General features: G+C 50.3%; 46 protein-coding genes and 3 pseudogenes (1 of these 49 only partly in view). 39 read left to right on the top strand and 10 right to left on the bottom strand.

Features of this window, described 5'->3' with window-relative positions:
- From HMPREF1986_RS13470 to HMPREF1986_RS01770, 11 genes and pseudogenes are all read left to right on the top strand, one after another.
- Nucleotides 1-131, top strand: a pseudogene (locus HMPREF1986_RS13470) (Maff2 family mobile element protein); the annotation flags it as partial.
- Nucleotides 132-280: 149 nt separating this feature from the next.
- Nucleotides 281-1,492, top strand: a complete 1,212-nt coding sequence (locus HMPREF1986_RS01820) for an ATP-binding protein (RefSeq protein WP_036598764.1) — start codon at nt 281-283, stop codon at nt 1,490-1,492.
- A gap of 393 nt (nt 1,493-1,885) precedes the next feature.
- On the top strand, nt 1,886-2,500 hold the full coding sequence (locus HMPREF1986_RS01810; protein ID WP_021773027.1) for a TetR/AcrR family transcriptional regulator: 615 nt from the start codon (nt 1,886-1,888) through the stop codon (nt 2,498-2,500).
- A 104-nt stretch (nt 2,501-2,604) separates the two neighbouring features.
- On the top strand, nt 2,605-3,213 hold the full coding sequence (locus tag HMPREF1986_RS01805) for an MptD family putative ECF transporter S component (protein ID WP_021773026.1): 609 nt from the start codon (nt 2,605-2,607) through the stop codon (nt 3,211-3,213).
- The gene (locus tag HMPREF1986_RS01800; RefSeq protein WP_021773025.1) at nt 3,214-3,912 is read left to right on the top strand and encodes an energy-coupling factor transporter transmembrane component T; all 699 of its coding nucleotides are present in this window, start codon (nt 3,214-3,216) and stop codon (nt 3,910-3,912) included.
- Nucleotides 3,913-5,367 (top strand): ABC transporter ATP-binding protein, encoded by a 1,455-nt coding sequence (locus HMPREF1986_RS01795; RefSeq protein ID WP_021773024.1) that lies wholly within the window; start codon nt 3,913-3,915, stop codon nt 5,365-5,367. It begins immediately after the preceding gene.
- A gap of 337 nt (nt 5,368-5,704) precedes the next feature.
- A pseudogene (locus tag HMPREF1986_RS12455) lies at nt 5,705-6,130 on the top strand (ATP-binding cassette domain-containing protein); the annotation flags it as partial.
- Nucleotides 6,130-7,890, top strand: coding sequence for an ABC transporter ATP-binding protein (locus tag HMPREF1986_RS01785; RefSeq protein ID WP_021773022.1), 1,761 nt, complete (start codon nt 6,130-6,132; stop codon nt 7,888-7,890). The pseudogene HMPREF1986_RS12455 and the gene HMPREF1986_RS01785, both read left to right, overlap by 1 nt.
- A complete protein-coding gene (locus HMPREF1986_RS01780; RefSeq protein WP_021773021.1) occupies nt 7,887-8,501 on the top strand; it encodes an L-2-amino-thiazoline-4-carboxylic acid hydrolase in 615 nt (204 codons plus the stop codon). Before HMPREF1986_RS01785 ends, HMPREF1986_RS01780 begins: the two co-directional genes overlap by 4 nt.
- A gap of 159 nt (nt 8,502-8,660) precedes the next feature.
- Nucleotides 8,661-9,887: an ATP-binding protein gene (locus HMPREF1986_RS01775; RefSeq protein WP_021773019.1), complete on the top strand. Its 1,227-nt coding sequence runs from the start codon at nt 8,661-8,663 to the stop codon at nt 9,885-9,887.
- Between the two features lie 260 nt (nt 9,888-10,147).
- On the top strand, nt 10,148-10,924 hold the full coding sequence (locus tag HMPREF1986_RS01770) for a DUF1625 domain-containing protein (RefSeq protein WP_021773017.1): 777 nt from the start codon (nt 10,148-10,150) through the stop codon (nt 10,922-10,924).
- Nucleotides 10,925-10,951: 27 nt separating this feature from the next.
- On the opposite strand, the gene HMPREF1986_RS01765 is transcribed toward HMPREF1986_RS01770, so the two are convergent.
- Genes HMPREF1986_RS01765 through HMPREF1986_RS01745 form a run of 5 tightly spaced genes read right to left on the bottom strand, consistent with a single transcriptional unit; the run spans nt 10,952 to nt 15,120 of the window.
- Entirely contained in the window at nt 10,952-12,166 is a 1,215-nt protein-coding gene (locus HMPREF1986_RS01765; RefSeq protein WP_021773016.1) for an anti-sigma-I factor RsgI family protein, read from the bottom strand.
- Nucleotides 12,163-12,738: an RNA polymerase sigma factor gene (locus HMPREF1986_RS01760; RefSeq protein WP_036598818.1), complete on the bottom strand. Its 576-nt coding sequence runs from the start codon at nt 12,736-12,738 to the stop codon at nt 12,163-12,165. Before HMPREF1986_RS01760 ends, HMPREF1986_RS01765 begins: the two co-directional genes overlap by 4 nt.
- A 38-nt stretch (nt 12,739-12,776) precedes the next feature.
- The gene (locus HMPREF1986_RS01755) at nt 12,777-13,445 is read right to left on the bottom strand and encodes a DUF4956 domain-containing protein (RefSeq protein WP_021773014.1); all 669 of its coding nucleotides are present in this window, start codon (nt 13,443-13,445) and stop codon (nt 12,777-12,779) included.
- Nucleotides 13,439-14,245, bottom strand: coding sequence for a polyphosphate polymerase domain-containing protein (locus tag HMPREF1986_RS01750; protein ID WP_021773013.1), 807 nt, complete (start codon nt 14,243-14,245; stop codon nt 13,439-13,441). Before HMPREF1986_RS01750 ends, HMPREF1986_RS01755 begins: the two co-directional genes overlap by 7 nt.
- Nucleotides 14,246-14,256: 11 nt before the next feature.
- The gene (locus tag HMPREF1986_RS01745) at nt 14,257-15,120 is read right to left on the bottom strand and encodes a ComEC/Rec2 family competence protein (protein WP_021773012.1); all 864 of its coding nucleotides are present in this window, start codon (nt 15,118-15,120) and stop codon (nt 14,257-14,259) included.
- 246 nt (nt 15,121-15,366) lie between these two features.
- Here HMPREF1986_RS01745 and HMPREF1986_RS01740 point away from each other — a divergent pair, with 246 nt between their 5' ends.
- The 21 genes and pseudogenes from HMPREF1986_RS01740 to HMPREF1986_RS01640 all read left to right on the top strand — a co-directional run bounded on the left by HMPREF1986_RS01740 (nt 15,367) and on the right by HMPREF1986_RS01640 (nt 41,263).
- Entirely contained in the window at nt 15,367-16,818 is a 1,452-nt protein-coding gene (locus tag HMPREF1986_RS01740) for a hypothetical protein (protein WP_021773010.1), read from the top strand.
- A gap of 246 nt (nt 16,819-17,064) precedes the next feature.
- Nucleotides 17,065-18,024, top strand: a complete 960-nt coding sequence (locus tag HMPREF1986_RS01735; RefSeq protein WP_021773008.1) for a LysR family transcriptional regulator — start codon at nt 17,065-17,067, stop codon at nt 18,022-18,024.
- 141 nt (nt 18,025-18,165) lie between these two features.
- Nucleotides 18,166-19,248, top strand: a complete 1,083-nt coding sequence (locus HMPREF1986_RS01730) for an isocitrate/isopropylmalate dehydrogenase family protein (RefSeq protein WP_036598760.1) — start codon at nt 18,166-18,168, stop codon at nt 19,246-19,248.
- A gap of 109 nt (nt 19,249-19,357) precedes the next feature.
- Nucleotides 19,358-19,984: a class II aldolase/adducin family protein gene (locus HMPREF1986_RS01725; protein ID WP_021773005.1), complete on the top strand. Its 627-nt coding sequence runs from the start codon at nt 19,358-19,360 to the stop codon at nt 19,982-19,984.
- A gap of 231 nt (nt 19,985-20,215) precedes the next feature.
- A complete protein-coding gene (otnK, locus tag HMPREF1986_RS01720) occupies nt 20,216-21,496 on the top strand; it encodes a 3-oxo-tetronate kinase (RefSeq protein ID WP_021773004.1) in 1,281 nt (426 codons plus the stop codon).
- 186 nt (nt 21,497-21,682) lie between these two features.
- Nucleotides 21,683-22,357, top strand: coding sequence for a hypothetical protein (locus HMPREF1986_RS01715; RefSeq protein WP_021773003.1), 675 nt, complete (start codon nt 21,683-21,685; stop codon nt 22,355-22,357).
- 68 nt (nt 22,358-22,425) lie between these two features.
- Nucleotides 22,426-23,292 carry a DUF364 domain-containing protein gene (locus tag HMPREF1986_RS01710; RefSeq protein WP_021773002.1) on the top strand — a complete coding sequence of 289 codons (867 nt, stop codon included), beginning with the start codon at nt 22,426-22,428 and terminating at the stop codon, nt 23,290-23,292.
- Nucleotides 23,262-23,576: pseudogene (locus HMPREF1986_RS01705) on the top strand (protease Lon-related BREX system protein BrxL); the annotation flags it as partial. The gene HMPREF1986_RS01710 and the pseudogene HMPREF1986_RS01705, both read left to right, overlap by 31 nt.
- Before the next feature lie 8 nt (nt 23,577-23,584).
- Nucleotides 23,585-25,972 carry a hypothetical protein gene (locus HMPREF1986_RS01700; RefSeq protein ID WP_021773000.1) on the top strand — a complete coding sequence of 796 codons (2,388 nt, stop codon included), beginning with the start codon at nt 23,585-23,587 and terminating at the stop codon, nt 25,970-25,972.
- Nucleotides 25,950-26,261, top strand: coding sequence for a hypothetical protein (locus tag HMPREF1986_RS01695; protein WP_036598758.1), 312 nt, complete (start codon nt 25,950-25,952; stop codon nt 26,259-26,261). Before HMPREF1986_RS01700 ends, HMPREF1986_RS01695 begins: the two co-directional genes overlap by 23 nt.
- A gap of 220 nt (nt 26,262-26,481) precedes the next feature.
- The gene (locus tag HMPREF1986_RS01690) at nt 26,482-26,970 is read left to right on the top strand and encodes a topology modulation protein (RefSeq protein ID WP_021772998.1); all 489 of its coding nucleotides are present in this window, start codon (nt 26,482-26,484) and stop codon (nt 26,968-26,970) included.
- 199 nt (nt 26,971-27,169) lie between these two features.
- A complete protein-coding gene (locus HMPREF1986_RS01685; RefSeq protein ID WP_021772996.1) occupies nt 27,170-27,694 on the top strand; it encodes a hypothetical protein in 525 nt (174 codons plus the stop codon).
- A 228-nt stretch (nt 27,695-27,922) separates the two neighbouring features.
- On the top strand, nt 27,923-30,508 hold the full coding sequence (locus HMPREF1986_RS01680; RefSeq protein WP_021772994.1) for a type I restriction-modification system subunit M: 2,586 nt from the start codon (nt 27,923-27,925) through the stop codon (nt 30,506-30,508).
- Nucleotides 30,508-31,662, top strand: a complete 1,155-nt coding sequence (locus tag HMPREF1986_RS12765) for a restriction endonuclease subunit S (protein WP_021772993.1) — start codon at nt 30,508-30,510, stop codon at nt 31,660-31,662. Before HMPREF1986_RS01680 ends, HMPREF1986_RS12765 begins: the two co-directional genes overlap by 1 nt.
- Nucleotides 31,663-31,897: 235 nt before the next feature.
- Entirely contained in the window at nt 31,898-33,319 is a 1,422-nt protein-coding gene (locus tag HMPREF1986_RS01670) for a 3'-5' exonuclease (protein ID WP_021772991.1), read from the top strand.
- Entirely contained in the window at nt 33,316-33,996 is a 681-nt protein-coding gene (locus HMPREF1986_RS01665; RefSeq protein WP_021772990.1) for a DUF4433 domain-containing protein, read from the top strand. Before HMPREF1986_RS01670 ends, HMPREF1986_RS01665 begins: the two co-directional genes overlap by 4 nt.
- A gap of 3 nt (nt 33,997-33,999) precedes the next feature.
- Nucleotides 34,000-35,622, top strand: coding sequence for an ADP-ribosylglycohydrolase family protein (locus tag HMPREF1986_RS01660; RefSeq protein WP_036598756.1), 1,623 nt, complete (start codon nt 34,000-34,002; stop codon nt 35,620-35,622).
- A gap of 148 nt (nt 35,623-35,770) precedes the next feature.
- Nucleotides 35,771-36,259: an NADAR family protein gene (locus tag HMPREF1986_RS01655; RefSeq protein ID WP_021772987.1), complete on the top strand. Its 489-nt coding sequence runs from the start codon at nt 35,771-35,773 to the stop codon at nt 36,257-36,259.
- Between the two features lie 15 nt (nt 36,260-36,274).
- Nucleotides 36,275-36,910: a restriction endonuclease subunit S gene (locus HMPREF1986_RS01650; protein ID WP_021772986.1), complete on the top strand. Its 636-nt coding sequence runs from the start codon at nt 36,275-36,277 to the stop codon at nt 36,908-36,910.
- Between the two features lie 144 nt (nt 36,911-37,054).
- The gene (locus tag HMPREF1986_RS01645) at nt 37,055-40,267 is read left to right on the top strand and encodes a type I restriction endonuclease subunit R, EcoR124 family (protein ID WP_021772985.1); all 3,213 of its coding nucleotides are present in this window, start codon (nt 37,055-37,057) and stop codon (nt 40,265-40,267) included.
- 48 nt (nt 40,268-40,315) lie between these two features.
- Nucleotides 40,316-41,263: a site-specific integrase gene (locus tag HMPREF1986_RS01640; RefSeq protein ID WP_036598754.1), complete on the top strand. Its 948-nt coding sequence runs from the start codon at nt 40,316-40,318 to the stop codon at nt 41,261-41,263.
- A gap of 488 nt (nt 41,264-41,751) precedes the next feature.
- On the opposite strand, the gene HMPREF1986_RS01635 is transcribed toward HMPREF1986_RS01640, so the two are convergent.
- Nucleotides 41,752-42,321 carry an RBBP9/YdeN family alpha/beta hydrolase gene (locus HMPREF1986_RS01635; RefSeq protein WP_021772982.1) on the bottom strand — a complete coding sequence of 190 codons (570 nt, stop codon included), beginning with the start codon at nt 42,319-42,321 and terminating at the stop codon, nt 41,752-41,754.
- 103 nt (nt 42,322-42,424) lie between these two features.
- Nucleotides 42,425-42,754, bottom strand: a complete 330-nt coding sequence (locus tag HMPREF1986_RS01630) for a winged helix-turn-helix transcriptional regulator (RefSeq protein WP_021772981.1) — start codon at nt 42,752-42,754, stop codon at nt 42,425-42,427.
- Between the two features lie 113 nt (nt 42,755-42,867).
- On the opposite strand from HMPREF1986_RS01630, the gene HMPREF1986_RS01625 reads away from it, so the two are divergent.
- Both HMPREF1986_RS01625 and HMPREF1986_RS12760 read left to right on the top strand, forming a co-directional pair.
- Entirely contained in the window at nt 42,868-43,917 is a 1,050-nt protein-coding gene (locus HMPREF1986_RS01625) for an oxidoreductase (protein ID WP_036598751.1), read from the top strand.
- 135 nt (nt 43,918-44,052) lie between these two features.
- Nucleotides 44,053-44,532, top strand: coding sequence for a hypothetical protein (locus HMPREF1986_RS12760; RefSeq protein ID WP_021772979.1), 480 nt, complete (start codon nt 44,053-44,055; stop codon nt 44,530-44,532).
- Nucleotides 44,533-44,618: 86 nt separating this feature from the next.
- On the opposite strand, the gene HMPREF1986_RS01620 is transcribed toward HMPREF1986_RS12760, so the two are convergent.
- The gene (locus HMPREF1986_RS01620) at nt 44,619-45,446 is read right to left on the bottom strand and encodes a DUF134 domain-containing protein (RefSeq protein ID WP_021772978.1); all 828 of its coding nucleotides are present in this window, start codon (nt 45,444-45,446) and stop codon (nt 44,619-44,621) included.
- A 268-nt stretch (nt 45,447-45,714) separates the two neighbouring features.
- On the opposite strand from HMPREF1986_RS01620, the gene HMPREF1986_RS01615 reads away from it, so the two are divergent.
- Entirely contained in the window at nt 45,715-45,960 is a 246-nt protein-coding gene (locus HMPREF1986_RS01615) for a hypothetical protein (RefSeq protein ID WP_021772976.1), read from the top strand.
- A gap of 68 nt (nt 45,961-46,028) precedes the next feature.
- A complete protein-coding gene (locus tag HMPREF1986_RS01610) occupies nt 46,029-46,253 on the top strand; it encodes a hypothetical protein (RefSeq protein WP_021772975.1) in 225 nt (74 codons plus the stop codon).
- Here HMPREF1986_RS01610 and HMPREF1986_RS01605 read toward each other — a convergent pair.
- The gene (locus HMPREF1986_RS01605; RefSeq protein ID WP_021772974.1) at nt 46,240-47,529 is read right to left on the bottom strand and encodes a chloride channel protein; all 1,290 of its coding nucleotides are present in this window, start codon (nt 47,527-47,529) and stop codon (nt 46,240-46,242) included. The genes HMPREF1986_RS01610 and HMPREF1986_RS01605 overlap by 14 nt on opposite strands.
- 311 nt (nt 47,530-47,840) lie before the next feature.
- On the bottom strand, nt 47,841-48,734 hold the full coding sequence (locus HMPREF1986_RS01600) for an ROK family protein (protein ID WP_036598749.1): 894 nt from the start codon (nt 48,732-48,734) through the stop codon (nt 47,841-47,843).
- Between the two features lie 669 nt (nt 48,735-49,403).
- Here HMPREF1986_RS01600 and HMPREF1986_RS01590 point away from each other — a divergent pair.
- From HMPREF1986_RS01590 to HMPREF1986_RS01580, 3 genes are all read left to right on the top strand, one after another.
- Entirely contained in the window at nt 49,404-51,257 is a 1,854-nt protein-coding gene (locus HMPREF1986_RS01590) for an alpha-amylase family glycosyl hydrolase (protein ID WP_021772970.1), read from the top strand.
- 32 nt (nt 51,258-51,289) lie between these two features.
- Nucleotides 51,290-52,117, top strand: a complete 828-nt coding sequence (locus tag HMPREF1986_RS01585; protein WP_021772969.1) for a Cof-type HAD-IIB family hydrolase — start codon at nt 51,290-51,292, stop codon at nt 52,115-52,117.
- Between the two features lie 172 nt (nt 52,118-52,289).
- On the top strand, nt 52,290-54,142 hold the 5' portion of the coding sequence (locus HMPREF1986_RS01580; RefSeq protein WP_021772968.1) for a PTS beta-glucoside transporter subunit IIBCA. 31 nt of this gene lie beyond the right edge of the window; only the first 1,853 of its 1,884 coding nucleotides appear in the window; its start codon is at nt 52,290-52,292; the stop codon falls past the right edge of the window.

Here is a 54,142-nt window from a genome sequence, read left to right as displayed (position 1 = left end):
AGACCGCATCAAAGCCTTACCTATCGCTATCCGGTGCCAAGTCTCAGGGCATGAAGTAGCTGATGGCTGGCGGCGGCGTGGCACGGATCGGCACGACTCTGGTGCCGCTGCTTTCTGGACTTTTTGGCTAAACTACGGTATTCTGAAACTGAAAGAAATCAGAATTCGACACAATCCAAAAAAGCCAATGAAAATCAATAGGAATTGCGGTTTATAATCGCAAAACCCATTGATTTTTTTAATGCGCTTGCGGTATCATGGAACCATGGAGGTGGTTCCTATGATAAACAGACCGCTCTACGTCGATAAGATTATGGCATACACCGACACACCTTTTGTAAAAGTGTTGACGGGTGTTCGCCGCTGCGGAAAATCCACAGTTCTAAAAATGATCATGGAGAAGCTGCAACAGGAGCATGGCATTCCGTCTGAGCGAATTGTCAGTATGCGTTTCGATTCCATGGATTATGAGGATATGACAGCGAAGGATATGTTCAAGGCTGTCAAAGAAAAACTCAATCCAACTGGGAGAACGTATCTCTTTCTGGATGAGGTTCAGGAAATTGAAGGCTGGGAGAAAGTAGTAAACTCCCTGGCAACGGATTATGATGTTGACCTTTATGTGACAGGCTCCAATTCCAGAATGATGTCTTCGGAAATAGCGACTTACCTGACCGGACGATATGTTTCCTTCCGTATCTATACGCTTTCGTTTCAGGAATATCTGGAATTCAAAAAGCAGTATACACAGGTAAAGGATATCCATGCTGAACTGGCAGATTATATCCGTTTGGGCGGCTTCCCTGCAACACACCTGCGAGAGTATTCACAGGATGAGGTTTATACGATTGTCCGGGATATCTATAATTCCACGATTTTTTCGGATATCGTAAAGAGAAACCAGATTCGTAAGATTGACCAGCTGGAACGGGTGGTTCGGTACACATTTGCGAATGTTGGAAATTCATTCTCGGCAAAATCAATTTCAGATTATCTGAAATCAGAGCATCGTTCTATCGACAATGAAACGGTGTACAGTTATCTGGAAAAGCTGGAGAAAGCATATCTTCTTCATCGCTGTTCTCGATACGACCTGCGCGGAAAGGAGATTCTGAAAACGCAGGAGAAGTTTTATCTTGCCGATACTGCTTTACGTTACAGTGTGCTGGGCTATACGCCGGACAGTGCAGCCTCCAGTCTGGAAAATGTGGTGTATCTGGAACTTTGCAGACGAGGATATACCGTGATGATTGGAAAAACGCCGGATGGCGAGGTCGATTTTGTGGCGCAGAGGCAGAATGAGCGCTTATATGTGCAGGTCACACAGGAGATTAAATCCGAGAAGACGGAAAAGCGAGAATATGAACGACTGCTGGAAATCCGGGATAACTATCCGAAGTATGTTTTGAGAAGCGATGAATTTGCCGGAGGTAATTACGAAGGCATTAAGAGTATGCACATTGCAGATTTTCTATTGAGCACAGAATATTAACGGTGTGGTCGGCGAGAGCCGCCTTTTTTACATGGCGAGATCGAATTCTTCCCGAACGCGCGGCAGGGGAACTTGTTCATCGGAATGATTCATGGATTCCTATTCATGGGTGTTCCGCAGCACATCCTGACGGATAACATGAAGAGCGTTGTGATCAGGCGGGATCCGCAGGGAAAGCCGATCTGGCAGCATGACTATGAACTCTTCATGGGGAACATAGGCTCCGATACCAGGCGCCTGTGCCGGCATGACGTCACAAAGCGCCCGCTCAGCTGCATGATCGAGTATGGAAAAATCATGAGGAAAGATTCAAGAAGGATTGACGGGAATCTTTTATCATGTTAATATACCAGTGGTACATACCACTGGTATATTAACATTGGAGGATTTTTTATGGAAAACTCTGAAACAAAGAAGAAGATTCGGGAGGTGGGGAAAAGAGAGTTTTTAAAAAAAGGTTTTAAGGAGGCTTCGCTGAATCACATCGTAGCGGAAGCAGGCTTTACAAAGGGAGCGTTTTATGGATATTACGCAGATAAAGCCGCCCTGTTTGAAGATTTGGTTTCTTCGGCAGCAGAAGGTCTGGTGAATCAATTTAAGGCTGCGCAGGAAGCACACTTTGATCTGATTCCGGAAAATCAAGCCGCACAGAGTCGTGAACTTTCCACGCAATATCTGCGGCACTTTTTGGACTATATTTATGAACATTTCGATGCTTTCAAATTGATTCTATGCTGCGCAGATGGAACAAAGTATGAGAATTACATTCACGATCTTGTGGAATTGGATGTGGCTCGCACAGAGCAATATTTTACTGCCTTGCGGAATCGGGGAAGGCTGAAAGGTGATGCCAGCCCGGAATTGCATCACATGATTACCAGCGCCTACTTTACTGCCGTATTTGAAACGGTGGTACATGATATGCCGAGGGAAAAAGCCGTTGGATATATTGAAGAACTTGCTGTGTTTTTCAATTCCGGCTGGGACGGTCTTTTGCGTATGCAGTAGGCTGTCAAAGCGACAATTCAAAGCCCCGGATTTTCGTTTTGGATCGTTGTGATCTTTTAGCTGCGCCCCGGACATTGCCAACGAAAAAGATCAGGAGGATAACTATGAAGACTCCTCAAAAAGTATATAGCAGATTAGAAACAAGAGATTTCATTTCAATAGGAATTTTTTCCTTAATTTACGCTGCGTCTGCATTTGTAATCGGGGGCATTGTCCAGATGACACCTATTACCTTCCCCCTCATGCCGCCCGTTGTGGCACTCTTTAACGGAACAATTTTCATGCTCTATGTTGCAAAAATTCCTAAACGATGGGCATTGACAATTCTCGGTATCATCGGCGGCATTCTGCTTTTTATCACCGGCATGTTCTGGATGATGTCCGTGTTCTTCGTTGTATTTGGATTTCTGGCAGACATCATCTGTGCTTCTGCGCAGTTTAAGTCTTTTCGCAGAAACCTGATGGCTTATTGCGTAATGGCTTTATCTCCTATGGGGGCCTACATCCCCATGGCTGTGATGCCGTCTCAATTTGATGAATTTCTAAAGAATAAGGGCGATTTTGCTGCCTTTTCCGATGTGATTCACTCCATTGCTGCAAATTGCTGGGCAATTCCGCTGATGATACTTGCCACAATCCTGTGTGCCGTGATTGGAGGATTCATTGGGAGAAAACTATTAAGGAAACATTTTGAAAAGGCGGGATGTGTGTAAATGAGATTAGATCCACGAACAAAACTGGGGATTCTTGCTATAACAAGTATTTCCGTATTTTTGAACAGGAGCATTGTGATTGAGTGTCTGCTTGTCTCCATTCCCCTGTTCCTTCTGCTTCTTTCAGGGAATATAAAAAAAGCATTGCGTTACGGGGGTTTGTTTCTGTCGCTGCTCTTTATACAGCTGTTTCTTGTTCGGCATTTTCCGCTCATTATCGGCGGCATTGTTTATATGTTTGCTGTCTACATTCGCAAATTGATTCCTTGCTTTATGTTGGGAACTTATCTGATCAAAACGACAAAGCTCAGCAGCTTTTTGGCGGCCGTCAGCCGATTTCATTTGCCAAAGGGGTTTACCATTGCGCTGTCCATTACCTTACGCTACTTTCCCACTATGAGCGAAGAATGGAATGCGATACGAGATGCCATGGCACTGCGAGGCATCTCTGCCTCAGCAGCCGGTTTGATTGCTCATCCGATAAAGACCATGGAATATATTTATGTCCCGATGCTGGTTTCGGCTTCGCGCATATCGGACGAAATCTCTCAGGCAGCGATTACACGGGGAATCGACCATGCAGGACGACGCAGCTGCCTGGAGGAAACTCGCTTCACTGTATGGGATGCTATTGCGGCTATCGTATATGGGGCGATGGTTGGGATGATGACAGCTGCCCCTTTCATGAAGGTGATGTAAGTGATTCGATTGGAAAATGTATCTTATTCGTATGCCGAAGGTCAGACCGGCTCTTTGCATAATATTACTTTGCATATCAGAAAAGGCGAATGTATCCTGCTGTGCGGTGCATCGGGCTGCGGTAAAACCACGCTGACAAGGCTGATCAATGGACTGATACCACATTTCTTCCCCGGAAAGCTATCGGGAGAAATAAGAGTTGATGGGAGAAATACGATCACTACGGAGATCGCAGCACTGTCCGATATTGTAGGAACGGTATTCCAAAATCCACGCACGCAATTTTTTAACACAGATACCGACAGTGAGCTGGTCTTCGGCTTAGAGAATCGTTCCGTTCCCCGGGAACAGATGAAAGAACGGCTGCGTGAGCTTACGGAGGATCTTCACTTGGAACATTTGCGCGGACGAAGTATTTTCGCATTGTCCGGCGGTGAGAAACAGAAAATCGCTTTTTCGTCTGTCTGTGCTTCTGACCCGAAAATTCTTGTTCTGGACGAGCCTTCTTCTAATTTGGATACAGCAGCGATTGAAGAACTTGCAGAACTGATTGCCAAAGCAAAAAGTGAGGGAAAGACGATTATCATTTCCGAGCATCGCCTATGGTATCTGATGAATTTGGCTGATCGGGTCGTGTTTTTGCGGGATGGAGTGCTGGAAAAAGATTTTCCCACAGCGGATTTTTGTTCACTTCCTTCCGATGAAATCGAAGCTATGGGCTTGCGCTGTCGGGATCTGAAAGAAATCATAGTAAGAGAAAGTCCTGTTAGTTTAACAGAGAACTATCTGGATGTAAAAAATCTCCGTGTGCATCTTGGAAAAGAGTGCATATTGAAGGATCTTTCTTTCTCAGCACGGGGTGGCGAGATTATCGCCATTGCTGGAGCCAATGGAGCAGGAAAAACAACACTTGCCCGTGCTTTATGCGGCCTGCAGAAAGAATCCTCAGGCAGTATCATCCTCGGCGGGGAAAGGTTATCCTCAAAAAAACGGAAGCAATGCTCCTATATGGTCATGCAGGATGTGGGACAGCAGCTATTTACCGACAGTATATGGGAAGAATGCCGGCTTGGTATTCAGAAGCCGGATACGGCGCAGATAGAGTATGCACTCAATTTATTAGGACTTAGCCAATACAAGGATCGACATCCGCTTTCCCTGTCCGGTGGACAAAAGCAGCGCTTGGCAGTTGCGGTCAGCTTGATTTGCAAACGAAAGCTGCTGGTTTTTGATGAGCCTACCAGCGGCCTTGATCTTTCCGGTATGAAGGAGGTAGGAAGGCTGGCGAAAGAGCTGTCACTGCATGGAAGCATTCTATTGATTGTTACCCATGATGTTGAATTTATGAAACACATCTGTTCCCGCATTCTGGTATTGTCGGAGGGGAAAATCACTGCGGATTTGTCCGGGGAAGCGCGGGAAACAGTGGAGCAGATTTTAAGAGGTGAGATATGAATCCATCAAAAAAAGGAACGATTCAGAGATTGCGGGATTTTGCAAAACCATGTAAAGGACTTTTGGCAAGCTCCGTTGCACTAGCTGCTTTAGCTTGCCTTTTGCGGCATCATACCCTATGCTGCAGTATCACAAATCATTTCAAATCTTATGAGAGGGCAGATTCAGCCTGGCCGGATTATGCCTCTCGTATCGCTTGCCCTTTTGGGCTATTTAGCCTCTTTATGGCTGAGCACTTATTCAACCATTCGTTCCCATCGCGCGGCGTTTACCATACTTGCCCATATCCGAAAAGCCATCACGGCAAAGCTCGCTCGTATGCCGATGGGGACAATTAGTGGAGAGGGCGGCACAGAAAGCGAGCTGCCATGATTTTATCCTGTCATTGCCTCGCGGATATGACACATTGGCGGGTGACGGCGGCAGCCACCTTTCCGGCGGCGAACGCCAGCGAATTGCGATAGCGAGAGCGATATTGAAAAACAGTCCGGTGGTGGTTTTGGACGAGGCAACTGCTTTTGCAGATCCGGAAAACGAAGCGGTAATTCAGTCCTCCATTTCTCAGCTTGTGGCGGGAAAAACATTGATCGTGATCGCTCACAGACTATCGACCATTACCGCTGCCGATACGATTTTTGTTCTCAACGAGGGAGCGGTTGACGCACAGGGAACACATCAGGAATTGCTTGCAGAAAGTCATCTTTACCAGGCACTTTGGCAGGCGCATATCGGTACAAAAGACAAGGGAGAGGAGGAAGCATAATGATTGCATTATTCAAGCGTTTATTGATATTTTCAGGAGATCAGAAAGGACTGCTGCTTCGCTCCTTCCTGTTTCATGTAATCAGCTCCGTTTTTGAGATGGTTCCTATTCTGGCGATCCTGACTGTTTTAGAAGAAGTTTTAGCTAAGCAGCAGGGAAAGCTTATCTCAGCTGATACGATAAGGGAATCTTTTGCTATTATGATGGTCAGTATTTTAGGCCGAATTGTGTTTATCAATCTTTCTGCCAATGCCCGCACTTTCGGCAGTTTTTCCGTATGCACAAAAAAGCGCCTCATTATCGGAGAGCGCTTAAAGCATGCACCCATGGGATATTTCAGCGAAAACCGGCTGGGGGATATTACGGCGGCAGTCACAACAACTCTGGGAGATATTGAAAGCAATGCTGTGACGATTATGGAGTCGGTCGCAGGAGGCTTCATTCATGCGATTGTTATCACATCGTGGCTTTTCTTCTACGAACGGCGCATCGGACTCTTATCCCTTGCAGGTCTGCTTGCCGCACTGCTGGTCTATGCCGACATTCAAAAGGTAAGCAAAAAACACTCGCCCCGTCGTCAGGCAGCCCAGGCAGCCCTTGTTACGGCTGTTCTGGAATATGTGCAGGGCATGGGTGTCGTAAAGGCCTTTGGTCTGGATGGGTACGCTGCTCAGACAATGAATCAGTCGATTGAGGAAAGTGCCTCTGCAAATATCAAACTTGAAAAAGCCTTTTCTACGATGACGGGATGGTATCAAACCGTATTTAAGCTGGCACGGGCAGCTGTTTTAGTATTTGCGCCCTATCTTCTTTGGACAGGAGAAATCTCAGCAGAAAAATGTCTTCTTCTGCTGGTTTCCAGTTTTATGATTTATTCTGCCGTGGAAGTGGCCGGAAGTATGTCATCGGTGGCACGGCTTGTGGATGCTTCTTTGGATCGTATGGAAAAGATTATGGCAATTCCATCTCTGGACGAAAATGGATCAAATCTATCCCCCGTACAGCATGATATAGAGGTCCGTCATGTTTCCTTCGGGTACGGAGAAAAAGAAGTGCTTCATGATGTGAGCTTTACGGTACCGGAGGGCAGCTCCTGTGCCATTGTCGGGCCGTCCGGCTCCGGCAAAACAACGCTGTGCAGCTTGCTTGCCCGTTTTTGGGATGTGAACAGCGGTCAAATCTTGCTTGGCGGCCATGATGTGCGTACATATACATCGGACAGTCTCCTGAGGAATTTCTCCATTGTGTTTCAGAATGTTTATCTGTTTGAAGATACGATAGAAAATAATATTCGCTTCGGAAAGGCGGATGCAACAAGGGAAGAGATCATAGAAGCGGCAAAAAAAGCCTGTTGCCACAACTTTATTATGGCATTGCCGGATGGATATGGCACGAAAATCGGAGAGGGAGGAGCCAGTCTCTCCGGGGGTGAAAAGCAGCGAATTTCTATTGCACGAGCCATTTTAAAGGATGCCCGGATCATCATTTTGGATGAGGCTACCGCCAGCGTAGATCCTGAAAATGAACTGGATTTACAAAAAGCCATTTTTGAACTGACACGAGGGAAAACTCTGCTGATGATTGCGCACCGTCTGTCTACGGTGCGTTCGGCAGATCAGATTCTTGTTTTGGATAAGGGGAAAATTGTCCAGCGGGGTACGCATACGGAATTACTTACGCAGGATGGGTTATATAGGCACTTTGTAAATATCAGACAGCAGGCACTTGGCTGGAGATTGGGTGAAGGTGGTGTTTTATGAAAAAGCATAGCAAGTATCTTGCAAATCTTAGACCGGTGCTTTATGAAAAGTTCGATCATGAGAAAGCAGAGCATATCGTGCTAAATGCCGGGAAAATATATGAGCGGCTTTGTTTGGAAAATGGACAGGAGCCAAGAGCATTGCGTATGCACACCAGAAAGAGGATTTATCCGGCAATCGCAGCGTTCCAGGCGATGTTAAAAGAAGATGTAAACAGAAATGATGCAGCTGAAATTCTTTATGGATATTACGAGAAACAAAGCGAGCCGCTTGGGAATATGATTCGTAATATTCTTAAAATTCCATATCTATATAAACTTGTCCCGCGCTTTTTCACGCAAATGACAAAGAAATTTTTTGGGGAGGCGGCTGGATTTCGAGCAAAATGGCTCAGTGCGGATAAGAATGAAATGCGGTTTGATATGTTGGTCTGTCCCTATCAGGATATTTGCGTTCGGTATAGCTGCCCGGAAATTGTCCGAAGCTTCTGTCGGGCGGACGATATTTGTTATGGAGATATGCATGCCGGGCTGCATTGGGGAAGGACAAAGACATTGGGCCTTGGCGCTGACTGCTGTGATTTTCGATTGACAATCAGGCAGGTGCTGTAATGAAAGCTCTTTCCTCTTTAGGAAAAGGTTTTGGACTGTCGGATGCTAAAGCAAGTGGATATGACACAGACGGGATTCGGGCAGGCTCTTTGACAAATAGAAAAAATAAGTTTAAAATAAAGTCTAATTGCATTATAAACTTAAATTGAGGTACTGCCTATGGATTACATTCATCGTTCTCTGGAAAGAAAGTTCCTGAAAATGAGCAGTGCGTTTAAGGCTGTGATGGTGACCGGAGCGAGACAGGTCGGGAAGTCTACGATGCTTAACGCCTTGGCACAGGATAGCGCTCGGGTCTGTGTCTCAATGGATGATGCGGATATCAGGGATCTGGCGCAGAGGGATCCCAAACTCTTCTTTCAGATGTATCAGCCGCCGATCCTTATAGATGAAGTGCAGAAGGCTCCCGCCCTCTTGGAGCAAATCAAATTGCTGTGTGACGAGAGTGACGAAAGAGGTCGTTTCTGGCTGACAGGCTCTCAAAGCAAAAGGCTGATGAAGCAAGCTGGAGACTCTCTTGCCGGGAGGATAGGTATCCTTAAGATGTTCAGCCTGTCGGCGAAGGAGCTTGCGGGAAAAGCGGATGATATCCCGGACGATTATTCTCTTTCGTCGTTTATAAAGAGAAGTCAAAACTATCCGGCGAATAATATTTTGGATGTATATGACCGTATCTGGGCAGGTGGTATGCCGGACATGGTTTCCATGGATGCGGAACTCCGGCGTGCCTACTGGAATTCCTATATTGATGCCTATTTGATGAGGGATGCGGTAGATGATAACGGGATTCATGATACGGAGGGCTTTCGCAGGTTCCTAAGAGCCAGCGCGGCCTTTTCAGGGGAGCTGCTGAACTATAACGACCTGGGCAGCGCGGCGGGAGTATCCGGCGTGACTGCGAAGGAATGGGTCAAGGTCCTTCAGTCCATGGGGATCATCTTTTTGCTCGAACCGTTCTATAATAACGAGCTTAAGCGAATGATCAAGACGCCGAAGCTGTATTTCTGCGACACCGGTTTATGTTCCTTCCTTTCATCCTGGACCAGCCGTGATGCCCTCATGAATGGTGCGGCATCCGGTCATTATCTTGAAAACTATGTCGTCTCAGAGGTGCTCAGAAATGCTTCTTATGGAGAGAAAAGCGTCAATCTGAACTTCTATCGGGACACAAATCAGAAGGAGATCGATCTGATCCTGGAGATGGATGGCAGACTGCATGCGTTTGAGATCAAGCGTGCGGCTTCTCCGGAGAGAAAAATTATCAGAACCTTTTCACTCCTTAAAAAAAGCGGGAGGGAGATCGGGCCGGGAGCCGTCATCTGTATGGCAGAGAGGCCATTCCCTGTCGATGCATCCACTTTCCTGCTTCCGGTAAATCTCCTGTAACAGGAAGAAAAATTTAAAACGAATGCAAAAGATCCGCTGGGGAATAGCTGCGGATCTTTTTGCGAATAAGATCGAGATCAGCCTGTCGAGGAGCGTGGAAAGCCGGTCTTATTCGTTGAATACTTTCGGTCTTTTCCTGAAAAAGGCATCCGTCGGATAATGGGATTCTTGTTGATTTTTCTGTATAAAAGAATCAAATAATACTTCGCCTGAGAAGGGAGGGGAATAAGTTCCCGGGCGAAGCAGAACGGAGGAGAGATATGAAACGAATTCTTGGATTGATTGCGGGCATTTTTCTGATCCTGGGGGGAATTGCCCTTATTCTCCGGAATCCGGCTGATCTGAATTCACTCAGCCTGTATACGGGGCCATTGACCGTGGAGAGCGGGGCGGAGGATCCGGATTTCGACATCAGTGTGGACAGCCCCGTTCTGATTCGCAAGGTAGAGATGTACCAGTATATCGCTGTGGAAAGAGACCGGTATACGATGGATTTTTCGGAGCGCCATGAGAAGAATCTGGGGGCAGAGAAAAATGAGATATTGAAGAACCCGCAGTTTCCAAAGGGCCTTGAATCAGAGCTGTTCTTCGGAAAAGTCCGGATCAAAGATGTGCTTTTGGGCAGGGAATATCTGGAGAAATTCAGTTATCCGAGCTATATCAACTTCTCGGAACAGCCGGAGATATATCCGGTCAATGTGGAGGAGGGCGGCAGCAAGCGCTTCGGTCTGGAGCTGCTGGATCCGTATACCTACGCTACACCCGGAGGCAGGGAGTGGAGTATAGGAGACCTGAAGGTAAGCTGGTATGCGGTAGACGACAACGGCTTTGCCGGAAGCTATACCGTGGTCGGCACAGTCAGAGACGGGGTACTGTCAGAGGGAGATGGCAGCTCTCTGTATTTCTACGACAGGGAGATCAGTAAGGAAGAGCTGAGCAGAGAAAACGAGGAGGGAGATCAGCAGGTGGGGATCGGAATGATCCTCGTCGGACTGCTGCTCAGTGCCTTTTTCATCTATCGCATCAAAACAAGCTGATAAGGATAAGCTGAGTGGAATCTTCTCTCAATCATCATCCGCTTCGACCTCGTCCCGCTCCCTATCGGAATCCTTCTTTTTCTCCTTTCCATCATTCTGCTCCTTATCCTTCTTGTCATCAGCAGCATCATCATTCCGTTCTGAGCCCGGGGGATGAGCCGCTTTGCTCTCATTTCTATCGGCGTCATTCCGCCCCGAGCCCGTGGGATGGGCTGCTTTTCGCTCATTCCCATCGTCGTCATCGTCAGAATCGTCAGAATTATTTGCCTTCCTTTCTGAGCTCTCATCTTTTGAATTATGCTCTGATTTTTTCAGCTGGTCTTTCTCATGATCCTCCAGCTCATCTTTTTCCGGTCGACTTTTCTTATGTTCTTCCCGATCATCATCCTGGTCCGGATCGTCGTCGTTGTCATCATCACTGTCTCGCTCATCCTGATCGAGAAGAGAGTTCAGATCGCCGATGACCTCTCCGCTCTCACCCAGATAATGGGAAATATCGATGCCGGCGGTCTGGCAGGAGCGGATCAGATCGGTCATGGGCATGCCTGCCAGCTCCTTGAGATCCCAGGAAGGCTGGTCCTTTAAAAGCTTCAGGATCAGAGAGGCCTTTCCGGGGGTGATCCCGTAGTGCTCGGAAATCTTTTCCACAGCGTCATCCGGATCCACATTCTGTTCCAGGATGATCCCCTGTCCCAGGAGCGTGCTCAGCGCCTGCTCCGCATCCGCGGAGATTCTCTGTCTTAAGGCCTCTGTTCGCTTTTCATTCCTTCCGCTCACAGAAAGCAGCAGCGTGTTCTGCGCTCGGGACAGATATCCGTGCCGGACCATCGAAGAAAGCAGCGCATTCATTGCCGCATCGATATCCGAATTCTTCAGATTCATCTGATCCAGGAGGATTCTTCCGTCTTCGTTATCCGCCGCCGTATCAAGGACCCGTCCCATACGGTTTACATCGACGGAGACGCTGGGATTGACATCCAGGTAGACGGTTGCGTCCGTCATATGGAAAAGCTGAAACCAGCTGATAAAAACGATGGCAAAGCAAGCTGCGGCGAGAGCTGTCCACCTCATATAACGGCGGAGCGGCCTCTTTCTCTTTTGCTTTGTCCCGTCCAGGAACCAGGCGTCACCGTCGGCTTTTTCCACCGGCTGTTCCCAGAGCTCTTCCGCGTATTTTGGCGTCATGGCGGATGCTGCCCGGCGTATATGGTCGTTGATCTGCCGTTCGCTCAGGCTCTTCATAGCATCCCCTCCAATTCTGAGCGCAGCTTTTCAATACCGCGCTTGTACTTCGATAGTACGGTTGATAAAGGCATATTCATCAATTCGGCGATCTCTCTGTGCTTCATGCCGCTCAGCGCGTGGAGCATGATGATCCTGCAGCTGTCCTCCGGAAGAATGGTAAATGCCTTCTCCAGCGTCATCCTGTCCTCTGCATTTTGGATCCGGTCGAAGCCCGGATCCTGCACCCTGTCCTCCTCCGGAAGCTGCGCGGTATGGGCATGCTGCCGGTACATCATCAGGCAGATATTTCTGGTGATCGTAAGGATCCAGGCCAGAGGCTTTCCCAGCGGCTGATAGAGATGCGCGGCGCTTCTGATCTTTAAAAAGGTATCCTGCATGGCGTCTTCCGAGTCACTGCGGCTTCGCAGAATACTCAGAGCATAGGCAAAGACGGGGGAGGAGCATTTTTCATACAGAGCGAGAAAGGCCGCTTTGTCTCCGGAAGCAATGCGCGGGAACAGAGACTCATCAAGCAAAATCTCAGCCTGCTGAGGCGGTGTCTCGTATACCACTGCTTCGAATATCAGCACGTCTGTCACCTCTTTCCTGTCTGTCAGCCTATCTGTGATTATAAGATGTTCTTCTCTTTTTCCACAAGACCCATAATCACGCTGAGGTTTCCGTTCCGACAGCGGATCTGATCGATCAGTTCCTTTTCTTCCGATGCTTTCCTGAGCTCGACCCGGTAGTTAAGCTCATACATGGTTCCCATATTGGTCGTCCTGACGCGCCGGAAAAAGGCTTTCCTCGTGTAGCGCTGGAAGAGGTCATCGAAAAGTCCGGGATAGTTCAGGTCCTCCGGGATCGTGATCCTGAGCTCCCGCTGCCTGGAAATTCCCTGGCCGTAGGCGCTCCGGTCCAGAATCAGAAGCATTGCTCCCACGATAAGGGTAATGATCACTGCCAGTGAGAGAAAGCCCATACCCAGGGCCAATCCGACGGCCATGGAGAAGAAGAGAAATACGATCTCCCAGGCCGAGCCGGCGGCGCTTCGGAATCGGACCAGGCCGAAGGCGCCGAGAACCGCCACGGAGGTTCCGAGGTTTCCGTTTACGATCATGATGACAGCTGTCATCAAAAACGGCATTGCCGCGATGACCACGGCGAACCTCCCGGGTTCATCATTTGTGATATGATAGATGAGCGATATTACAAGTCCGAGAACGAGTCCCGCTGTCAGAGCCATTGCGACGGACTGTAGCTCAAAGCTTCCCGCATGAAAGATACTGCTTAGCATACCATTTCCCTCCTATCTTCCTGCTCCTTATGAAGCTTCTGTCCTTCATGGAGCTTTTCATAGGGCAGACTTTTCCAGTCTTCGATTCGGTGCAGCATCCATCCCTCCGCATCCCATTGGCCGTGTTCCTTCTTATAGATGTTTCCGTACTTGGAAAACGAAGAGGAATAGATTTTGAGCTCCGCCAGAATTTCCGAAAACCATTTCGGGGCGGCATTTTGGATCTTGCTTTCCATCAGATACCACTTATCCGGGAGGAGGGGCGTTCCGAAGTCGCCGTGCTCCAGCTCGACATTTACCCGCCTGGAACGGATCCGTGCATCAAAGGTGAGCCGAAACTCCGGATCTTCCTTCCCGTAGAGAGCAAGACGATCATAAGCGAGAAACAGCCTGGGCCTCAGTCGATATCTCCGAAGGAAGAAGTCGATTTCCCGAAGGATCTGGCATTCGGCGTCCGGACGGATGCCCAGATTCAGGTAATCATATGCCGTAGATAAGGGGAGCTCAATTCGCCGCTTGTTGACGATGTGTTCGTACTTTTTCTTGATCTCCAGAAATACCCTGCTGTCTTTTCCGGGGACGCCGTAGCTTCTCAGGCGAAGCTTTTCCTTATAGCGCAGATGCTCTATGGACCTTCGGATCAGGAGATCGTCCTCCGTGTCGTAATAAATGTTGCAGATCGTGCTGAGCCCGTACTGGTCAACGGACATCCGCTCCCGCAGCCGCTCGCGAAGCAGACGGTATATCGCTTCCGGGAGCAGGTATTTTTTCTCGTATCGATTAAAAACAAGCTGTGTCATAGAGATCCCTCCTAATGCCTGACCTTCTGATGCAGCTCAAGCTTCAGGCCGTCACTGATCAGGGTGATCTTGCCGTGTCTCGTCTCCAGCACATCCACCCCGTATTTTTTGAGGAGCTCCAGCGTCTTCTTTTCCGCGGGGTGCTTGTCCGAGGAGCAGATCACCGAATATTTCGGGCGGACAGTCTTCAGCAGATCCTCGAGCGCTGTATTATAGATTCCGTGGTGCGGGAACTTGATAAAGTTACATTCCGGAAGCTGAGCTTCCGAGACCAGTTCGTTGATGCGCTCCTTCTCAATATCCCCGGTAAAGAGAAGCCGGTTGCTTCCATGAGTGACTGTCGCAAGCAGAGAAAAATTGTTGTCATACTCGATCGCTCCCTCCGGAATCTCATAGGATTTCGGAGGATCAACTTTTACCAATGCATCGCCGAAGGGGAAGGAAAGGGGAGTATTCACCGGCTCCGGCTCTATGGACGCGCTTTTTAGCGCCGCCATAAAATCCGTGTATTCCGTGCTGCTGCCCGGATAATCCGGTATCAGGACTCTGGCCACCGGAATATTTGCGATCAGCGTGTCGGCTCCTCCCACATGATCCTTGTCATAATGTGTGATGATCAGGACATCGACCAGGGAAATATTCCGATTTTTCAAAAAATCCACCAGCTCCTGTCCGTCATCCTCCTCACCGGTGTCGATCACCATCGCTCTTCCGCCGGATTCCAATACGATAGCGTCCGCCTTCCCGACCTTCAGGAAGGTACCGATTAGAGGAGTGAGCTTTACTCCGCTGTTACGCTGCCGAAATACGAAAAAGGACAGAGCGCCGAGAATGGCGCAAACGAGCAGTACTGATATAAATTGTTTTTCTCTCATACTGTATTCCTCCTTTCACCCTGATAATGCATGAGGCGGGCATTTTATCGCAGTCCTTTGAAAATTTTTCGGCTTCAGACTGTGGGAAGAATAAGATTCGCTTTCGGAGGGAGCCGGAATCCCCGGTGAAGCGTTTTCTGAGGAAAGAAACAGGGGAATTTTAATGCGGTTTTAATTCGCTTCCTTTATAATGAGCTCGGAAAGGGAAAAAACAGTCGATAATATTTTATAAGGGAGGTTTTCTATATGAAACACAGGAGAAAGACATTGGCACTCCTTATGACACTGCTGCCTCTCAGCCTTGCAGCCTGCGGAAACAGGAATCCTTCCGCAGATACAAAGAGCGCGAAGGAAGAGGCTTCCTCTGAGAGCGGTTCCGCCGATGCATCAGACGGGAACGAGGGCAGCAGCTCCGCTGACTTACCGGGGAAGCCCCCTGAGGGAGCTCCTGACGGAAACGGAGGTCCCGGCGGAAGCAGTGCGGATATCAATTATTCCGGGGCAGTGGAAATTACTTCCTCAGACGAGCAGAGCGATCGGAGCTATACCAGCACTGCGGCCGATGAAAGTGCGCTGCTGATTTCCACGGCGGATGCGGTCTCGATCACAAATCCGACGGTCACGAAATCCGGAGATTCCGACGGCGGTGATAACTGCAACTTCTATGGATTAAACGCGGCAGTGCTTGTAAAAGACGGGGGCAGCAGTACTATCACGGGCGGCACGATTACATCAGATGCCTCCGGCGCAAATGGAGCTTTCTGCTATGGTGGAAACAGCGGCCAAAACGGGGCGAGCGGGGACGGCACGAAGCTGACGATTCGAGATACCAAGATTGTCACGAGCGGGAGCGGCTCCGGCGGCATCATGACGACAGGAGGCGGAATCACCGATGCCTATAATCTGGACGTGACGACTTCCGGCCAGTCCTCGGCGGCGATCCGGAGCGACCGGGGAGGCGGTACGGTCACAGTGGACGGCGGCAGCTATACCTCAAATGGACTGGGATCTCCGGCGATTTACTCCACAGCAGATATCACTGTCTCTAATGCAGCGCTGAATTCGAATCTCTCCGAGGGCGTGTGCATTGAAGGATTGAACTCCGTCACTTTGAATAACTGCAGCCTGACGGCCAATAATACGAAACGAAACGGCAACGCCACCTTCCTGGATACGATCATGATCTATCAGTCCATGTCGGGTGACGCTGCCAGCGGCACCAGCCGCTTCACAATGAGCGGCGGCAGTCTGAACAGTAAGAGCGGTCATGTCTTCCATGTGACCAACACCGACGCGGTCATCACGCTGGAAGGGGTGGAGATCGTCAATGAGGACGCGGATAAGATCCTGCTCTCTGTCTGCGCGGACGGCTGGAGCGGCGGCGGCAATATCGCTGAATTGAAGGGAATTTCCCAAAAGCTCAGCGGCGCAGTCAAGGTCGGGAGCGATTCCAGCCTCAAGCTGGAACTGACGAATGATTCCAGCTTTACGGGCAGTATTGACGGAAGCATTAAAAACGAAAAGGGAGAGAGCGTTTCCACTGATGTCGGAACAGTCAGTGTGACATTGGACAGCGGCAGCAGCTGGACGCTTAGCGCAGACAGTTATGTGACGGAATTCAGCGGAAGCGCAGCCAACGTTATCAGCAACGGCCATACTTTGTACGTCAACGGCACGGCGCTGACAGGGACGAACTGAGAGGGCATAACGCGATGAAAAAAACGACAGTACTTCCACTGGCGATGAGTTCTGATTCCCGGCTTTGACGTGATGGACTATGGTCAGGAGGACTATGAATTCGGAAGCATGGCAGCGGATGCCAGACACTGGGATCCGTATCTGCTCAAGGTATTTGAGAAATACAAGGATATCCTGTCGCCCCTTTTTCAATCGGGGAAATAAAGCGCGCAGGGATGCTTCTCCGGAGGAGAGGAATGCTATGCTATGGAATACAGGCAGTTTAAATACGTTTTGAAAATCGCGGAGCTTGGAAATCTCACAAAGGCCGCCTCGGAGCTTTATATCAGCCAGTCCTCTCTCAGCCATTATCTTGCCCGGCTGGAGGAGGAGATCGGAGTCCGCCTTTTTGACCGGAGTAAAAATCCCATCGCGCTGACAGCGGCGGGAGAGCGGTACTGCGAGACGGCCCGGATGATTTTAAAGCTGGATGCCAGGCTTCGAAAAGAAGTGTCGGACATCGCAAAAAACAAGGCCGGAAGGATCACGCTCGGGATGTCCCACGCAAGAGCCGCCTATTTTCTTCCGTATCTTTTCCCGGAATTTCTCAAAAGCTATCCCGGGATTGAACTTCGGACGATAGAGCAAAGCTCCGGCCTGCTGGAGGAGCATGTCTATAGGGGGAGCTGTGATCTCGCTGTCCTGCCCCTCCCCCTGTCCGGAAGCTTTGATCTGAAGTCGGAGCCGGTGATGCGGGAGGAGCTTTTGCTGGTCTCCGGCAGGGAGCTTCCGAATGGGAGCGCGGAGAGGACAGAGTCCGACTTATATCCTCTTCGGAAAAACAGACAGTATGTGGATTTTAGTACATTGCGGGGACGGCCCTTCACTCTTTTAAAGCCCGGGCACGGCATACGGACGGCGCTGGAGGCCATTTTTATGGAGCATGACCTTCGCCCCGGGCCTGTCTTCGAGACCACGAGCAATGAGACGGCATACCGCCTGGCCACGGCGGGGATGGGTATCGCTATCGTTCCGGAGTCGACGGTACTGCTGTCCAAAGCGGTCAGTCGTTCCCACCTGTATTCTCTCACAGAGCGGGGGCTCTATTGGCAGATCGCAGTGGTCTTCCGCGACGAGGATTGTCTGACAGAGCCGCAGAAATATCTGATTTCTCTGATGAAGCGGCATTTCGGAGAGAGGAGAGGAGGATCGGAGACGGGGAGATGACATTTATGACATGAGACCTATGAAAAAGAAAGCATTTCACAAGAATCGCTTCCGATCGTATCATGGAGGAAACGAAGAGAAGAACAAATCGGCGTTTCCTCAGATACCGGCATTCCGGGCGGAATGCAGAAAGGGGCAGGTATGAGATACAGGATCGGTTTATGCTATGGCGATGCCATCGGACCGGAGATCACAAGGGCGACGGAGACGGTGATGAAGGCAGCGGTCCGAAGGGCCGCGGTGGATGCGGAATGGCCGGTATTTCCAATGGGCTGGGAGGGTATCGAGAAGTATGGGGATCCGGTTCCGAAGCTCACAAAGGACGGTCTTTCGGACTGCCACGGCTGGGTTTTCGCTCCCCATGATTCCGCGGCCTATCCTCCGGAGCAGTTTCAGAAGCTGAATCCGTCCGGTGAGATGCGGCGTTATTTTGATCTCTATGCCAATAAGAGGCCGGCAAAGGTCTACCCTGGGGCGGCCAGGGCGAAGAGCCATGTCGGAGAGGATGTCGATCTCGTCGTCTATCGGGAGAACACCGAGGGCTTCCTCCCGGACAGAAATATGTACAGGGGCGTGGGAGAGTTCATGCCCAGTAAGGACATGGTGATTTCCGCCTCGGTGATCACGCGCCAGGGGGCGGAGCGGGTGGCCCGCGAGGCATTCCGGACGGCAATGAAGCGAAGAAAGCATCTCACCATCGTGCATAAGGCGAATGTCATCAAGATGGCCGGAGAGCTCTGGAGGTCTTCGATCCGGGAGCTGGGGGAGAGAGAGTTTCCGGAGGTGAGAGTGGATGACTTCCATATCGATGCTATGACGGCGCACCTGGTGCGGCATCCGCAGGACTTCGATGTCATCGTGTGCACAAACCTGTTCGGAGATATCATTTCCGATCTCGCCGGGGAGCTGACCGGTTCCCTGGGCCTGGGACCCGGCATCAATACCAATGACCATCAATGTATGGCTCAGGCGGCCCATGGCTCCGCACCGGACATCGCGGGAAAGGATATTGCAAACCCAACCGGCCTGATGCTCTCTTCCGCCATGATGTTTGACTGGCTGGCAGAGCGCTATAAGGATCCGAAGCTCTCAGAGGTTTCCCGGCTCATCGAGGAGAATGTCCTTAAGTCCATGGAGGAGGGCTTTGTCACGCCGGACATGAAGGGGACGGCCTCCTGCTCCGCCTACGGCGATCATATCGCTTCCAGGATCGCAGGCGCTTAAGGCGCATTTTCTTGAGATCGACACAGGCATATGTGCCGCTTCTCCGGGCATTCGGGATTTTTTGGGAAGACGGGCGGTAAAAGCAGGAGCCGGGAGCAGGAGGAAGGGGATGAAGGACTGGATACGGGAGATCACAGAGACCGGGAAATGGATCATGGAGAAAAATCTCAGCTGGGGCAGCAGCGGAAATATCAGTGCCCGGGAAGGAGATAAGGTCTATATCAGTGCCAGCGGGACGGTCCTAGGGGAGCTTTGTGGGGAGGACATCAGTGAAGTGGACCCGGACGGGAATCTGCTCCGGGGGCGGAGGCCATCCAAGGAGCTTCCTATGCATCTTGCGGTCTACCGGCGCTGCCCGGAGGTGAACGCGGTGCTGCATGCCAGCCCGTTCTGGACGACCTTTGCGGCATGTATGGACATGGAACTGAAAACCCGGCTTTTCATTGAGTCCATGCGCTATGATGAGGGACTTCTCCGAATCCCCTACCTTCACGCGGGCTCCCGGGAGCTTTCCGCTGCGGTTTCGGAGATCGCGGATAGGACCCGTGTGATCCTCATGGAGCATCACGGCGTGCTGGTCTATGGGAGGGAGCTCAGGGAGTGCCGAAACGCACTCGAGGTGACGGAAAATCTGTGCCGGATGAATATCCTCGCAAAGAGCGGCGGACTTTCCCTGAACGAGGTCCCGGAGGAGACAGCCCGAGAGTTTTTAAAGGGCGGCTACTATACGGGATAAGTCCCTGTAAAGCAGATAGGCAGAGGGTGCTTTCGCTTCGGCTGCTGCGGGAAGCGGCGCATAAGCGATTTGAAAGATTAAATCGCCAAACGCCGCGGCGTCCAATAGATAAAGCGGCAGGGCGGCAGACTCGGAGCGTACTTGAGTCTTCTCAAAGAGAAGTGCCTCCCGAAGGGAGGTCGGCTGATGCCACCCGGGCGAAGCCGAGTCAAAACAGAGGGAGGAGAGCGTATGGCGGAGATCTTTTTGGGAGTAGTGGCCGATGACTTTACCGGTGCAAGCGATGCGGCATCCATGCTCTCGGAGGCCGGGCTTCCCACTGTGCTTTTTAATTCTGTGCCGGATAGCATGACAGCGCTCCGGGAGGATATCCGGGCGGCAGTCGTCGCGGAAAAGACCCGGACGATTCCGGCGGAGGAAGCCAAAGAGCGGATGCTAAGGGCTTTTGACTGGCTGAAATATATCGGAGCGAAGCAGCTTTACTTTAAGTATTGCGCCACCTTTGACTCTACGGAAAGAGGGAATATCGGACCGGTGGCGGATGCGGTTCTGGAGAAATATAAGATCCCCTATACGGTGCTGGCGCCCGCCCTTCCGGTAAATGGCCGCACGGTGCGGGGAGGAAGGCTCTTTGTCAACGGCATCCCCCTCAGTGAGAGCCACATGAGGAACCATCCGCTGACACCCATGAGGGAGTCCGATCTGACGAAGCTTTTCGAGACGCAGTCAAAGAATAAGGCATACAGACTGAGCATCGAAGAGATGAAGGACTGGCGCAGCGGGAGAGCGCACCCGTCCTCTTCATGGAAGGAGAGAGAGCAGGAGGGAGAGAAATATTATCTGGTTCCGGACTATTATGAGGAAGAGCATGGAGATCTGATCGCAGGATGCTTTGGCGATCTTCCGTTTCTGACCGGCGGCTCGGGACTCTGCGCCGCCCTTGGCAGGCGCTTAAGGATGCTCCACCCAGAGATGCAGACTGTGAGGACGGAGGAGTGCGGGACAGCGGGGAAGGCTCTATTGCTTGCGGGAAGCTGCTCCGCGATTACCCTTAAACAGATCGAAGACTACAGGGAAAAGGGAAAGCCGACTTACTTCATGGACCCCGCGGGGCTTTTGCAGGGGACGCTTGGCATAAAGGAGATCCTCGACTGGATCAAAACGGCGGGGAAGGACCCTCTGGTATACAGCTCCCAGGGAGTGGAGGAGAGGAAAAGGACAGAGACGCTTGGGCTTGAAAGGGCAGCGGACTGTATCGAGAAAAGTATGGGAGAGCTCGCGAAGGAGGCAGTAAAGCTTGGCTTTAGCAGGATTATTTCCGCAGGAGGCGAGACGAGCGGCGCAGTCACGAATGCCCTGGGATATCAGGCCTTCTACATCGGAAAGAGTGTGGCTCCGGGGGTTCCGATCATGACGCCGGCGGAGAATCCGAGGCTTAGACTGATCTTAAAGTCCGGCGGTTTCGGGCAGACGGATTTTTTCCAAAGGGCAGTGGAGATGAGCGAGGCCTGATGCCGAAACAGCGGCGCTCTAGTTCGCTTTATTCGAAAATGCAGAATGGGAGCCGACATATTGCTGCCTCATCATTCAGCAACAGGATGGTAGCCTCCATATCGCTGTCTCATCATTAAGCGACAGGACGGGAAAAAATGCATCTGGCGGATGTGGTAAATACATTGCAGCAGAAAGGGGACGGAAATGCCGGAGGAGAAGAGCATCGCTCTTGTCAGCACGACGATGGATGCGGCGCTTCCCATGACAGCCTATCTCAGGGAACACGCGCCGGAATACAGACTGATCCATTACCTGGACGGCGGATTGATGGATAAGCTGAAGCGGGAGGGAGGGATACGCGCAGACAGCACAAGGCGCTTTTCGTCCATGATCGCGGATGCCTTTACCGATGGAGCGGATGGTGTTATCATGACCTGTACCATCTATTCGCCGTGGGCCGAGGCGTTTACTCAGATTTTCCATAAGCCGGTGGTTCCGGCGGACATCGCCATGCTGGATCGGGCTTCCCGCTGCCCGGGCAGGACAGCGATTCTCTGCACCTTTGAGGGGACGATCGAGACCAGCCGAAGGAGCTATCTTAAGTACCGCCGCAAAAATCATATGCCGGAGGAGGTGGATATCTATCCGCTGCCGGATGCCTTTCGGGAGGTTCGAGCCGGACATATGGATATAGGGAATCAGATCATCGCGGACAGGATTCACGAGCTGGATCTGCGCTACGAGCAGATCGTGCTGGCTCAGATATCCATGTCCGGTGCGGCATCCCTTGTGAAGACAAAGCACGCAAGACTGTTCAGCAGCCCGCCGGAGGCGCTCGGAGAAATGCGGGAGAGACTGATGGAGGAAAACGGCGGCTGAGGATTCGCACTATTTCCGAAGGGAATTCTGTCCGCTCTGAGAGAAGAAAGGGAATAAAAAGAGAAAATATGGAGAAGCTTTCTATCTTAAGGGAATGCGTATCTAAACTGGAAGACAGCCTGAAGCTGGAGGAAATCACAGTGGATAGGGCTGTCTTCGGTCTGTTTTTCTCCGGGGTGAAGCTGTCTACGGGACAGGGAGGGCTCTGTTTTACACCGGTGAAGGAGATTCCGGAGGCAGTCTGCTGCCCGAGTTCCGCGAAAGCGATGCCGCTTTCAGGGCGGCTCCGGGGACGGCCCGTCCGGGCATATCTTGAGGATATTTTCTGCGAAAACATCCTCCGCCGTACTCTGGGGATTGCCGTTCTGAATGCTCTGAGCACGGCGGTGTGGGAGAAGTCCCCGTCCCAGGACTATGAGATTTTAATGGGGAGAGATGCCTTCGATGAGCTGGATCTCAGCCGCTATCCTAAGACCGTGCTGGTCGGCGCGCTGGTGCCCATGCTGAAAAGACTCCTGGCCTCTTCTTCGGATTTCCGCGTCATGGAGCAGGACCCCAGGACCTTAAAGGAGAGGGAGCTTCCCTATTATCTTCCGCCGGAGCGGGCAAATGAGTGCGTGCCGGATGCGGACCTACTGGTCATCACCGGTGTGACGATCTTAAACGATACCCTGCCGGGACTTTTGGAAATGGCAAAGCCGGGGGCGGAGATCCTGCTCGTCGGCCCCACAGCAGGCATGCTCCCGGATGCTCTTTTCTCCCGTGGCGTCACCATGCTTGGCGGGATTTCCGTGACAAAGCCGGATGAGCTTTTAGATATCATCAGTGAGGGGGGATCGGGCTATCACTTCTTCGGGAAATCCGCGGAGAGGACTCTGATCCGGAAGAGGCAAAGATCGAGATTCTGTGGGGAATCGGTATGGCCGGGAAGCTGAATTTGCCAACACTGATTGCGCTGTGTTCTATCGCTTTGGGAAGACCGGGGCAGAGCTTCATGGCAATCCTTGGCGGGATTAACGTCAGTGGTACGTTAATCAAGGCAGAGAACTTTGCGGATAGGCTGCAGGTATGCTTAGATTCTGGGGCGAAAAAGGTGCTGTTTCCACAGATATCGTTTACAGAGTTAGCAACGGTGCCGCTGGAATTGATGAGTGCATTTCAGTTGATTCCGTATCAAAGAGCGGAGGATGCAGTGTTTAAGGTGCCGGGAGTTGAATAAGGAGATTTATGAAGGTAGTGGAGTCTGGATATAAAATTGATTTGCATATACATTCTATTTGTTCGCGTTCAAAGGACAAGGAGAAGGTGGCCTTTAATACGATGGATAACATTGGCGTTTTGACGGAGAAGCTGAACGCCAATGGTGTTCAAATGTGCGCCATTACGGATCATGATGCATTTGGGTTTGACATGTATAAAGCATTGAAGGCTTACGAAAGTGATGAACAGTGTTCCGTTATAAAAGTGTTTCCGGGCATTGAATTTACGGTTGAGTTTATCGGAGAAAAGGGACCGACTGTGTTACATGTAATAGCGGTATTTAACGATGAGGATGAAGCTAAAGTAGCTAAGATTGCTGATTGTTTGGTAGATGATAAGGGAAAAATAGCATATGATAAGGGGGGCGCTTTTTCAGAAGAGAAATTTCTTTCCATTCTAAGAAGAATTGATCTGGATACGGTTCTTATTGTTCATCAGAAGAGTTCGCTGACAACCTCTCGTCCATATAAAAATGATGCAAAAACAGTTGGAGAAGAGAAGTTCCAAGAGTTTGTTTACACTGACTATTTCGAGGCTTTTGAGTTCAAAAACCGTAAGAATGAGGTGTTCAATAAGAATTTCCTGAATGCGCAGAATTTGACTGAGGATATCCGATTTATTACGGGTTCGGATTGTCATGATTGGCGGTATTATCCTAAAGAGACAGAACATGATAATACGGATTTCATTTATACGTATGTGAAGTGTCTGCCATGCTTCAGGGGTCTGGTTATGGCAATGACAGATTACAGAAGAATAAAGACTGTCAACAGCTTCTTCAATCCGACTGAGACCTATACAAAAAATATTCGGATCACTATAGATGGAGTGAAGTATGATATTCCGCTGTCCCGTGGAATAAATGTTATCGTCGGAGACAATTCGATAGGGAAGTCTTTGTTGCTGCATAAGCTGACGGAATACAGGAAGCAGCAAGACAGTCTGCTTAATAAGTCCGTGGTTCGAGGATATGATAAATATCTGAAAAAGCAGAATATCGAGGTGGAAACATCGATTCCTGCGGCGGAGATATTTGCCTTTGATATGCAGGGTGAGATTCGTGACAAATTTGAACAGGAAAAAATCAAGTCTGACGATTTCCTGAGCCCGTATTATCCGGCTGCGATTAAGTCAGGTGCATACAAGGAAAAGATCCAGAGAAAGCTGAATGTTATTTTTTCATATCTGGAAGAAAAATTCGCATTGGAGCTTCTCGAAGCTCAGCTGGGAAGATTTAATATACTTGATGAAGATATTGAACAGGCAGAGAGTATAACATTTGTTGGAACTGTTTCAAAGAATAGTCGGCGTGTAAAGGTGTACAATAATATCAGCGATGACCTGGATAATATTGCCGAACAAATAGAGACGATAATAGGAAACACTTGGATTGAACAGGATGACAGGAAACAGCTGAAATACATTATTAAACAGCTGGACAGTATGTCCAAGCGTTATGATAAGAAAAAGAAAAGAGCTGAAAGAGAGAATACAAAAATTGCCCTTTTCCAAAATGCCGTCAATAAGTTCAAGCAGAAATACCAGTCCTCTGTTTCAGATACGCAAAAGAAGCTGTCAACTTATAATGAGAACATCGACAATGCAGCCGAAGCGATTGCTGCTATCATTAGACGGAGAGAGAAACTAATGATACCGGACTTCTGCATCGAGAAGGAGATGATTCGGGTACAAACGGAACGAGTTCACGATTATGAATTTAATAGTAGACTGGGTATAACAGAGATTGATGAAGAGTATGTCAGAGGTCTCTTCACATCTGAGATGAAGAAGGGGACTAAGAAATCTGTTCTGGACATGAGCCAGGATGAATTGTCAGAACGGCTTTCCTATTTTACTGGAGCTCCATCAGAAGCATTGAAGGAGCTGAAATCAAAAATACAGGAAAAGCTGGATTCTGATCTGGCAAATAAATTTACGATAACGCAGGCGGGAAAGGATAGAACACAGGAATTGTCTTCCGGACTTGATGCTCAAATATATTTTGATATTTTATCCTATGAAACGAGCCACGATGGCATGTATATCATCGATCAGCCCGAAGATAATATTTCGCAGAAGGCTGTCCGGGATTATCTTCTTGACCGTTTTAAGATTATGGGTGAACATCGTCAAGTTTTAATGGTGACTCACAGACCACAGTTTATCGTAAATCTTGATGTCGATAATGTTATCTTTATCGGGAAGGAAGATGACAAAATCTATATCCAGTCGGGAGCTTTGGAATATCGGGATGCAGATTACAACATTCTTGATATCATTTCTGACCATATCGAGGGCGGATTGGATACATTGAGAAGGAGATGGAAACGTTATGAAAAGAATGCTTCAGTTTAAGAAAACGGATGTGGGATATGCCTGTTTTGAAAACGATGAAAATATTTTTGAGATAGAAAAATCCAATCTCCAATTTGATGTGAAGGATTTCTATCAAGCTTTTTACAGCGATGACAAGGACTTTGAGGACATCGAGGTGGTGAACTGCATTTCGGATGATAAGGAAGGGAGGCGAGTTTATGACTGCATTGTCCTTCTGATAAGCAAGATAAAAGAAAAGCTTGCTGAGTTATCACAGGAAGATAGCGATAATTCGCCTCGGGAGAATGGCGATCCTACCGAGGAATAAACTGATGATAAAATGACAACAGAATGACGATTGATAACGACAGAGTGTGTCAAGTCCAGATTTATGATATAGCTTCAACACTTTCATTACCTACTTCTTGGGATACATTCTTTCAGTCCCCTCCGGGGCCTGTCAGAGTCCAGATTTTAATCTGCATCCCCAAAGGTCAGGTTTTATGATACAACACTGTTTACAGTTTTTCTAAATAGGTTTACAGATAATGAAGAGAAGCATTGTTATCGGAAGCCCGGGAGCAGGCAAAAGTACCTTTGCACGACAACTTAGAGATATAACGGGACTTCCGTTATATTATCTTGATATGATCTGGCACTTGCCGGACAGGACAAATATTACCAAGAATGAATTTGATAAGAGGCTAAAGGATATATTGAATACAGATAGCTGGATTATCGATGGTAATTATGGCAGAACGATAGAGATGCGTCTCAAATACTGTGATACAGTTTTCTTTTTGGATTATCCGTTGGAAGTCTGCCTTACCGGAGCCAAAGCCCGTATAGGGAAAAAGAGAGAAGAGATACCCTGGGTAGAAGAAGAGCTTGATGAAGAATTTCGCCAGTGGATCATCGATTTCCCGGAAATAGAGCTGCCTCAGATATATGAGTTGCTGGAACAGTATGGCGAGGGGAAGGAGATCCATATCTTCCGAAGCCGAGAGGATGCGAATAAATATCTGGAGCGTATATAGATGGCAAAAGTGGAAAATTTTTCAGAGGAAGGGCAGATGGAATGGATGGATTAAAATCGCCTTTCGGAAATGGATACAGTCGATGAGGATGCGCGGCATTGCTATCGGAATTTAAGCGGTAAGGATTGCGGTGGGTTTGCTTCGGACATTTCGAGATATGAGCAGTCGATGGAGATGATTATGATAAAGGGGTTCTGATATGATTGTTATTATTACAGGGGCATCTCACACGGGTAAAACTGTGCTGGCACAAAGGATGCTTGAAAAATATAAGTACCCCTATCTCTCCATCGATCATCTGAAGATGGGCTTGATCAGAAGCGGCAATACGGATCTTACGCCGGAGGATGATGACGAACTTATCGGCTATCTCTGGCCTATCGTCTGTGAAATGATCAAGACGGCGATAGAGAACCGGCAGAATCTAATCGTGGAGGGTTGCTATATCCCATATGACTGGCGGAAGAATTTTGACAAGGAATATTTGGCGGAGATCAGCTTCATTTGCCTTGCGATGACGGATGCTTATATTGAGGCTCATTTTGATGATATAAGAGATCACGGATCTGATGTTGAGGACAGAATGAACGATTCCTACTGCACTGCTGATTGGATCAAATCGGAAAACAGGAAGATTATAGAAGGTTTCCAACGTGTGGGAGAACCGATGATTCTTATAAACGATGATTATGAGAAAGCGATAATGGAAATTTTAAATGCTTGACATCGTCAAGTTGAAATTTGAGTGTGAATACCCTCTTGCCGCGGTACCGTTTCCGCCGAGCGACCGGTCCGGTGCGGAGCATTTTCGCCCCTGCGCTTTTTGGGACAGCACCTTTCTGAGATCGACAGAATGCCGCTGACTCCGGTCTGCCGTATGGAATTTTACGGGGCAATCTGCTAAAATCAGAGTCTGAAAGAGCTCAAAAAACAGGATTTTACGAAGGGGTCTATGACGATGAATAAGCAGCAGCTTGCGTCTAAAATCTGGGAGTCCGCGAACAGGATGCGCTCAAAGATCGAGGCGAACGAATATAAGGATTATATCCTCGGCGTGATCTTCTATAAGTATCTCTCGGATAAGGAGGAGAGATGGCTTCTGGAAAATGAGTACTCGCCGGAGGACATTGAGAACTATGTCAAGGAAGAGGACATTGATACGGTAAAGAATGCGCAGCAGAGCCTCGGCTATTTTATCGCCTATAAGGATCTCTTCTCCACATGGATCAGGCTGGGGGCGGATTTCAGCGTGGACAATGTCCGCACAGCCCTGTCCTCCTTTACCCGTTTGATTTCCCCCTCCCACATGAGAGTCTTTGAGGCGGTCTTTAATACGCTGGAGACCGGGCTGAGCAAGCTGGGAGAGAATACGAAGGCGCAGACCAAGGCCCTCAGCGACCTCATCCACCTCATCAATGATATTCCGATGGACGGAAAACAGGACTACGATGTCCTCGGCTTTATCTATGAATATCTGATCGGCATGTTTGCCGCCAATGCGGGGAAGAAAGCCGGGGAGTTCTACACGCCGCATGAGGTCTCTGTCCTGATGTCCGAGATCGTGGCGGAGCATCTGAAGGGGCATGACGAAATCAAGATTTATGACCCGACTTCAGGCTCCGGAAGCCTCCTCATCAATATCGGTCACGCCATAGCGAAGTATATGGACGATCCGAACCGAATCCGCTATTACGCGCAGGAGCTGAAGGCCAATACCTATAACCTGACCAGGATGAATCTGGTGATGCGGGGGATCCTTCCGGACAATATCGCGGCTCGGAACGGGGATACGCTGGAGGAGGACTGGCCCTATTTTGATGACGCCGATCCGGCCGGAAGTTACTATCCGCTCTATGTGGATGCCGTCGTCAGCAATCCTCCCTACAGCCAGCGCTGGGAGCCGGAGGGAAAGGAAAATGATCCCCGCTACGCAAGATACGGGCTCGCTCCGAAATCCAAGGCGGACTATGCCTTTCTCCTCCATGATCTCTACCATCTGAAGCCGGAGGGAATCATGACGATCGTCCTGCCGCACGGCGTGCTTTTTCGCGGCGGGGAAGAAGGGGAGATCCGGAAGAATCTGGTGGAGCAGAACAATATCGACGCGATCATAGGCCTTCCCGCGAATATTTTCTTCGGGACCGGCATCCCCACCATCATCATGGTACTCCGGCAAAAACGGGAAAACATAGATATCCTCATCGTGGATGCCTCCAGAGGCTTCCGAAAGGAGGGGAAGAACAATAAACTGCGGGCCTGCGATATCCGTAAGATCGTAGATACCGTGAGTGGGAGACTCGACATCCCGAAGTATTCCAGAAGGATCCAAAGAGAGGAGATTCGCGCAAACGACTATAATCTGAATATCCCCCGCTATGTGGATTCCTCGGAGGGCGCGGAAAGCTGGGATATCTATGCCTCCATGTTCGGGGGGATCCCGGAGGCAGAGCTGGATGGATTAAGGAAATATTGGGAGGTCTTTCCCTCTCTGAAAGAGGAGCTTTTCCAGTCGGACGGCCGCTATGCGCGCGTAAAGGTCTCCGATCTGAAAGCGACCATCTCCGAAAATCCGGATGTCATCCGCTTTCAAAAGGAGTATGCGGATACCTTTTCCGGCTTTGACAGAGAGCTCTCAGAGCTTCTGCTCTCCCAGACGGAGACGCTGTCCATCGTGAGGACGGAGGATCGGATCACGTCGGACCTTTTCCGGAGCTTTGAAGGCATTCAACTGGCGGACCCCTACGAGGCATATGAGATCTTCTACCGCTCTTATCATCAGATCACCGGAGATCTGGAGCTGATTCAGGCGGAGGGGATGCAGGCTTTGAGACAGGTTGATCCCAATATGGTCATCAAGAAGAAAAACGGGAAGGACACCGAGGTTCAGGAAGGCTGGAAGGGACATATCCTGCCGTTCGAGCTCGTCCAGAAGGTACTCATGAAGGAGGAGCAAAGACAGATAGAAGAGCAGAGGAGCAGACTGGAGGAGATTTCCTCCGAATATGAGTCTGTCCTGGAGGAGCTGTCGGAGGAGGAGAAGGAGACGATCTCCGAGGCCTTAAATGACGGAAATGATGCCTTCGTCCTGAAAAATTTGAATCCTGTGATAAAGACACTTCGGAGGGAAGATGCCTCGGGGAATCAGGCACTGATTCGAAGTCTTCAGAAGGTCGAGGCACTCAGCGTAGAGGAGAAGAAGCTGAAGTCGGAGATCAAAAATGAGGAGGAGTCCCTGCATCTAAGAACGAAAGAAAGGCTGGAAAATCTCAGAGATGAGGAGCTGAGAGAGCTCCTTCAGGTGAAGTGGATCCGCCCGATCTCGGAGGGGATCCGTGCTCTTCCGCAAAATGAGATCCATAAACTTCAGAAAGAGATTGAGGCCCTCTCGAAGAAATATTCGGATACGTATCAGGATATCGTGACGGAGATCGACGAGACCAGCCGCTCTATCTGCCAGATGCTCTCGGAGCTCACCGGATCGGAAAGCGATATGGCAGGCGTACAGGAGTTCTGCAAACTGCTGGGGGGAGGGCGCTGATGAAGAAGAAAAGACCGGCACTCAGGTTCTCCGGCTTCGATAATGATTGGGAACAGCGGAAGCTAGGAGATGTAGCCGACAAAGTCATTGAAAAGAATGCAGATTTAACCGTACAGGAGACTTTTACGAACTCGGCTGAGTTTGGGGTTGTCAGCCAAAGAGATTTCTTTGACCATGATATTACAAATGTCAACAATATTGGTGGATACTACGTGGTTAAGAATGAAGATTTCGTTTATAATCCGCGCATATCAGTGACAGCTCCGGTGGGTCCAGTAAACCGTAATAAACTTGGAAGAGACGGCGTAATTTCACCACTTTATACGGTATTTAGAACTCATGATATTGATACAACATACCTTGACTGGTTCTTTAAAAGCGGCTATTGGCATTCCTTTATGTATTTCAATGGAGATTCTGGCGCAAGGTCGGACAGATTTTCTATAAAAGATTCAGTCTTTTTTGAGATGCCGATACCCATGCCGACTCTTAAAGAACAGCGAAAAATTGGTGCATGGATGGATAGCCTCGACCACCTCATTACCCTTCATCGGTGTGAGTGCAAAAAGTTGATTTGCATCAAGAAATCAATGCTCGAAAATATGTTCCCGCAAAAAGGTGAAAAAATCCCGAGGATCCGTTTTTCTGGATTTACTGATGATTGGGAACAGCGGAAGCTGGGTGAAGTTTTACAGACACTGCCTTTTGAGAACTTTATAAAAACGCCGGAACAGGATGGAGAATATGAAATAATTCAGCAAGGGAATGAACCGATCTTGGGGTTTGCAAAGGGGATGCCTTGTACAGACTACAGAGATGTTGTTATCTTCGGAGATCACACCATGTCATTATATAAACCACATCAGCCATTTTTTATAGCGACAGATGGAGTTCGCATCATCAAAGGCAAACAAAAAATGGATGGATTTTATTTAATGGCGATGCTGGAAAGATATAGACCACAAAGTGAGGGATATAAAAGATACTATTCGATCCTTACTAATACAGAGTGCTTTTTTACAGAAAATTGGACTGAGCAACAGCAAATAGGGATTTATTTTCGCCAGCTCGACCACCTCATTACCCTTCATCAGCGAAAACTGGAGAAGTTGCAAAATATTAAGAAAGCTATGCTGGAAAAGATGTTTGTTTAGGGAAAGTGCGAGGGAGCAATAGAAATTGTATAGTACCACGGCTCTTCTATGTCTTTTAATTTAAAGGAACATCAATTTACTTACTGTCGGGGAGAGCCAAGCGATGAACATAATCTGGGAGATTCAGGATTACTGCAACAAAAATATTGTGATAAGGAAACGGAAAGGCAAAAGAGATATTGACATTCTTGTGAAACAAAAATATATACTTGATAGCTCGGAGGAGAGATAAGAAATGTTGGACCAGAACAGAATAATGCTGCAAGGGAAACAAGAAGAGGTAATGGCTCTGCCTGCGAAAGGACATATAGTTGTGCTGGGTACTGCTGGGAGCGGAAAGACAACCATGGCTTTACAGCGTGCCCATTTGCTTGCTAATATACCAAATGGCGGGCGGGTATTGCTTGTCACCTTTAACAGAGCTTTAGTCAAATATATGTGCGAACTGAATCCCTCACGGAACTCAAAGTTGGTAGTGGAGAATTATCATAAATTCGCTCGTGGCTATCTGAGCAGCAGAGGTAAAATTCCTACACGTAATGGAATATTAAGTCCGGAAGAAAAAGTTCATTATATCGAGCAGGCTGTAGAAGCTTTGCGGGAAAAGTATCCGTATGTATCAACCTTTCATCGCTCTAAAGGATTCTTTGCTGACGAAATAACTTTTATCGAGAAATTTGGCTTTGCGGATCTTGCCTCATATACTAATGCCGAGCGCATTGGGAGATTTTCTGCTAATATCAAACGCGAGAATCGCAAGTGGGTTTTCTATGCTTATCAGAAATACATAGAGCTTCGCAAAGAATCAGGTAGTGCATATGACTGGGATGATTTGGCGCTCTATGTTTATAAATATTTGCAGGAAGATGACAGTGAACGGAGATATGCCCACATCATTATTGATGAGGGGCAGGACTTTTCACCAATGATGATTAGGTCGCTGGTTGAGTCCGTTGCGGATGGTGGATCGTTCACTTTCTTTGGTGATGTGGCGCAGCAGATATATGGAAGCCGTTTATCATGGCGTGATTCGGGCATTAATACAGATAAGATTTGGAGATTCGATATAAATTACCGTAATCCCGGGACCATTATTGCCTTTGCGAAGGACATTATCAAGAGTGAGTATTGGAAACAAGACGAAGATATGGTTGATTCCAGTATGCAAATTGCCGAAGGCCCAAAACCTATTCTTGTAAGATTTTCAAGTAGATCGCAAGAGATATCCTGGGTGGTTGAACGGGCGGCTTCCTTTGGTGAAACCACATCTGTGGTTATTATTTGTCGAAATAGGGCCGATATCCATTTGTTTATGCGTGGACTGAAAAATAAGGGGTGTAATGCAATAGAAATCAATAAGGATACGCCAGGCTATGCCTATAATAAAACTGTTTACCTGTCAACGTTTCATTCGGCAAAGGGTTTAGAGTTTGACAACGTAATTGTTCCATTTTTATCGGAAGATAAGTTTCCAGATCCTGAGACGGTCGCTAATGCGACGGTTGAAGAGGCTTATGCCAATGAAATAAAACTAATTTATGTAGCAGTTACGCGATCTAAATTTGGCTTATACATGTCATACAGTGGTATACTCACGCCGCTTTTTCCGAAGAATTCGGATAATTATGTTTTTTTTGAAGAGGAGGATGCTATATGAGTGCGTATGATATTCTAAAGACTCGTGGTGTTACTCGCTTATGTCATTTTACGAGACTCCAGAATCTGACGCATATCATGTCTTCTGAAAAAGGTTTGCTGGCAAGCAGTTCAATTCGTTATGATACGAAAAATGTCACTGACGAGAAACGCTATGATAATGAGGGGAAATCGGTGTGTTGCACCATACAGTATCCAAATTCATGGTTTTTGCAAAAGGCCATGCGGGAGAATACCGACAAGATATTTGAGGATTGGGTTGTTCTGTACATAGATTTGAGTATATTAAATTGCAGAGAGGCAAAATTTTGTCCGTGTAATGCAAGTAAGGGTAAAGGGGCATATATTAACAGTGATATGGGAGAAATTGAGTCGATTTTTTCTGTTTCTGTGCCGACATTTTCATATCCGAGGCCTCCGAAGATGCTTGCTTCGTGTCCGACAGATGGTCAGGCAGAGATTTTGATAAGGGATAATATCCCACGCGAATATATTAGTGGTATTGCCGCTCATAATGAAGAGGTTGCTAAGCGAGTAAAGGCAATGTTGAAAATTTACGGCGTTGAACAAATAGAGATTTATATTGCTCCAGACGTGTTCACCAAAAATTGGAGTGCCATGATTAAGAATGGCTGTAAGCCGGATGAAACGAGGTGTGCCTGGCTAGAGGAGGAATAACTAATGCCAACGATACCAACCCAAATTGAAAAATGCAGGGGAGCCATGCTTGCAACGGCTATAGGTGATGCTCTAGGCTGGCCTAATGAGCCGCAGTCCAAGAATCAGATAAAGAGGCAGAAAGTCAAAAATTTCTTTATTGAATGGACACGTAGATGCAAGGAACCTTGCTGGCATAATGAAGAGATTCTCCCTGGGGAATACAGTGATGATACACAGATGACGTTATCTGTGGCACGAAGCATTATCGCTGGTGATTGGGAGAGATTTTTTGCTGAGAAGGAGCTTCCCTTTTGGCTGAGATATGAGCGTGGCGGTGGTGGCTCTTTATTAAAAGCGGCTCGATCGATTAGCAACAAAAAAGTATTGCTCTGGCGTTCAGACTTTACGAAAGGATATTTCAATGCTGGGGGAAATGGCGCGGCAATGCGTATTCTGCCCCACGTTATTGCCGGCGCAAATAAAGCTGATGTTTCAGCTCTGATGGTAGATGTTATAAAGGATACTATTATCACTCATGGTCATCCAAGAGCCTTTTTGGGTGCTACTTGTTATGCTTATGCTTTAAACTATCTGTTGCGAAAAGACACCATGCTCGAATACGGCGAATTGGTGTCTGCTGTTATTGACGGACAGCAATCTTGGAGTACTTATCCTAAGTCAGGTGATTTTGGTGATTGGCTTAATGTTGTCAATCAATATAGCGGCTTTAATTATATCGAAGAATGGGAGAATGTTAGAACTCATATGCTTCGACAGCTTGAATTTATTAGAGCCTCTTTAAATAAAGGGCTAATGCTGGATGATTTTAAAATGCTGACAGAATTAGGCTGTTTTAGTAGTGTGCGCGGGGCGGGTGATGTGACGGTATTAGCTTCGCTTTATCTGGCATCAAAGTATGCTGCAAACCCTGTACTTGGGATAAGAATTCCAGCTTTTTCATTTAATGCGGATACAGATACGATTGCTTCAATAACTGGTGGATTACTTGGAATGCTGTGCGGAACTAACTGGATTCCGGCTGAGTGGAGGGTTGTACAGGATTTTGACTGTCTTATTCGGATGACAGAACTTCTGCTTTCTGATGATAAAAAGGCAGCGACTCGGGCGGAGATGTCAAACCACAAAGGACAAGAAAATGGTTGGAGATCTTCACCGATTGGAAAGATCAGATTTCTTGACTTGAGAGAATATTCTGTAAAATGCGGTACTATTTTAATTGAAAGATGGCAAACGGATTTGGGGCAAACAATTTATATGAAAAAATTCCAGCCCCTTGAAACTCGCACTCTTCTGAATCGAGGAAGTGAAAATAAATGTCTTAATATGCGGTCAGGGAATATGGTTTCTAAGATTAAGCAACAGTCTACTTTAAAGCAAATAGCGGAAATCGACTTCTTACAGAAATCGAGGGAGGTAAAAAACCATGAGCGTCAATTTACACTGAAGGCTTCGACGATTAAAGAATTGCTCGACAAGCCTGAATTCAAGGGGAATATTACAGTTGGTAAGACGTTTAAGATAATTCAGGCATTTATCGAAAATGATGAAACTATAATTGATATAGCGAAGCGCTTTGATGTGAATGAGAAGATGGTCGAGCTTCTGAAAATGTGTATAAAATGAACAGCGACAGGAAATAAATCTATGGATAAAAGGGGAGGACATATAGAACTCAAGCGGAAGCGTATAGAATCTGATGCAAATGAACAGTTTTTAGCACTGGACATGATCTGGAACTTGAATTTGCCGTGCAGAAAGGGGGGACTTTAAAATGAATGTCATCGGTTTTCATAATCCGGAGGAGGAAAATGGATTTCTGAGCAACTGGTATCTTTCTGCCTTCCGGGCAGATGATATTGACTTTAGCTCTCTGGAGCAATTCATGATGTATCGGAAAGCGGTCTGTTTCCGGGACGAGGCGGCGGCTGCCAAAATTCTGGGGACGGATGATCCAGCGAAGATTAAGGCGTTCGGGCGCCTTGTGACCGGATATGATGGGCATATCTGGAATGGAATCCGGCAGCTGATCGTATATGAGGGATTGTTGGCAAAGTTTTCACAGAATGAGAGCTTGAAACGGAATTTGCTGAATACCGGAGATGCTCTTCTTGCAGAGTGCGCAGCCAAAGACTGCATTTGGGGGATAGGGCTGTCCATGACAGATCCTAGACGTTTTGATCCGACACAGTGGCGGGGACAGAATTTGCTCGGATATACGCTTATGATGACACGATCTAAGCTTGCAGCGTCGATGAACTGAGGAATCGGTACGATTTTGGAACAAAAATTGACTTTAACTTGGGAACAGCGGAAGCTAGGGGATGTTTTTGATTTTTTACAAAATAATACGCTATCGAGGGCGGATTTGGTCTTTGAAACCGGCGTTGCAAAGAATATCCACTATGGAGATGTTCTGATCAAGTTTGATGAATACCTGGATGCTTCAAAATCGGAGTTACCTTACATTCCATCACAGCAAATAGTGGATAAATTTAAGACTTCTCTGTTGCAAGATGGCGATGTGATTATGGCTGATACTGCTGAGGATGATGCAGTTGGAAAATGCACAGAAATAGCGGGATTACAAGATTTCCCGACTATTTCCGGGCTGCATACCATTCCTTTTCGACCAAAGCAAAAGTTCGCCCGAGGATACCTTGGTTATTATATGAATTCGGGCTCATACCACGATCAGCTTTTGCCTTTGATGCAGGGGATCAAAGTTACATCTGTTTCAAGGAGTGCAATCCTGAATACGGACATTTCATTTCCTGCTGACAGTAGTGAACAGACCGAGATCGGTAGATTTTTCATCCATCTCGACCACCTCATTACCCTTCATCAGCGTAAGCTAAAGAAGCTTCAAAACATTAGGATATCTGCAAGGGTAAGGGTTTTGGGCGGGGCATAATCGGTAAAGGGCAGGGACAGGCTTTTCGGCGGGGAGCAGCGTGCGAATTGCGTTGTAAAACAGGGCCTTCCGGCAGGGAAGCGGGGAGGGCCGAGGGGGATAAGAAGAGCAGAGGCTTAAGAAGCCGGATCGAGGAGCTTTATAATGATTGGGTTTGATAAAGAGGCGGATTTTGAGAAGGCATTGATCGCTGCACTGCAAAGCAGGGGCTGGGAGAAGAGGGTTTTGCAGAGGCCGACGGAGCAGCAGCTCATCGAGAATTGGGCGGATATCCTGTTTGAGAATAACCGGGACATCGACCGCCTGAATCATTGTCCGCTCGTCCCGGAGGAGATGGAGGAGCTGCTGGAGCAGATCAAGAGACTTAGGACTCCGCTTGCGTTAAATGGATTTATCAATGGGAAGACCGTAGCGATCACCCGGAAGAATCCGAAGGACAGTCTTCACTACGGGAAGGAAGTCAGTCTGAAGATCTATGATCGGATGGAAATCGCAGCGGGGCAGAGCCGCTATCAGATCGCAGAGCAGCCGATTTTTTCGCGCCGCGAGAAGCTGCTCCAGGATCGGAGAGGGGACTTGATGCTTCTCATCAACGGGATGCCGGTCTTTCACATAGAACTTAAGAAGAGCGGCATTCCGGTCTCGGAGGCGTGCAATCAGATTCAGAAGTATGCGCACGAGGGGATTTTCAGCGGAATTTTTTCGCTGGTTCAGGTCTTTGTCGCGATGAACCCGGAGGAGACTCTGTATTTTGCGAATCCCGGCCCGGACGGGAAATTCAATCCGGATTTCTTCTTCCACTGGGCTGATTTCAATAATGAGCCGATCAATGATTGGCGGAGGATCGCTGCGGATCTTCTCTCCATCCCCATGGCACATAAGCTGATCGGATTCTATACGGTGGCGGATGACTCCGATGGTGTGCTGAAGGTGATGCGGAGCTACCAGTACTATGCGGCGAGCAGGATCTCGGACCGGGTCTCTCGGAATGACTGGACAGAGGGGAAGCAGCTCGGCGGTTATGTCTGGCACACGACGGGGTCTGGGAAGACGATGAGCTCGTTTAAATCGGCTCAGCTGATCGCGAATTCCAGGGATGCGGATAAGGTGGTGTTCCTGATGGATCGGATCGAGCTCGGCACGCAGTCCTTAAAGGAGTACCGCGCATTTGCGGATGATGCGGACGATATCCAGGAGACGGAGGACACGATCGCCCTGATCGGCAAGCTGAAAAGCGCGGACCCCAGGAATACCTTGATCGTCTCTTCCATCCAGAAGATGAGCAGGATCCGGGAGGATGCCGCGGGGAAGATGCGGTCGAGCGATCTGGAGAGCATGAAGTCCAAGAGGATCGTCTTCATCGTCGATGAATGCCACAGATCCACCTTCGGGGAGATGCTCAGCACGATCAAGGATACCTTTCCGAATGCTCTCTTCTTCGGCTTTACCGGGACGCCGGTCTTCGATGAAAATGTGAGGGCGCTCAGCACGACAGCGGATGTGTTCGGGGATGAGCTGCATCGCTACAGCATCGCGGACGGCATCCGGGACGGAAATGTCCTGGGCTTCGATCCCTCCATGGTGATGGTCTATAAGGATAAGGAGCTTCGCCGGACCGTCGCGCTTTTGGAGGCGGGGGCGGCCTCAGAGGAGGAGGCGCTCGCGGATCCGAAGAGGAGCGAACGCTATTATCATTTTCTGTCGGAGCAGAAGATTCCGATGGCCGGAAGATGGGGGAAGGACGGGAAGTACCAGAAGGGGATTGAGGATTATGTTCCGACGGCACAGTATGAGACCGATTCGTATCAGGAGGCTGTCGTCAGCGATATCCTGGAGAACTGGCAGTGCATGAGCCGGAACGGGAAATTTCATGCGATCTTTGCGGTGAGCTCGATTCCGGAGGCGATCCGCTACTATAAGAAATTCCGGGAGAAAAGTTCGGCTCTTAAGATCACGGGGCTCTTCGATTCCAGTATCGACAATGCGGGCGGACAGAGCTCTCTCGAGAAGGAGGACGGGCTGAAGGAGATGCTTTCGGATTACAATGCCATGTTCGGGCAGAGCTTCGATATCGGAGGCTATGCCGGCTTTAAAAAGGATGTGGCGGCGAGACTCTCCCATAAAAAGCCCTATGAGCGAATCGGAGCGGAGCAGCAGCTGAATCTTCTGATCGTTGTGAATCAGATGCTGACAGGCTTTGATTCGAAGTGGATCAATACGCTGTATATGGACAAGGTCCTGCGGTATCAGAATCTGATTCAGGCATTTTCCAGGACGAACCGCCTCTTTAATATCAATGAGAAACCCTTCGGCTCGATCCGCTGCTACCGCATGCCGCACAGCATGAAGCGGAATATCGAGGATGCGGTAAAGCTGTATTCCGGGGACAGGCCTATGGGGCTTTTCGCGGATCATCTGCCGGAGCATGTCGAGCATATGAACCTTAGCTCTAAGGAGATGCTGGAGCTGTTCCGGGCTTCCGGGATCCCGGAGCTGGACCGCCTGCCGGAGGAGGAAGCCGAAAGGGCGAAGTTTGCGAAGCTGTTCCGGGAATTTTCCACCTATCTCCAGGCGGCGCAGATCCAGGGCTTTCGCTGGGACAAGAGGCTGTATGAGAGGACGGAGGAGGGAGAAGGGGAAAAGGATTTTGTGGAGCTTTTCCCGACGGAGGAGATGTATGTGATTTTTCTGCAGCGCTATAAGGAGCTTCGCTCTTCCGACGGCTCCGGAGAGGGAGGCGGGGATCTGAGCTTTCCGATCGATCCGTATCTCACAGAGCAAAGCACCGGCGTGATCGATTATAATTATATGAATTCCCGTTTCGAGAAATGGAAAAAGGAGCTGGACCAGCCGGGGATATCCCCGGAGGCTTTGGAGGAGACGCTTACGGAGCTCCACAAGTCCTTCGCGTTTTTGTCTCAGGAGGATCAGCGCTATGCCAGTCTGTTTCTGCACGATGTTCAGACCGGAGATGTGGAATTGCAGGACGGAATGAGTCTTTCCGATTATATCTCGAAGTACAGGGGCGATGCCAGGAGAGAGGAAGTGGATCGGCTTCACAGATACCTTGGGGTGGAGGAAAAGCTGGTATATGATCTTTTGGATGCCAATGTCACAGAAGACAATATCAATGAGTATGGCCGCTTCGATGCTCTGAAGGGAACGGTGATCAGGGAGAAGGCGCAGGAGTATTTTACGGGGCTTGACGGGAAGGCAATGCCGGCCTTTCGCATTAAGCAAAGGGTGAACGCTCTTTTGACGGATTTTATCCTCTCGGGCGGAAAGGAGATTCCGAGTCCGGGGGACAGAGAGAAAGAGAATGGAAAAAGCGGAGGCAGGGAAGAGGAAGGAGAGTGATCGTTTCGAGGACGGCCCTTCATCGGTATGAGAACCGGGAGGTTTGATATGCTGGATGAAATGAAAACGACGGATTTATTTACAAGCTACTACGCGCAGTGGATCCGGGTCTATAAGGACGGAGCGATCCGGGACGTGACGCTTGCCAAGTACAGGATGACGCAGGCGTGGGTAGAGAAGCTGATTCCGGGCCGGAAGCTGTGCGAGATGACGAGGATTACGTATCAGCAGCTGATCAATGATTATGCGAGGAGTCATGAGCGTCAGACGACCATGGACTTTCACCATCAGCTGAAGGGAGCGATCCTGGATGCCGTGGATGAGGGACTGATCGAGCGGGATCCGACCAGAAAGGTGATCATCAAGGGGAAGACACCGTCCCGGAAGAAGATCAAGTATCTGAATCAGTTCGAGCTTCACAGTCTGCTGTCCGATCTTCACTTGGGGAAAGAGGCCGACTGGGATTATTTTATTCTCCTCATCGCAAAGACCGGGATGCGCTTTTCCGAAGCGCTGGCGCTCACGCCGAAGGACTTCGACTTCTCCCATCAGACGCTTTCCATCAGCAAGACGTGGAACTACAAGGACGGCGGCGGATTTATGCCTACAAAGAACAAGTCATCCGTCCGGAAGATCCGGATCGACTGGCAGACGGTCATGCAGTTTGCGGAGCTCACGAAGAAGCTGCCGCCGGGAGAGCCGATCTTTGTGAGGAGGGACGGTGGAGGAGGCTATGAGGCGATCTACAATTCCACGGTAAACGGAATCCTGGATCGGCATTGCAAAAGGCTGAGGATTCCCGTGATTTCCGTACATGGCCTTCGGCACACGCATGCCTCGCTCCTTCTCTTTGCCGGAGTGTCCATCGGAAGCGTGGCGAGGAGGCTGGGGCACGCCAGCATGACGACGACACAGAAGACCTATCTCCACATTATTCAGGAGCTGGAAAATCAGGACGTCGATCTGGTGATGCGCTCGCTCGCGAATCTGATGTGAGCCTTCCGAAGATGCCGGGCCTGGAAGATCGGAACCTTGCCAATGGAGGAATGCGTTTTGCTCTTAAGGTTTTTATGATAGGGCGGATGTCATGTTTGCTTCGTGGATCTTATCCGGGAGAAGGAATGATTTGATCTGAGAGCGAAACTGCGGGCCGAAACCCGCAGCTTGCAGAGCTTATCTCTGTGAAAAAGTAAAAGATGTGTCATGTAATCTACTGGTGAAGGGAGCTTCGATTTTGATCGCTCCTCTAAGAGCCCTCGCTGTCTCAAGGAGCTGTACCGGAATCATAAACCAGGCGTCCCTCGTTGGCTGACTTATCTACAGGAAGCAGGCGCTTATGTGCCAGCCCAAAGGGCAAGGACAAGGAGGGGGAAAGAAAACCCGCGCCTTTAGACGCGGGCCAATATTGGGGCGTACAGTTTCTGTTCGAAGCATCTGTTTTACGGTCGGCAGCGATTTCATCTGACACGGCATTCTCTTTTCCATTATTCCATCATTTGGGACAGAGCGTCGTAAACAATGGGCAGAGTCGTTATCCCGCAAGCGTCCAGATAGTGCCCGCCCGTTTCGGTCTCATAAAAAACCGCGCCGAATCGTTTGGTAAATGTGCGGCTGAACTCGTGGGGGACAATCGGATCGTCCATGGCGGAGACAACGGCTCTGTTCGGAATTATCTCTGAAAGCAGTTTATAGTCCGGCATTTCGGCTGTGAACTCATCGAGGAATGAAAAACCCGGAATCGGCTGATCGAATCCGGAGACGAGAACGACGCCGCCGATCGGGACGGAGGCTTTCTGCAAATATCGCAGTGTTGTAATGCAGCCCAGACTGTGGGCGACAAAATAAGTGTCTCGTGTTACGTTTGTGAGACGCTTCGAGAGAAACGAAATCCATGTCCCGAAGTCCGGCTGCGCCGGTGTCGGCATATCGATGGACTCGACGGAAATGCCCTTGTCCATAAGCAGCTTGTTCAGCCATGGAAACCAGTGTCTTTCGGAGGATGCGTCAAATCCATGAATGATATATACGTTCTTATTCTGTGTCTGATTGCTCATTTTCTTCTCCTTCTCCTTCGCAGTATATCCTGCAAAACCGCCTGATTTATCTTACTGCTCGTCGGAGTCCGGAACAAGCAGGCACTTTTTAGTGAGTGCCGGATCAGCGCTTTGCAGCATGCTCTTTTCCCCAATCACACATTACATTGATGATAGGGACGAACGTTTTCCCCCTGTCGGACAGAGTGTATTCGACTTTTGGGGGGAGCTGCGGATATTCCGTGCGTATAATCATGCCGTCTTTTTCGAGCTCCTTTAGCTGCGAGCTCAGCATTTTGTGCGTGATCGGAGCCAGATTTCGTTTCAGCGCGCCATATCGTAAAATGGAATCACAGGAAAGCTCATAGAGGATGCGCATCTTCCACTTTCCGCCGATGATTGCCAGGGTTGATAAAAAGGGGGCCTCTTTGCTGCGGCAGATATTTTGAATCATGGATTTCTTTCCTTTTGGAGAGTATCTCACAAATTAGTGAGTACTGTATGGAACGGCATAGGGTTATTATAATGATGCTGAGAGAAATGGCAAGATTCAGGAGAGAATCATCTATGAGCAATCTTTTTTCATCCTATCAGATCAAAAGTGTGAAGTTTAAAAATAGAATTGTCATGGCGCCGATGGTGCGGTTCGGATTCCCCTGCCGTGACGGGATTATGGGAGATGAGCTTATCCGTGAATACCTCGGGTACTGCGATCAGGAGATCGGACTTCTCATTAGCCAGTCTCTGAGCATATCCCCATCGGATGATCCGAGAGCGCGCTCTGCCGGAACGTCCGGCGGGGCAGGGGCATATTCAAAGCGGCATATCCCATATCTTCGGCTGATTGCAGACCGCTGTCATGTGTGCGGAAGCAGATTCTTTGCACAGCGTGGGAAAGGAGGATATGATTTTTCGGCACCCGGTTCCAAAGATGTCAACACGCCTACGACAGCAGATTTGGAACGAATACGAGATGATTTTATCCATGCCGCGTATCTTTGTTTCTGTGCGGGAGCAGATGGGGTTGAACTGCATGGCGCACATGGCTTTTTCTTGAATATGATGACCTCTTCTAAGTCGAATCGGCGCAGCGATAAATACGGAGGGGATCTATATGGTCGGATGAGACTTGTCCGGGAGATCGCGGACGGTATTCGGAAATTTGCCGATGACCGTTTCATCCTGTCCTATCGAATGGGATGGACACATTCACCGGAGGAGGATATCGCGGCGGCGCAGGCGCTCGAGAATATTGGAATTGAAATGCTGCACGTCTCGCACGGGATACCGGAGACACGGGTTTTTCATCTGCCTGCCGATTATGTATATAGCAGCATTGTATACGCAGGCTCTTCGATCCGGCCGCACGTACACATTCCCGTCATTACCGTTTGGGGGATTGATACACTCGCGAGAGGAGATGTCCTTGTCCGAGATGCTCTCTGTGATTTTGCTGCCTATGGCCGGGCGTTTCTCGCGGATCCGTCATTCGTTCTGCGATCGGCGGAGAACATGAATTATCGCCCCTGCCTTGGCTGTAAAAGCTGTCGATGGTTTACCGATGGCAGGAAATGCCCCGCACGCATTATGCGAAAAAAGAGAGAGTGTGCCGGTTGAGTATGAATCTAAAAGAGAGGGCTTTCTGTGCATAAGGCCGTGCGCCAGCGTAAAGTTTTTGTAGGATAGCTCAGACAATAAAATAGGGAACGACCATTTGATCTGACAGAAAAACTACGGGCTTCGGCCCGCAGCTTGCAGAGCTTATCTCTTTGCACCATTATCGCAGTAAATCAAAAATACTGCGATAATGGTGTTGATATTCAGGCCTTTGATATTTGTGATACGGAAATTGGATATCGGGAACTGGATATTACTCCTGCCGATGCACTGATGGACTCCATACAAGCAGCTATTTGCATTTGTTCCAGAGGAAAATCAAACGAGGATGATTTTCCGTGCTACCTGAGAGGGACGAGGGATATTTCACAGCATATATATGTACAGGGATTCAGCATGGAAAGGGCAGCGTTAATGGCTCCGCAGGTTATTTACCTCGCATCATGTCTTCTCGCAGGTTCGGCGTATACTCGCGTTAATGATCCACAGCCATACCAAAAAGAAAAGCTTATACAACCGGATATGCTGATAATGAAGTCTTTAAGGCGAGGAAGTTCTATCGGTTATGCATATCTTGTCAAAGCAGACAGATTATTAACCGATTACAGGAAGTGAGCAAGATGGGAAATGTTCTTACCGTATTTTGCTTCTCAATCAAGAAGAAATGAGCGAGTAACAGAAACGGAGCAGCCGGGTCGTCCCTATTCTCCGTGATGATTGCGGCAGCCCTCATCGCCATGCCTGTGTCCGCAGCTATGCTCCTCTCCGTGATGCTGCCCACAGCTATGTTCTTCCCCGCGATGTTGCCCGCAGCTGTGCTCTTCCCCGTGGTGATGCCCGCAGCTGTGGCCTTCTCCGTGGGCGTGGCCGTGCTGACTGCACTTGACGTTTGGATCATACTGAAGTGTTCCCTCCGCCAGAGCTCTGGCCGCGGCGTCCGCAGAACCGGAGACTCCGCCGTAGAGCCGGATGCCAGCCTCCGCCAATGCGTTTTGCGCCCCCATTCCGATACCGCCGCAGATCAGAGAATCTACCTGAGCGGCTTTCAGAAAAGCGGCCAGCGCTCCGTGTCCGCTGCCGTTGGTATCTGCGATCTGCTCGGAAATTATTTTTCCGTCCTCCGCGTCATAAAACTTAAACTGCTCGCTGTGGCCGAAATGCTGGAAGATTTCTCCATTTTCGTAAGTGACTGCGATTCTCATGCTTTTCTTTCCTTTCCGGATGATGTTTTCCGTTCCCCGACTGTTGAGTCGATAATTGCCGCCGCGGATCAGCAGGCGTTTTCCGTCTACCAGCGCTTCCGCTATCTTCCGGCGTGCGCAGTTATAGATGGCGGTGACAGTGGTGCGGGCCACTCCCATCTGGCCGGCACATTGCTCCTGCGTCATTCCCTCGCGGTCGAGAAGACGAATCGTTTCAAACTCGTCCAGGCTCATTATGACCGGTTCCTCCTCTGTATCCTCCTCGGGGGAGAACTCCCAGCAGTCCGGATAGGCGCCGATCCATCTGCAGCGCTGTTTTCTCGGCATGGGAGCACCTCCTTTCTGACATATGTCATTAAATAAAATAGCATTGTTTCAGACATATGTCAAGAATAAGAGCATAGTCCTTCGACAAAATGAGGCAGGGGGGATCTCAGCGCCGCGGCTTTGCTCCTGATTCGCCTTGCGCATAAAGCGCATGGCTTTGGAGCTTGACACCGGATCGGCAGGGTTGTATAAGGAATCAAGCGAAGAGGAAGGAAGACATAGAAGAAGGAAGATATAGAAAAAAGAAAGAGATAGAAGGAGGAAGAGCATGATTACAGTCTATGGCATGCCGAGCTGTCCGGACTGCGAGACGGTGGAGAAGGAGATCCGAGGCAATGAAAATTTCCGCTTCGTGGACATCGGTTCCCATGTGGGAAAGATGAAGGAATTTCTCCGTCTTCGTGACAAGAACCCGGCATTTGATGAGGCAAAGAAGAATGGCTATATCGGGATTCCCTGCTTTTTGAGGGAGGATGGAAGCGTGACACTGAGTGCGGAGGATGTGGGACTTTAAGAGAGGACCGAAGAAAAAAGAAGTCTTCGCGGAGGCAGAGGCTTCTTTTTTGAAGAAAGGGAAGAAGTATGAATCTGATGGAGAAGATGGAGATCGGGGCGCAGCTGAAGCGCTTTCAGGAGAATCATCCGAAGGTGTCTCGCTTTTTGAAGCTTGAGTTTGGGCGAGGCCTTCCGGAGGGAACCGTGCTGGAGCTTCGTATAAAAAAGCCCGGGGAAAAGGAGCTGGTAAGCAATATGAAGCTTTGTCCGGATGATGTAAAGCTTCTGCAAAAGCTGCTCAGTGCGCATTGATATTCAGCTCTTCCTCGGAGACCCTGGAGTAGAGGATCTTCTGAGCAGAGTAGATGCCGTAGTTTCCGGAGAAGAGGTAGGTGATCGCGACGGCCATCAGGAAGTAGGAGGAGGCCTGGAAGCCGAACATCTCGCAGCTTATGAGGAGCGCCGCGATGGGGCAGTTGGTCACGCCGCAGAAGACGCAGGTCATGCCGATAGCGGAGAAGAGGCGGGGATCCATGCCGAAAAGGCAGGCGGCCGCATTTCCGAAGACCGCACCGATAAAGAGGGAGGGGACGATCTCACCTCCCTGGAAGCCTCCGGCGAGGGAGAGCGCGGTGAAGAGGATCTTCAGGAGAAAGGCGTAGGGAGCGGCGCGGAAGCCCTGGTCTACGACAGCGGAAACGATGGTGTGCATGCCGGTTCCGTTGTAGCTTTGGTCTCCGACGGCGAGGGTCAGGGAAAGGACGGCGAGACCCGCGAGGAGGCTCCGGAGATAGGCATTTTCCAGGTATTTATTCAGAAGGGCCTTGATCCGGTGCACACTCACACAGAAGAGTACACTCACCAGAGCGCAGAGAAAGGCAAAGAGAATCGTGAGAAGAGCGCTGTGAGCGCTGAAATCCGCCACTTCGTTTACGAGCATGGCGCTTTCTTTTGCTCCGAGAAATTCCGCGATCAGGTGGGCGGTCAGGGCGGAGACCACACAGGGGACGAAGGCGAAGTAGTAGATATTTCCGACGGTACTGATCTCCATCGCGAGCACGGCAGCTGCGAGGGGGGTGCCGAAGAGGGCGGAGAAGGCGGCGCTCATGCCGCACATTATGAGCTGCCTTCGGTCCTTATCCCGGAAATGAAAGATCCTTCCGAGGAGATTTCCAAGAGAGCCTCCCACCTGGAGAGCTGCACCCTCCCGACCGACGGAAGCGCCGAAGAGATGGGAGAGGATGGAGGAGAGGATGATGAGCGGGGCCATCTTCCCGGGGACGCGGTCTCCCGTCCGGATCGCCTCCAGGACGAGATTGGTCCCCTTGGGCTGCCTGACGCCGAGAAGCCGGTAGTAGAATACGATGGCGAGGCCGGCGAAGGGAAGGAAGAAGATCAGCCAGGGATGGGAGAGACGGAAGCCGGTGACGAAGACGATCGCATTCGCGAATTCTGCGGAGACCGCTCCGACGAAGATCCCGCATAGGATCCCAAACAGGATCCATTTGAGTCCCCGGAGATAGATCCGTCCGACATGCATGGCGTAATCCCGGTAAATCATAGCTGTCCTTTCTGTTTCCATTTCCATTCTTTGTCTCCTGCCGTCCTTTGTCCCGCCAGCCGGTTTGACGCGGAAGCATCTATCCCGGCTGCTGTATCCTATAGACTTATACTGTGGCCCGATGCGGAAGCTCTCATGTCGGCCGCCGCATTCTATGGACTTCTGTTCGCGGGAAATGTCCCGCCGGTCCGATGCGGGAGCTCTTATCCCGGCTGCTGTATCCTATGGACTTATGCCCGCGGGAAATTCCGGGACAAGGGCAGCCTGCCCGCGGATCAGCAGGGCAGGCTGTAAATAGCCGACGGAGAAAAGCCTGCTGGAAGCATAAGAGGAGGGCGTCAAGCCCTGGCAGAAGCAGTGCTTCTCTCCTTTTCCTCGACGGCGAGCCGGATGCAGCCCATGATGCCCTGGTCATCGTGAAGGCTCGCCGGGACGATATAGCTTGCGATATCGGAAAGCTCTTTTGTACGGAGGTAGCCGTTCAGCTGGGAGACGACCTGCCTTCGGATCATGGGAAAGAGCTGCTCCTGGTGCATGACGCCGCCTCCGAGGATGATCCGCTTCGGACTCAGGGAGAGGATCAGATTACAAAGTGCCTGCGCGATGTAGTAGGCTTCGATCTCCCAGGCCTTCTGATTGTCCGCGAGCTCTCTGCCTGTTCTGCCCCAGCGCTCCTCCAGCGCGGGCCCCGAGGCCATTCCCTCAAAGCAGTTTCCGTGGAAGGGACAGTGACCCGTATAGGGATCGTCCGGGTGCGGGATGAGGAGCATATGGCCGAGCTCCGGATGGAGCATGCCGTGGACGAGATTCCCTCCTGAGAGAATGCCGCCGCCGATACCCGTTCCGATCGTGAGATAGATGACATCACGGAGGCCCTTTGAGCTTCCGTAGCAAACCTCCCCGAGGAGAGAGCCGTTGACATCCGTGTCAAAACCGACCGGGACAGACAGAGCATCCCTCAGGGCCCCGACGATGTTATAGTTTTTCCATTTCAGCTTCGGCGTCGTTGTGATATAGCCATAGGTCTTGGAACCTCTGTCCAGGTCGATCGGCCCGAAGCAGGCGATGCCGAGCGCCTCGATCGGCCTCCCCCTGAAGTAGTCGATGATCTTTGGGATCGTGATGTCCGGTTCTATCGTCGGAATAGAAAGCTGTTCGTAAATCTTCCCATTCTCGTCACCCAAGGCGCAGATCATTTTCGTGCCGCCGGCTTCCAGTGCTCCATACAGCATAGATAACCTCCCCCATTTATGTATGCTCATACCCAGGCTTAATGCCCCTGTGCTCGCGAGTTTGCCTCGCATCTGTCTGCCCGACGGGGACAGATACACTTACTCAGTAGTATACCGGGAAAAGGTCAAAAAAATCAATCCTGAGTCGGAAAAAGCTTCAGATAAAGCTTCCGAGCATCGCGGCCTTTTTTCAAATAAACATAGCGATTTGTCTTAAGTTAAGAACAAACGGGTGAATTCTGCTAATTTATCTTCCGCTGAAGTATGAAAAAAGATGGATACTGCCGGTTTTAAGAGACTTGTTGAATGAAATGAAAGTCTTTATAATGATTACAGCGTTACAGCTCTTCCCTCCGCGCCGTGCTTGCACGGGTGCGGAGCGAAGAGCTGATGACGCGCCCCGTCATGAGCATGGAATGGGCGAAGCCCAGGGGAATGCGAATGGCGGGGAGCATGTCGAAAGCCGCGAAGCGGCGAAGACATGCGGAATCATTCCACAAGGTAGAGTGAGAAAGCATGCCGTGCTTGCACGGGTGCGGAGGGAAGAGCCGCAGCGGAAGGATTTTACGATGCGGAGAGAGATCGGCAGTGTCAGGGGGGAGAGCGGAGAAGCATCCTGTGTGTTCAGAGCAGGGGGCGGGATTTTTGCCTGTGCGGGAGGAGGGGAGAATGTTCGCTGATATAGAGCTGGAAAAGGAATTCAAGGAGCGCCTGGAGCGAAATTATGATGAGCTTAAGTGGCTGTACGCAGAGCTTTATCATAATGACGGCCAGGCTTTTGATTATTTTCTCACAATGCTCCATGAATTCTATCACTCCCGTCCGGAGGAGCTCAGGGAGCAGGACAGAGTAAGGGAGGAGCATCCGGACTGGTACAAGGGGAACGATATGCTGGGCATGCTCCTCTACACACGCTGCTTCGGCGAGACCTTGAACGGCGTCCGGGAAAAGCTCGATTATCTAAAGGAGAGCGGCGTCAATTATGTTCACCTGATGCCGCTTTTCGAGAGTCCGGAGGGGCGTTCGGACGGGGGCTATGCGGTCTCCGATTTCCGGAAGATCCAGCCGGAGCTTGGGAGCATGGAGGATCTCGCCGCACTCGCCTCTGACTGCCGAAAGAGGGGGATGAGCCTCTGCCTCGACTTTGTGATGAATCATACCTCGGAGGAGCATGAATGGGCTGTCCGCGCGCGAAACGGGGAGAAGGAATTCCAGGACCGCTACTTTTTCTTCGACAACTGGAATATCCCGAACGAGTTTGAGAAGACGGTTCCGCAGGTCTTTCCACAGACGGCGCCCGGGAATTTCACCTGGTGCGAGGCCGTGCAAAAGGTGGTCATGACGACCTTCTATCCCTATCAATGGGATTTAAATTATGCGAATCCCACGGTCTTTAATGATATGTGCTCCAATATGCTCTACCTATGCAATATCGGGGCGGATGTCTTCCGGCTGGATGCGGTGCCCTATATCTGGAAGAGGCTCGGCACAAACTGCAGAAATCTCCCGGAGGTCCATACGCTTGTACGCATCCTCCGGATGGCGACGGAGATCGTCTGCCCCGGGACCCTGCTTCTAGGGGAGGTCGTCATGGAGCCCTCGAAGGTCGTCCCCTATTTCGGGAGCAGAGGGAAGCCGGAGTGCCAGATGCTCTACAATGTCACCACGATGGCGAGTACCTGGCATACCGTCGCGACCAAGGACGTGCGGCTCTTAAAGCATCAGCTCGGGCAGGTTTTCTCTCTCCCGAAGGAGTATATTTTCTTAAATTATCTCCGCTGCCATGATGACATCGGCTGGGGGCTGGACTTTCCCTTCCTCGCGCAGTTCGGCGTGAGGGAGGTGGAGCACAAGAGATTTCTGAACCATTATTTCCTCGGGGATTTCCCGGGCTCGGACTCGAGGGGGGAGCTCTACAACGATGATCCGCGCCTCGGAGATGCGAGACTCTGCGGGACGACCGCCTCTCTCTGCGGCATCGAGGCCGCGGAATATGAGGGGAATGAGGAGAAGCTCGATAAGGCGATCCGCCTTGACATCATGCTGCACGCCTTTCTCCTGAGTCAGTCCGGTATCCCCGTGATCTACTCGGGGGATGAGATCGGGCAGAGAAATGATTACAGCTACCACGAGGATCCCCTCAAGTGGAGTGACTCCCGCTATCTGCACAGGGGGAAATTCCCCTGGGAGGAGGCAAAGCGCCGGAAGATGAAGGGGAGCCGGGAGGGGAGGATATTCCGGGCGATTCAGAGGCTTGTGAAGCTCCGCGAAAAGCACAGTGTCTTTGAGAGCGCGGCGGATGTCTGGATCCTGGAGTGCTGGAACGATCATGTCCTCGGGATCGGGCGCTATTACAAGGGGGAGAAGCTGCTGGCTCTCTTTAATTTCAGCGAGGAGGAGCAGACGGCCTGGATCAATGAGGTCGAGGATTATACGGACCTTCTGAGCCGGAAGAAATGCCCCGCAAAGGGCGTCAGTGTCCCGGGCTATGGATTTTTCTGGCTCTGCACGCGTTTCCGTTAGCAAAGAGGAATGGGGATTAGAGGAAAAAGAGGATGGGAAAGCTTATTTTTCTGGATATCGACGGCACGCTGGTTCCCGCAGGGACCAATGCTCCTCCCAAAAGCGCCGAGAGGGCGATCCGCCTGGCGCAGGAGAGGGGGCACCGGGTCTTTCTCTGCAGCGGGAGGAATCTCGGTATGCTGAGACCGCTGCTCCGATATCGCTTTGACGGTTATGTCGCAAGCTCCGGCGGCTATGTCGTCCTCGGGGAGGAGCTGCTCTACGACCATCCGATGAGCGAGGAACAGCTTCAGACAGCGCTGGACATTTTCCATAAAAACGGGGTCGTATGTACGATCGAGGGGAGAGATGGAAGCTTCTGTGATTCTGATCTGAAGAGTCTTCTCTCGGAGTCCGAGGAGGGAAATTCGGAGCTTCTCCGCTGGAAGAAGGCCGTATCCGAAAATCTCGGCATACGGCCGATGGAGGAATATGACGGTCAGCCGATCTATAAGATCGTACTGGCGGCCCGGGGCGTAGGACAGATCGAAGCCTGCCGTCCGCCGCTGGAGAGGGACTTCAACTTCATGATCCAGGATATCCCGGAGTACGGTTGTGTAAACGGCGAGATGGTAGACCGGGCCTTCGACAAGGGGAAGGGAATCATCCGGATCGCGGAGCGGCTCGGAAGCGCGCTCTCCGACACCATCGGCTTCGGGGACAGCAGGAACGATCTTGAGATGATGGAGGTCTGCGGCTTTTCCGTCTGTATGGGGAACGGCTCGGAACAGCTCAAGAAGTTCGCGGACTATGTCTGTCCGCCGGTCACGGAGGACGGACTCGCGGAGGCCTTCCGCAGGCTGGGGCTCACGGAATCCTGAAAAGCTTTTGAAAACGCGGCGCAGGAAGCCGGATAAGTCCCGGAAATGCGGATAAGAGGCGTTGGATAAGAGGCAGAGGAGATAGAAGGAAAGCAAAAGAAAAGAAAAGCGAAGAAAAAGAAAGGCAGAGGAAAAGCGGAAGAAAAACAGGGGTACAGGGAGGGGGAAGGCTATGGCACTGGATTACAGAAAATGCGCCAAGGAGATCGTCGATCACATCGGCGGAAGGGAAAATGTCGCGCAGGCGGCACACTGCGCCACCAGGCTTCGTCTGGTCATTAAGGACAACAGCAAGGTGGATAAGGCCTATCTGGAGGAGATCGAGGGCGTGAAGGGGCTCTTTGAGTCAAACGGTCAGCTCCAGGTCATCATCGGGACCGGCACGGTCAATAAGGTCTACGATGAATTTCTGGATATCACGGGTATGACCGCCGCGACGAAGGATGATGTAAAGAGCGCGGCGGCGGCGAGGATGCCGCTTTGGCGGAGGCTTTTGAAGCCGATCGGGGATGTCTTCGTCCCGATCCTCCCTGCGATCGTCGCCTCCGGCCTTATGATGGGAATCGTGGAGGCCCTTGGGAAGATCCCGGGGCTCGGTTTTGCGGGCTCCGACTGGTATCAGTTCCTCGATATGGTCGCAAATACCGCCTTTGCCTATCTCCCGGTCATCGTCGCGATCTCTGCGGCGAGGGTCTTCGGAGGCAATATATTCTTGGGAGCGGTCATCGGGCTCCTCATGATCCACTCCTCCCTGACAAATGGCTGGAACGCAGCGGACGGCTATAAGGTCTGGTACCTTTTCGGACATATCCAGATCAGCCCGGGCTATGTGCTGGGGCAGATCAATCAGCTCGGCTATCAGGGACATGTCATACCGGTTATCCTCTCGGTCTTTTTCATGTCGAAGCTGGAGCAGTGGCTGCATAAGAAGGTCCCGGAGATGCTGGACCTCTTTATCACGCCGCTTTGCACCGTGACGGTGACGGCCTTCCTCACCTTCATGGTGATCGGACCCATCTTTTCGAGTCTTGAGTCCCTCGTCTTAAAGGCGGCGGAGTTCCTGGTGCATAATCCGCTCGGGGCAATGCTGATGGGCGCGCTTTATCCGGTGACGGTCGTCATGGGACTTCACCACATGTACAATGTCATTGAGGCGGGCATGCTCTCCTCCGGGGGGCTCAATACCTGGATGCCGGTGGCGAGCGCGGCGAATTTCGCACAGTTTGGAGCCTGCCTTGCGGTCGGCATAAAGTCGGTGAAGCAAAAGACGAGGAGCATCGCGGTGCCCTCCTCCCTCTCCGCCTCTCTCGGCATCACGGAGCCCGCGATCTTCGGTGTGAACATGCGCTTCATGAAGCCCTTCGTCTGCGGCATGGTCGGAGGCGCGATCGGAGCGATCTTCGGTGCGCTCACCGGGATCGGGGCGACGGCCTACGGCGTCACGGGGCTCCCGGGATTTCTCACCATCGATAAGCCTCTGCTCTATGCGATCCTTCTTCTGATCTCCGGCGGTATCGCCTTTGCCGGGACCTGGGTCCTCTGGAGCGAGGAGGGGGAGAAGAAGGCAGAGAAGGAAGAAAGAGAAGAGAAGGAAGAAAAGAAAATGGAGGAGGCGGAGGCCGTGCTTTCGGCCGTCATGAGTACGGAGGCCGGAGAGATCTATTCGCCGCTTCGCGGGAAAATGGTCGCTCAGGAGGAGATTCCCGATGAAACCTTTGCGGCCGGCGTACTCGGGGGAGGCCTCGGCATCGAGCCGGAGGAGGAGACCGTCTATGCGCCCTTCGACGGGGAGATCTCCTCTGTCGCCGAGTCGAAGCACGCGATAGGAATCAGCGGAGCCGGGGAGATGGAGCTTCTGATCCACGTGGGGGTGGATACGGTCTCCATGAACGGGGAGGGCTTCGAGCCTCTCGTGAAGGAGGGGGATAAGGTCCGAAGGGGAGAGCCCATCCTCCGCTTTTCGAGGGAGAAGATCAAGGCCGCGGGGCACCCGGATCTGGTCGTCGTTTTGCTGACCAATTCGGA

The organism is Oribacterium sp. oral taxon 078 str. F0263 (genome assembly GCF_000469565.1).
Taxonomy (GTDB): domain Bacteria; phylum Bacillota; class Clostridia; order Lachnospirales; family Lachnospiraceae; genus Oribacterium.
Note: the sequence above shows the minus strand (reverse complement) of the source record. Positions and strands in the feature narration are given on the sequence as shown.

What these genes read in the sequence shown, in the direction of transcription:
- HMPREF1986_RS01785 (WP_021773022.1), top strand. Translation starts at nt 6,130, where the DNA reads ATGATTGCATTATTCAAGCGTTTATTGATATTTTCAGGAGATCAGAAA.
- HMPREF1986_RS01680 (WP_021772994.1), top strand. Translation starts at nt 27,923, where the DNA reads ATGACGATGAATAAGCAGCAGCTTGCGTCTAAAATCTGGGAGTCCGCG.
- HMPREF1986_RS01775 (WP_021773019.1), top strand. Translation starts at nt 8,661, where the DNA reads ATGGATTACATTCATCGTTCTCTGGAAAGAAAGTTCCTGAAAATGAGC.
- HMPREF1986_RS01715 (WP_021773003.1), top strand. Translation starts at nt 21,683, where the DNA reads ATGCCGGAGGAGAAGAGCATCGCTCTTGTCAGCACGACGATGGATGCG.
- HMPREF1986_RS01750 (WP_021773013.1), bottom strand. Translation starts at nt 14,245, where the DNA reads ATGACACAGCTTGTTTTTAATCGATACGAGAAAAAATACCTGCTCCCG.
- HMPREF1986_RS01615 (WP_021772976.1), top strand. Translation starts at nt 45,715, where the DNA reads ATGATTACAGTCTATGGCATGCCGAGCTGTCCGGACTGCGAGACGGTG.
- HMPREF1986_RS01700 (WP_021773000.1), top strand. Translation starts at nt 23,585, where the DNA reads ATGAAGGTAGTGGAGTCTGGATATAAAATTGATTTGCATATACATTCT.
- HMPREF1986_RS01590 (WP_021772970.1), top strand. Translation starts at nt 49,404, where the DNA reads ATGTTCGCTGATATAGAGCTGGAAAAGGAATTCAAGGAGCGCCTGGAG.
- HMPREF1986_RS01670 (WP_021772991.1), top strand. Translation starts at nt 31,898, where the DNA reads ATGTTGGACCAGAACAGAATAATGCTGCAAGGGAAACAAGAAGAGGTA.
- HMPREF1986_RS01745 (WP_021773012.1), bottom strand. Translation starts at nt 15,120, where the DNA reads ATGAGAGAAAAACAATTTATATCAGTACTGCTCGTTTGCGCCATTCTC.
- HMPREF1986_RS01655 (WP_021772987.1), top strand. Translation starts at nt 35,771, where the DNA reads ATGAATGTCATCGGTTTTCATAATCCGGAGGAGGAAAATGGATTTCTG.
- HMPREF1986_RS01600 (WP_036598749.1), bottom strand. Translation starts at nt 48,734, where the DNA reads ATGCTGTATGGAGCACTGGAAGCCGGCGGCACGAAAATGATCTGCGCC.
- HMPREF1986_RS01805 (WP_021773026.1), top strand. Translation starts at nt 2,605, where the DNA reads ATGAAGACTCCTCAAAAAGTATATAGCAGATTAGAAACAAGAGATTTC.
- HMPREF1986_RS01630 (WP_021772981.1), bottom strand. Translation starts at nt 42,754, where the DNA reads ATGATTCAAAATATCTGCCGCAGCAAAGAGGCCCCCTTTTTATCAACC.
- HMPREF1986_RS01660 (WP_036598756.1), top strand. Translation starts at nt 34,000, where the DNA reads ATGCCAACGATACCAACCCAAATTGAAAAATGCAGGGGAGCCATGCTT.
- HMPREF1986_RS01820 (WP_036598764.1), top strand. Translation starts at nt 281, where the DNA reads ATGATAAACAGACCGCTCTACGTCGATAAGATTATGGCATACACCGAC.
- HMPREF1986_RS01725 (WP_021773005.1), top strand. Translation starts at nt 19,358, where the DNA reads ATGAAGGACTGGATACGGGAGATCACAGAGACCGGGAAATGGATCATG.
- HMPREF1986_RS01730 (WP_036598760.1), top strand. Translation starts at nt 18,166, where the DNA reads ATGAGATACAGGATCGGTTTATGCTATGGCGATGCCATCGGACCGGAG.
- HMPREF1986_RS01710 (WP_021773002.1), top strand. Translation starts at nt 22,426, where the DNA reads ATGGAGAAGCTTTCTATCTTAAGGGAATGCGTATCTAAACTGGAAGAC.
- HMPREF1986_RS01810 (WP_021773027.1), top strand. Translation starts at nt 1,886, where the DNA reads ATGGAAAACTCTGAAACAAAGAAGAAGATTCGGGAGGTGGGGAAAAGA.
- HMPREF1986_RS01695 (WP_036598758.1), top strand. Translation starts at nt 25,950, where the DNA reads ATGAAAAGAATGCTTCAGTTTAAGAAAACGGATGTGGGATATGCCTGT.
- HMPREF1986_RS01735 (WP_021773008.1), top strand. Translation starts at nt 17,065, where the DNA reads ATGGAATACAGGCAGTTTAAATACGTTTTGAAAATCGCGGAGCTTGGA.
- HMPREF1986_RS01605 (WP_021772974.1), bottom strand. Translation starts at nt 47,529, where the DNA reads ATGGAAATGGAAACAGAAAGGACAGCTATGATTTACCGGGATTACGCC.
- HMPREF1986_RS01780 (WP_021773021.1), top strand. Translation starts at nt 7,887, where the DNA reads ATGAAAAAGCATAGCAAGTATCTTGCAAATCTTAGACCGGTGCTTTAT.
- HMPREF1986_RS01800 (WP_021773025.1), top strand. Translation starts at nt 3,214, where the DNA reads ATGAGATTAGATCCACGAACAAAACTGGGGATTCTTGCTATAACAAGT.
- HMPREF1986_RS01620 (WP_021772978.1), bottom strand. Translation starts at nt 45,446, where the DNA reads ATGCCGAGAAAACAGCGCTGCAGATGGATCGGCGCCTATCCGGACTGC.
- HMPREF1986_RS01610 (WP_021772975.1), top strand. Translation starts at nt 46,029, where the DNA reads ATGAATCTGATGGAGAAGATGGAGATCGGGGCGCAGCTGAAGCGCTTT.
- HMPREF1986_RS01645 (WP_021772985.1), top strand. Translation starts at nt 37,055, where the DNA reads ATGATTGGGTTTGATAAAGAGGCGGATTTTGAGAAGGCATTGATCGCT.
- HMPREF1986_RS01740 (WP_021773010.1), top strand. Translation starts at nt 15,367, where the DNA reads ATGAAACACAGGAGAAAGACATTGGCACTCCTTATGACACTGCTGCCT.
- HMPREF1986_RS01755 (WP_021773014.1), bottom strand. Translation starts at nt 13,445, where the DNA reads ATGCTAAGCAGTATCTTTCATGCGGGAAGCTTTGAGCTACAGTCCGTC.
- HMPREF1986_RS01690 (WP_021772998.1), top strand. Translation starts at nt 26,482, where the DNA reads ATGAAGAGAAGCATTGTTATCGGAAGCCCGGGAGCAGGCAAAAGTACC.
- HMPREF1986_RS01765 (WP_021773016.1), bottom strand. Translation starts at nt 12,166, where the DNA reads ATGAAGAGCCTGAGCGAACGGCAGATCAACGACCATATACGCCGGGCA.
- HMPREF1986_RS12765 (WP_021772993.1), top strand. Translation starts at nt 30,508, where the DNA reads ATGAAGAAGAAAAGACCGGCACTCAGGTTCTCCGGCTTCGATAATGAT.
- HMPREF1986_RS01685 (WP_021772996.1), top strand. Translation starts at nt 27,170, where the DNA reads ATGATTGTTATTATTACAGGGGCATCTCACACGGGTAAAACTGTGCTG.
- HMPREF1986_RS01635 (WP_021772982.1), bottom strand. Translation starts at nt 42,321, where the DNA reads ATGAGCAATCAGACACAGAATAAGAACGTATATATCATTCATGGATTT.
- otnK (WP_021773004.1), top strand. Translation starts at nt 20,216, where the DNA reads ATGGCGGAGATCTTTTTGGGAGTAGTGGCCGATGACTTTACCGGTGCA.
- HMPREF1986_RS01640 (WP_036598754.1), top strand. Translation starts at nt 40,316, where the DNA reads ATGCTGGATGAAATGAAAACGACGGATTTATTTACAAGCTACTACGCG.
- HMPREF1986_RS01770 (WP_021773017.1), top strand. Translation starts at nt 10,148, where the DNA reads ATGAAACGAATTCTTGGATTGATTGCGGGCATTTTTCTGATCCTGGGG.
- HMPREF1986_RS01625 (WP_036598751.1), top strand. Translation starts at nt 42,868, where the DNA reads ATGAGCAATCTTTTTTCATCCTATCAGATCAAAAGTGTGAAGTTTAAA.
- HMPREF1986_RS01585 (WP_021772969.1), top strand. Translation starts at nt 51,290, where the DNA reads ATGGGAAAGCTTATTTTTCTGGATATCGACGGCACGCTGGTTCCCGCA.
- HMPREF1986_RS01665 (WP_021772990.1), top strand. Translation starts at nt 33,316, where the DNA reads ATGAGTGCGTATGATATTCTAAAGACTCGTGGTGTTACTCGCTTATGT.